Here is a 42,938-nt window from a genome sequence, read left to right on the forward strand (position 1 = left end):
CTTCTGCAGGGTCGCCGCGTCAGGGTAGATACCCGGGTCGGTACGGATCGCTTCATTGACCAGCGGGGTCGCCGCCTTGTTACCGTTCGGGAACTGCACCACGTTGGTAATGCTGGCAATCACCTCGGGCTTCATCAGGTAGTTGATGAAGGTGTGGGCCGCCTCGACGTTCTTGGCATCCGCCGGAATGGCGATCATGTCAAAGAAGCTGCCTGCCCCCTCCTTCGGAATGGTGTAGGTCAGCGACACGCCGTTCTTGGCCTCCGCCGCCCGCGCCTTGGACTGCTGCAAGTCACCGGAGTAACCGACCGCGACACAGAGGTTGCCGTTGGCCAGATCCGAGATGTACTTGGAGGAGTGGAAATAGGCGGTATAGGGACGGATGGAGAGGAACAGCTCCTCGGCCTTCTTCAGCTCGGCCGGTTTCTGGCTATCCGGCTTGAAGCCCAGATATTGCAGGGCGGCCGGCAGCATTTCGGTCGGTGAATCGAGGAAGGAGACGCCGCACTCTTTCAGCTTGGCCATGTTCTCCGGCTTGAACACCAGATCCCAGGAGTTGACCGGGGCATCAGCCCCCAGCACCGCCTTCACCTTCTCGGCGTTGTAGGCATAGCCGATGGTGCCCCACAGATAGGGGATGGAGTACTGGTTGCCCGGATCGCTCGGCTCGAGCGCCTTGAGCAGGTTGGGGTCCATATTTTGCCAGTTGGAGAGCTTGGACTTGTCCAGTTTCTGGAACACGCCCGCCTTGATCTGCTTGGCCAGGAAGGGGTTGGACGGCACGACGATATCGTAACCCGAGCTACCCGCCAGCAACTTGGCTTCCAGCACCTCGTTGCTGTCGAACACGTCATAGACCACCTTGATGCCCGTCTCCTTCTGGAAGTTATCCAGGGTATCCGGCGCTATGTAGTCGCTCCAGTTATAGACGTGCAACACCTTCTCTTCAGCCATTGCTCCGGCACTTGCCATGACCAGAGCCACAGAGGCAGCGATCACTCCCGTTTTGAAAGACATCATCCTTGTCTCCTAAGCAAATTGTATGCGCGTGCCAACCTGCCCGGCCGACCTCAACCCTTCAGCTTTTCGGCTGTCAGATCCAGACTGAGCCTGGCCAGATTGACCAATTCATCAACCTGTTCCTCGGTGATGACCAAGGGGGGCGATATGATCATGGTATCGCCTACCGCCCGCATCACCAAGCCATTGTTAAAGCAGAACTCCCGACAGGTCATCCCCGCATTTGCCTGCGCCGGAAAACGCCGGTTGGTCTGCTTGTCCTGGACGATTTCCAGCGCGGCCACCAATCCTTTGCCTCGGGTTTCCCCCACCAGCGGATGGTCAGCCAGCTCCGCCCAACGGCGCTGCAAATAGGGGCCGATGGTATCATGAACGCGCTTAACTATGCTCTCTTTCTGCATAAGCTGGATATTGGCCACTGCCACGGCGCAAGAGACCGGATGGCCCGAGTAGGTGAAGCCGTGGTTGAACTCGCCCCCCTCCTCCACCAGCACCTTGGCGACCCGGTCACCCACCATCACAGCCCCGAGCGGCAGATAGCCGGAGGTGATCCCCTTGGCCAGACACATCAGATCCGGCTTGATGCCAAACCCTTCGCTGGCGAACCAGTGGCCGGTACGGCCAAAACCGCAGATCACCTCATCGGCGATCAGCAAAATACCGTAGTGATCGCAGATACGCTGGATCTCCGGCCAGTAGCTGTCGGGCGGAATGATGACGCCGCCCGCCCCCTGGATCGGCTCGCCGATAAAGGCAGCCACCTTGTCCACCCCCAGCTCCAGAATCTTCTGCTCCAGCTGACGGGCACGCTCCAGCCCGAACTCGTGGGCGCTCATCCCCTGCCCCTCGCCGAAGTGATAGGGCTGGTCGATGTGCACTATGCCGGGAATGGGCAGGCCACCCTGGGCATGCATCCCCTTCATGCCACCCAGACTGGCCCCCGCCACGGTGGAGCCGTGGTAGGCGTTGTTGCGGCTGATGATCACCTGCTTCTCCGGCTGCCCCTTGCTGGCCCAGTAGTGACGGACCATCCGCAGCACGGTGTCATTGCACTCGGAGCCGGAGCCGGTAAAGAAGACATGGTTGAGATGGGACGGCGTGACTTCGGCCAGCAGGGTCGCCAGCTCGATCACCGGCGGGTGAGCGGTCTGGAAAAAGAGGTTGTAGTAGGGCAACTGCTGCATCTGGCGGGTGGCGGCCTCCACCAGCTCCTGACGGCCATAGCCCATGTTGACGCACCACAGGCCCGCCATGCCGTCCAGGATGCGCTTGCCATCGGAATCTTCCAGATAGACGCCGCTGGCCTTGGTGATGATGCGGCTCCCCTTTTTGTTCAGGGCCTGAAAATCGGTAAAGGGGTGCAGGTGGTGGCCAGCATCCAGTTGCTGCCACTCACGAGTCGTATGCTGCATTGCTTGCTCCTCGGTTCCTTCGATATGAGCGGGAGAGGCCGGGATTGGCCTCCCCGTTTTGGGGCGATGCGTGGCGGGCACGCACCAACATCACACGTTCAGCAGCAGGAACTCCCGCTCCCAGCGACTGATCACCCCGAAGTAGGTTTCGTACTCTTTGCGTTTGACCGCCACAAAGGCACGGGTGAAGCGCTCACCCAGCATCTCCTTGATGGGCTCGCACTGTTCGAGATGGCTGAGCGCCTCCTCCAGTGAGCGGGGCAGGCTGTAGGGCAACTCGTAAGCGCTCGACTTCATCTCCGGCAGCGGCTCCAGCTTCTCCATCATGCCGAGATAGCCGCAGGCCAGCGTCGCGGCCAGCGCCAGATAGGGGTTGGCATCGGCACCGGCAAAGCGGTTCTCTACCCGACGGGCGCTCGGTTCGGAGAAGGGCACGCGCAGGCCGCAGGTGCGGTTCTCTACACCCCACTGAACGTTGCGCGGTGCGCTCTCGCCGAAGGTGAGGCGGCGGTAAGAGTTGACGTTGGGGGCTAGCAGGGCGGTCACCGCCGGGGTGTATTTCTGCAGACCGGCGATAAAGTGCATGAACATCGCCGAATTGCCCCCCTCCTCGGTACCAAACAGGTTGTGGCCGTTCGCATCTTCCAGACTCTGGTGGATGTGCATGGCGGAGCCGGGTTCGTCGCTCATCGGTTTGGCCATAAAGGTGGCGTAGATGCCGTGCTTGTGAGCCGCCTCGCGCATGGTGCGCTTGAACAGGAACACCTGATCCGCCAGATCGATGGCATCACCGTGCAGGAAGTTGATCTCCATCTGGGCAGCACCCGATTCATGGATCAGGGTGTCGACCTCCAGCTCCTGCGCCTCGCAGTAGTCATACATGTCTTCAAAGATGGGGTCGAACTCGTTGACCGCATCGATACTGAACGACTGGCGGGCGGTCTCCGGGCGGCCGTTGCGGCCCACCGGCGGCACCAGCGGATAGTCGGGGTCTTCGTTGCGCCTGACCAGATAGAACTCCAGCTCGGGAGCGACCACCGGCTTCCAGCCCTGCTTCTCGTAAAATGACAGAACCCGACGCAACACGGAGCGCGGCGCGATGTCGATCAGCTTGCCGTTGATGTCGAAACAGTCGTGGATAACCTGCGCAGTCGGCTCCAGCGCCCAGGGGACGAAACGGATGGTGTTGGGGTCGGGATAGAGCTGCATATCCCGCTCCAGCGGGTCGATCATGCTGTCGTCATCCGGATACTCACCTGTCACCGTCTGGGTGAAGATCACCTCGGGCAGCCGCATGCCCCCTTCGCGCAAAAACTTGTTGGCTGGGATGATCTTCCCCCGGGCATTGCCGGTGAAATCCGGGAACAGACACTCCACTTCCGTGATGCGATTGCTCTCCATCCAGCCTTTGATACTGTCCATGTTAAACCCCGACTTTACGGTTGCCATTGGCAAGGGTGTCTAATATATGGAACACCCTTGTTATAAAATTGTAATCAACACCACCATAAAAGCCCGCCGACAAGGGCAATGTCAAGCAGGCGTGTTTAAAAAACTATAAATAACGGCGCATATAATGACCAAGTCGGCACCAAATACTAAACACTGAAAACCCCCTTCAAACTGCCGTTCAGCTCATTGCAAAGCCGATGCCAACAAAATGCGAAAGAGGTCGCGGAACCCCTGCCATCTCATGGTGGAATGGGCCATTTTTTTGCAAGGGCGCACAATCCTTATCCAATTTGCTTTGCTTGGCTGCATTTTTTTGGTACAAGGCCCGCCCTGATTTGCACTCTCTTGCATTAAACAGGTGCAAATCGGGATACAAGGGCTTGGTCTGTAGGCAGACAGCCCCCATAAACAGGGATTATTGGGTTAGTAAACTGACTGGTAGTTAATCGTATGTGTGATTTCATGACTGAAGACCAACTGGCCTTTTACAAGGGGCAGATCGAGCGACAGATCGTCGAGCTCGAAGAGCGCCTGAACTCCCAGGCCAGCCAGGCCATCGCCACCGACACCAACGAGATGGCTGATGAAATTGACCGTGCCAGTATCGAGGAAGCCCGCCGTCTGGAGCTGAACCGCATCGAGCACGACAAACTGCACCTGCGCAAGCTGCGGGGCGCATTGAAGCGAATGAACGAAGGGGACTTCGGTTACTGCGAATCTTGCGGTGACGAGATCTCCCTCAAACGGCTGCAAGCCCGTCCGGAATCCCGTTTCTGCGTCGAATGCCAGAGCACCAAGGAATTTAACGATACCCACGTGTTCCGTCGCGTCGCCTGATTCTTCCAAGAACCGTCACCATCCTGCTGCGAACAACGGCCAGCAAGGCAGGGCCCTGCGCTCAAACCTTGCACACCGTCAGGCAGCAAGATGATGACAAGTTCTGTTAGACTCCGGACACCTTCCGGAATCTACAGGAGAACAGAGAGTGAAATGGCTCATCAAACTGTGTTTGTGCCTGCCACTGCTGGCACAAGCACAGGTTCTGACGGTCAAGGTCCCCAGCCGCCCCGTCAACAATCTTGATCAGGAGTACCAGCTCAAACTGCTGGAACTGGCGCTCACCCGCTCCGGACAACCCTTTCGCATCCAGCCTGTCGAGCTCGATCTCAACCAGTTCACCCTCCAGCAGCAGCTGAGCAAGGGCAAGACCATCAACGTCTTCTGGATGGGTACCTCCAGCGCACTCGAATCCTCCCTGATTGCCGTCCCCATTCCGCTGTTTCGCGGGCTGGAAGGATTGCGGCTGTCGTTCATCCACGCTGACGCTCAGGAAAAGTTCAACCAGATCAATACCCTGGCTGATCTGAAACAGATGAAGGCGGCGCAAGGGGTGGGCTGGGCCGACAACAAGATCCTGGAAAATGCCGGTATCCCGACCTTCTCCGGCCGCTTCAGCAGCCTGTTTCGCCTTATCAACGACGGCGACAAGGTCGATTTCTTTCCGCGCGCCATGGTGGAGATCTTCGCCGAGCGCAGCGAGCTGGTGGCGCAATATCCCAACCTCGCCATCGAGCAACATCTGCTGATCCGCTACCCCTTCGCCCAGTTCTTCTTCGTCAGCCCCGAATATCCCAAGCTGGCCAAGGCGCTTCAGACCGGACTGGAGCGAGCCTATGCCGACGGCAGCTTTATGAAATTCTTCAATGAAAATCCGAAGATCCGCGAAGCGCTGGCCAGCGCCAACCTCGATCAGCGGGTCACCATCGCCTTGCCAAACCCGGACATGACCCCATTGCTAAAATCCATTCCGGCCCAATATTGGGATTATCCCCCGCAGGGATAACAGGCCAGCCGCCCCGCGAGGGGCGGTGCTTCATCCCCACCCTCGCAGCAACCCATTCTGATGCAGCCGGATAGTGTGCCCGGGATCGGGCATGGGCCCGTGTTGACGGCTGACAGGCAGAGAGGGGCACAGGGAGCGGGATCGGACGCGGTATAAGTTAAAGTTGGGTCATTTCACAAAAATCCATAAATTACATTTATAGCGACGGGTTACCCTCCGGGCAGGCGGTTACCGCACGCCACAAGCCCTGCAAGGCCATCAGCCGATCCTGACCAGCAGTGGCTGCGCAGCGATCCGCCTTGGTTGCACGCACATCATGTCAGGGGTGAACGCGAGATACGGGGCGGCCGCCGATACGCCCCTTGCCTCGATACCCGCCGCGCGGTAATCAGTGAGCAGGCTCGGGGCAGTCATCTGGTATTGGCCAGCCCGTTCCGCCATCATGCTGCAGACGTCCCCTCGCGCATCCGGGGGGAGTCATAACGCAACCAGCGCGCCAGGGAGGTGCCATGAAGGGAATCGAACAGTGGTTTGAGGAGTACGGCCAGAGTCATCGCCATCCGGTCAACGTCGCCATCCACAAGCTGGCGGTGCCGGGGATCTATCTCTGCTCGCTGGGGCTGCTCTGGAGCCTGCCCGCCGGGCCCTTGCCCGCGCCCCTCAACTGGGCAGTTGTGGCGGCGATCCCGGTACTGCTGTTCTATCTGTCGCTGTCATTTTCGCTGTTCGCGGGGATGGCGGGGCTGACCGCGCTGGGACTGTGGATCTGTTACCAGTGGCAGGGGCCGCTGCTGTGGCCCGCCGTGGCGGCGTTTGTGCTGCTCTGGATAGCCCAGTTTGTCGGCCACAGGATCAAGGGCAAGCGCCCCTCCTTCCTAGCCGACCTGCAATTTCTGCTGATAGGCCCCGCCTGGGTGCTTGCCAGCCTCTATCGTCGCTTGCGCCTTCCCTACTGAAGGGAGCCGGGCCAACAGGAGAGATCATGTCATACCGCCACACGCGCAATAACGCCCTTCGCTACGCCCTGCCCCTGCTGCTGGGGGCCCTGTTCGTCGGCCCGGCGCTGGCCGACAAGGCTGACCCCATTGGCGAGGTGAGCACCGCCTTCAAGCTGGTTGGCCCCAACCACAAGATCCTGGTGGAGGCGTTCGACGATCCCCGCATCGATGGCGTTGCCTGCTATCTGGCGCGCCCCAAGACCGGCGGCGTAAAAGGCGGACTGGGGCTGGCGGAAGATCCCTCCCACGCCTCCCTGTCGTGCCACCAGATCGGCCCCATCACCCTGCCCGAGAAGCTGAAAGCGGGGGAAGAGGTGTTCGACGTCAGCACCTCGCTGGTGTTCAAGGAGCAAAAAGTGGTGCGTTTTTACGACAAAAAACGCAATGCGCTGGTTTACCTGACCTACAGCACCAAACTGGTGGATGGTTCGTACAAGAGTGCAGTCAGCGCGGTCCCCATCATGCCGTGGGGACAATAACCAGCCGGTTTATCCGGTGATAGCTGGCCCATTTTGTTGTAATTTAACCACACACACGTTACGGAGCACACACCATGAAGGTCGCTGTATTCAGTACCAAGAACTATGACAAAGAGCATTTCACCCAGGCCAACAGCCAGTACGGCTTCGATCTGGAGTTTTTCGATGTGCGGCTGGAGGCCAAGACGGCCCGGCTGGCTCACGGCTTCCCGGTGGTGTGTCTGTTCGTCAATGACGACGCCGACCGCGAGGTATTGACCGAACTGGCTGCCAACGGCACCCAGGTCATTGCCCTGCGCTGTGCCGGTTACAACAACGTGGATCTGGCCGCAGCCAAGGAGCTGGGGCTGAAAGTGGTGCGGGTACCCGCCTACTCCCCCGAAGCGGTGGCAGAGCACGCGGTCGGTCTGATGATGACCCTCAACCGCCGCATCCATAAGGCCTATCAGCGCACCCGCGATGCCAACTTCTCGCTGGAAGGGCTGGTCGGCTTCAACATGCATGGCCGTACCGCCGGCATCATCGGCACCGGCAAGATCGGCATCGCCACCCTGCGCATTCTCAAGGGCTTCGGCATGCGCCTGCTGGTGAGCGACCCCTACCCTAATCAGGCCGCCATCGAGCTGGGGGCCGAGTATGTGGATCTCGACACCCTGTTCCGCCAGTCCGACGTCATCAGCCTGCACTGCCCACTGTTCAAGGAGAACTACCACCTGCTCAATCAGGAGGCGTTCGCCAAGATGAAGGACGGGGTGATGATCATCAACACCAGCCGTGGCGGCCTGCTCGACTCCAACGCCGCCATCGAGGCGCTCAAGACCTCCCGCATCGGCGCGCTGGGGCTGGATGTCTACGAAGAGGAGGAAGATCTCTTCTTCTCCGACAAGTCCAACGAGGTGATCACCGATGACGTATTCCGCCGTCTGTCGGCCTGCCACAACGTGCTGTTTACCGGCCATCAGGCCTTCCTGACCCGCGAGGCGCTGCACGCCATCGCCGATACCACCCTCGGCAACATTCAGGCCATCGAGCGCCAGGGCCGCTCCGACAACGAAGTGGAATAAGGGCACCCCCTCTCTTCATCACGCGCCGGGTTGTGAGACCCGGCGCCTTCGGGTAGGCTAGCCCCCCTTTTTTATTCAGGAGTCTGGCGCCCATGTTGATCGGATTTGCTCACTGCACCTCCGACTGTGCGTCGGGTTGTGAGACCCGGCACCTTCGGGTAGGCCAGCCCTCCTTTTTTATTCAGGAGTCTGGCAAGCATGTTCATCGGATTTGATTACGGTACCTCCAACTGTGCCGTGGCCGTGATGGAACAAGGTAGCCCCAGGCTGCTCAATCTCGGCGCATCCCGCTATCTCCCCTCCACCCTGCATGCTCCCCACCGGGATGCCATCGCCGGTCTGTTGGCCGAAGGGCTGGCACCGGCCCAGCAGGCGGAGTACCTCAAGCTGCGTGGCCCCGTGGTCACCCGTGCCCAGATGGTTCGCCGCCAGATGCGCGAAGAGGGGCTGATCGACGAGCTGAGCTTCGGCGGCGCTGCGCTGGAGCGCTATCTGGAGGAGCCGGACGACGGTTACTACATCAAGTCGCCGAAATCCTTCCTCGGTGCCTACGGCCTCAAGGCCCCCCAGATCGCCCTGTTTGAAGACATCGTCTGCGCCATGATGCTCCACGTCCGCCAGCAGGCGGAGCAGCAACTGGGTGCCCCGATCCGCCAGGCGGTGATTGGCCGCCCGGTCAACTTCCAGGGTCTGGCGGGGGAAGAGAGTAACCAGCAAGCTATCGCCATCCTGACCGAGGCGGCCCGTCTGGCCGGTTTCGAGCAGGTGGAGTTCCTCTATGAGCCGGTGGCTGCCGGGTTTGAATTCGAGGCGCGCCTCACCGAAGACGCCGTGGTGCTGGTGGTGGATATCGGCGGCGGTACCACCGACTGCTCCATGCTGCGAATGGGCCCCAGCTACCGCGATCAGCTGGATCGCAGCGGCGATCTGCTCGGCCACAGCGGCCAGCGGATCGGCGGCAACGACTTCGACATCCGCCTGACGGTAGAGGGGATGATGCCGCTGCTCGGCATGCACGAGACCCTCAAGACCGGCAAGCCGCTGCCCCACCCGCTGTTCTGGGATGCCGCCGCCATCAACGACGTCAGCGCCCAGAGCCGCTTCTACAGCCTCGACACCGCCCGCCAGTTGCAGGATCTGCAGCTCGACAGCCAACCCGGCAGCAAGCTGGGGCGTTTGGCCAGTCTGCGGGCCCACAAGCTGAGCCACCAGCTGGTGTGGCGCGCCGAGCAGGGCAAGATCGCCCTCTCGGAGCAGGAGCTCAATCGCCAGTCGCTGGCCGAGCTGGAAAAAGGGCTGGAAGCGGAGCTGACCCGCGAACAGCTGGCCAACGCCTCGGCCCTGCTGCTGGAGAAGATTGGCGAGCTGATGGATGAAGCCATTGCCAATGCCGGTGTACAGCCGGATCGCATCTTCGTCACCGGCGGTAGCGCCCGCTCGCCGCTGATCGCCAGCTTTATCCGCCAGAAGCTCCCGGCCATCCCGCTCGAGGGGGGTGATGACTTCGGCTCGGTGGCCGCCGGTCTTGCCCGTTATGCCGAGCGGCTGTTCGCCAACTGATCCCTGAGATAGAGCAAGCCGCACCATCACTCCCCACTCAAGAGGGGGTGATGACGTCGGTTCAATTGCCACGGCCCTCGCCCATTATGCCGAGCGGTTGTTCGCCAACTGAGCCCTGAGATAGCGCAAATCGATGGCAACATCACCCGGGTGTTGCCATTAAGCGACAGTCACGCGGGACAAGGGACGACAGAAGCGGTCGGTCGTCCCCTCTCGCGCCCTGCTCCCAAACGCCCAAAAAGGGTATTCTTGACGCTCCCCCAACCGGAGCCCCCTCATGCCCAGATTGCCCTTTCTGCTGATCCCCCTGTTACTGCTCGCTGGCTGCAGCTCGACCGCCTTTGTTCAGCAAGATCTGCAACATCACCACTGGGTACTGAGCAAACTGGATGGCGAACCGGTCGCCGCCTTGCGCGACAATCCCCCCGATTTCGAGATCGGCGAACACTTCACCGTTAACGGCATCGCCGGTTGCAACCGCTACTTCGGTCAGGGCCATCTGGAAAATGACAAGTTGTGGGTCACCAGTCTGGGCAGCACCGAGATGGCCTGCATGCCGCCGCTCGACACCATCGAGCAGGCCGTACTGACCACCTTGACCGAGGGCGCCACCCTGAGTGGCTCCAGCCAGACCCTGATCCTGCAGGGCAAACAGCACCGTTTGGAATACACCTTGCGCGACTGGGTGCTCTAACGCTCACAAACCGGCATCACAAACAGGAACATGTTGTCCGGCTGTGGCACAATATGAGGCAGAGTTCGCAATGGAGGCTGCCTCAGCCATGTCGATGGATCGTCTGTTTGACAAGATCAAACAACTCCCCACAATTCCCAAGCTGCTGCATGAGTTGATGCAGAGCTTCAACGACGAAAATGCCCGCATCGACGAGATTGCGGCCAAGATCGCCATGGATCAGGTGATCAGCGTCAAGGTGCTGCGGATGGCCAACTCGGCTGCCCTGCGCCGGGGCAACGAAGTGACCTCCATCGAACAGGCGGTGATCCGGCTCGGTTTCAACCGGTTACGCTCTATCGTGGTCGCCTCCGGCATCATCGGCAGCTTCAAGGCGCCACCCAGCTTCGACAAGAACAAGTTCTGGACCGAGACCTTCCAGGTCGCCACCATCGCCAAGACCCTGGCCCAGGAGGCCAAGGTGCTGGATCCCGAAACCGCCTTCACCTGCGCCCTGATCCACAACATCGGCGAACTGCTCATCCAGAGCACCCTGCCGGAAGAGGCAGAGCTCATCAATATGGCGCTGCAGAACGGCAGTAGCCGGGTCGAGGCCCAGCGGGAGATGCTGGGTTACGACTATGCCCAGCTCGGGGCCGAACTGGCGCGGCGCTGGAACCTGTCGGAGAGCTTCGTGGACGCCATCTCCCAGCAGCTTGATCCGCTCTCCCATGATCCGGTCAGCAAGGAGGCGGTGCTGATCCGCCTCTCTGTCTTTATCTCCTTCGCCTGGAATGCGGGAGTGCCTGCCCAGGCCATCATCGCCCGCTTCCCCAAACCGCTCGCCGACCAGTTGGGACTGGATCCCAAGTCGCTGGCAGGCCAGCTCGAAACGCTTCACGAACAGGGTAATGCCCTCGCCGATCTTCTGACTCAATAAGCATCATGACCCATCCGTTTCTGTTTCATCCCCAGGTGGCGCCCTGGTTCAAAGAGAGCGCCGACGCACTGCAACTCACCCTCTTTAGCGAACTGGACACCCCGATCCGCGAGGTGTGGCTGCGCCACGAGCCGGATAACGAGGAGTACCTGATCCCGATGACGGCAGTCTCCACCCGCGACAGGCTGCAGGTGTGGCAGGCCACCCTGCCGCTCAGCAAGGGGCAGGATATCCATCTTTACTGCTTCAAGTGCCTCACCGATGAGGAGCAGTGGTGGCTGCACGGGGCGGGCGTCAGCGCGTCCATGCCGCCACGGGAACAGCATTTTCGCTTCAACAGCCTGCATCAGCCGCCAGCCTGGGTGCAGGATCAGGTCTTTTACCAGATTTTCCCCGACCGCTTCTGCAACGGCGATCCGTCCCTCAGCGTCAAGCATCACGAGTACGAGTACCGCGGCAAGGCGGTGATCAGCAAGGCGTGGGGCGAACCGGTCAGCGGCCACGAAGAGGGGCACGGTGCCTGCGAATTCTATGGCGGCGATCTGGCAGGCATCGATGCCAAGCTGCACTACCTGCAATCCCTCGGGGTGACGGCGCTCTATCTCAACCCCATCTTCGATTCGCCGAGCAACCACAAGTACGACACCCAGGACTACTTCAAGGTCGATGCCCACCTCGGCAGCAACGAGCAGTTCGCCGAGCTGACCCGCAACCTGCACCAGCGCGGCATGAAGATCATTCTCGATGCGGTGGTCAACCACACCTCGACCGAGCACCCTTGGTTCTGCCCGCCGCTGGGGGCCAACAGCAACCCGGATTCGCCGTGGCGCAGCTTCTACACCTTTGACAACGAAGGGGATTACATCAGCTGGAAGGGCATCCGCAGCCTGCCCAAGCTCGATTTCTCCTGCGAAAAGGTGCAGGACGCCGTCTATCGGGCCGATGACGCCATCCTGCGTTACTGGATGCGCGCCCCCTACCAGATCGATGGCTGGCGCTTCGACGTCATCCACATGCTGGGGGAACGCGGCACCGCCGAGGGTAACCGCAGCCATGTGCGCGCCATTCGCGGCGCGGTGAAGCAGGAGAACCCGGACGCCTACGTGCTCGGCGAACACTTCTTCGAGGCGAGCCAGTGGCTGCAAGGGGATCAGGAGGATGGCGCCATGAACTACTATGGCTTCGCCCACCCGATCCGCGCCTTCCTGGCGGGGCAGGATATCGCCTACCACCCCATCAAGATCAGCGCCGAGGAGCTGGATCGCTGGCTCAAGCTGGCGCGGGCCCACATCCCGTTCAAGAACCAGCTGGCCCAGTTCAACCTGCTGGACAGCCACGATACCGCCCGCTTCCTCCACCTGCTGGGTGAAGACAAGCAGCGGATGCAGCTGGCCGCCACCCTGCTGCTCACCTATATCGGCGTGCCGTCCATCTACTACGGTGACGAGGTGGGACTGTCGGGGGGCAGTGATCCGGATTGTCGCCGCTGCTTCCCGTGGGAGACCACCGCCTGGGATCATGTGCTGCACGACCACTACCGCCGCCTGATCCAGATCCGCCGCCAGCGCCCCTCCCTGCGCCGGGGCGATATCCAGACCCTCTACGCCGGGCCCCACAGCTATGTGTTCGCCCGCACCCTGCAAAGCGATCAGGTGGTGGTGGCCTGCAACCGTCACCCCAGCGAGCCGCGCACCATCAGCCTGCCCCTGTGGCAGACCGCCAGCCCGGCCAGCCGCTTCACCGACGCCTTCAACGGCGACAAGTTCGAAGTGGTACAGGGCGAGGTGCAGCTGACCATCCCCGCCAACTCGGCCAGGGTGTTGATCTCCAGCTGAGCGAGCGGCTGACGCGCTGAAAAGCAAAACCGGAGCCCAAGGCTCCGGTTTTTTATTCCACTCAATCCACGATGGCCTCTGGCCCGTTACGCAGCGAGGTCAGTAGTTGATGCTGACGTAGGGTACTTCCGGCACCTGCCAGCGCTGCTTGAGGTAGACGGTCAGCACAAAGAAGAAGTTGGCCAGCAGGTTGGCGAAGCGATAGAGAATAGGGTCGAAGCTGACGCCACTCTCCTCCAGCCGTACCAGCAGCCGCACCACCTTCTTGCTGCCGCAGCGGCACAGATGGAGGGTGGGAATGGGCTGCGGCCCCTGCGGCAGCACGAAACCGGTGACGCTCCCCCGGCTCGCCTCGTTGTAGTGGTCGTAACGGGCCTTGAGCCACTCAAGGTCTGCGTCGAAGATCCCCAGCTTGCCGCGCACCGAGCCGTTGAGGTTGTAGATAAGCCGCTGCAACGCCGCGAGATCCGCCAGCATGGGCTCGGTATCGGCATCCGGCGCAAGGTGTGACAGCACGGCCCCGACCTGACAGCAGAGCTCGTCAGTGGCGATTTCAAAATCACATTTGAGCGACGTTTCGAAGATAAAGGGGTAGCAGAGCTCGCGCTTGTCTCTTGGCTTCTTGGGGTTCATGGGGCAACCGGATTGGAGAAAAGGCCAGTTTGCCAGCCCCGGGAAGGGCTGGCAAACGGCAGGTTATAGCTTGAATGGCACGATGGCGACTCAAACGCGCTTGCCGGCGGGCTCGGTGGAGGGCTGGAACTGGTTGATCATCCGCAACGCCTCCAGCATCCGCTGGTTGAAGCTGGTAAAGCTGCTCACCTGCGCCGGATCGCCCTGACCACGGGCAGCCAGTACCGCCGGGGTCAACGCCTGCTGCTGGGAATCCGGCAGCACAGCATCAGCCTGTTTCTGTACCTGATCCAGCTTGGGCAGATAGTCGGCAAACGGCTTGAGCAGTTCCTGCAGGGAGCTGGCCCCCTGATAGGTCTGACTCAGCTTGACGCTCTGCTTGAGCTTGAGCGAATAGGAGGTCAGCTGGCTGTCATCCAGCTTCAGATCGCCCGCCTTTTTCAGCAGATCATCGAAGTTGCCGGAGAAGAAATTTCCGGCCAGATCGTCGATCCCCTTCACCAGCTTGCCGATGGAGTCCATCTCCTCACTGTTAAGGTCTCCCTCCAGCGAGAAGCTGAAACTCTGACTCGACTTGAGGCTGAACTGGCTGCCGCTGTCATCCTTCTGGGACTTGGTCTGCCAGCTGTCGTTGAAGCGCAGCACCACCTTGTCGCCATCCTTGGTCTGGATCTCCAACGTGCCCTGCTGGCGGCTGGCCATCTCGGCCGCCCCCATGTCGGTCGGGGAGACCTTGCCGAAGAACTCCTTCTCGAACTCGTCGAGCCCCTTCTGGATCAGCTTGTAGCTCTGATCGATACCGGTCTTGATATCCTCATTGTCGGTCGCCCAGTCACCGAGCTGCTTGCGGGCATCACCAAAGCCCTTGTCCACCCCCTTGCGAGCCTGATCCATCATGCCGGTCAGATCCTCATCGGACTTGCCATCGGCACGGGCCGCCCCCAGTCGACCAGTGACAAACTGCAACACGTTGTCCGCCACCGACTGGAAGTCGAACAGGGTATCCGGCGTGATCTCCTCGGGCTCCTTCACCTTCGGCGCCTGATAGCCCTGGCCGTTGATCTCCAGCGAGAATTGCAGCGCCTGCTGGATCAGTACCTGCGCCCACTTGGGCGGCTTGTGCAAGGAGACCTCTTCCTCGCTCTTGACCTGTTTCGACTCCGCCTGTTGCGGCGATTTGGGAGAAACACCCACTCCCTTGGGTTGGGCTGCGCCCACGCCTTCGATCTGCATAATGTGTCCTCCCACCATGCCTGTAGATCAGCTATCGGCCTGACTGAACACTTCTTGACCACAAAATGCTGGACAATCTGCGGCTGGCTTTTAAAATCGGGCCCCTTTGGGTGGCCTGTTGCCATCCCGCGATTTCGACCCGGCCCGGCCGGTGTGCATGTGAGGTATTTATGACCCAGTCCCAACAGCCTTCCGCGAACGCTCCGGCGCCTCGAACCCCTGCCGACTATCAGGCCCAACTCGACGAAAAGAGCGCTCGCCTCACCGAGCTGTTTACCGGATTCACCCTTCCGGCGCTGGAAGTGCACAGCTCACCGGCGGAGTACTACCGGATGCGCGCCGAATTTCGCATCTGGCACGAAGGGGACGACCTCTTCCACTGCATGTATGCCCCGGCGACCAAAGAGATCATCAAGATAGATCACTTCCCCACCGCCAGCCGCCTCATCAACCAGTTGATGCCGCTGCTGCTGGAGGGGCTGCGCCCACACCCGGTGCTGCGCCGCAAGCTGTTCCAGATTGACTACCTCTCCACCCAGTCCGGCCAGATCATTGTCAGCCTGCTCTATCACCGCAAGCTGGAAGCAGAGTGGCAACAGGCTGCCGAGGCGCTGCAGGCCGATCTGCGCGCCAAGGGGTTCGAGCTGCAGCTGATTGGCCGTGCCCACAAGCAGAAGATCTGTCTGGGGGATGACTTTGTCATCGAGCAGCTCAACGTGGCGGGTCGCCAGCTCACCTACAAACAGGTGGAGAACAGCTTCACCCAGCCCAACGCCGCCATCAACGAGCAGATGCTGGCCTGGGCGCTCGATGTGACCAAGGGGAGCGAAGGGGACCTGCTGGAGCTCTATTGCGGCAACGGCAACTTCTCCATCGCGCTGGCTCAGAACTTCCGCAAAGTGCTGGCCACCGAGATCGCCAAGCCGAGCGTCGACTCCGCCCAGTTCAACATCGCCGCCAACGGCGTCGACAACCTGATCATCCTGCGCATGTCGGCTGAGGAGTTCACCATGGCGATGCGTGGTGAGCGGGAGTTCAACCGCCTGAAAGGGGTCGACCTCAAGAGCTACCAGTGCAACACCATCTTCGTCGACCCGCCCCGCGCCGGTCTCGACGATGCCACCGTCAAGCTGGTGCAGGAGTACGACAACATCCTCTACATCTCCTGCAACCCGGAGACCCTGCAGGCCAACATGGCGGTATTGGGCGAGACCCACGAGATCGCCCGTTTCGCTCTGTTCGACCAGTTCCCCTGGACCCATCACATGGAAGCCGGGGTCTATCTGCGCCGCAAGGCCGGTTGATTCAGGCAGACGGGAAAACAACAACAGGGCCGAATGGCCCTGTTTTGTTATTGGCTAAACACCGGCCTCACTCCAACCGGAAGTGGCCCACTATCTCCCGCAATCGGTCGTAGGTCTGCCCCATCGCCGCTGAACTGGCCACCGTATCTTCGCCATTGTGGGTCAGCTGACGGATCACTTCGGCGATGGCGCTCATGTTGCGATTGATCTCTTCGGCCACCGCGCTCTGCTGCTCGGCAGCCGTAGCGATATGGCTGATGAGATCGTTGATCTCCACGACCTCTCCCGCCATCAGATCCAGCGACTCGTTGACCCTGGTGGTGTTCTCGGCCGCCCCCTGACAGCTCTGCTTGGTGTTACCCATGGCATCCACCACCGTTTGGGTGCCCCGCTGCAGGCTGGCCAGCATGGTCTGGATCTCCGCGGTGCTCTTCTGGGTACGGGCCGCGAGGGAGCGCACCTCATCTGCCACCACCGCAAAGCCGCGCCCCTGCTCACCGGCGCGGGCCGCCTCGATGGCGGCGTTGAGGGCCAGCAGGTTGGTCTGTTCGGCAATGCTGCCGATCACCCCCAGCACAGAACCAATCTGCTGCACATCCTGCTGCATCGCTTCGATGGAGCGGGCGGTCTCCTCCACCTCGTCCACCAGCGCCATCACGCTGGCCATCGCCTGATCCACCACCTGACGGGACTGGCTCGCCAGCTGTTGGCTCTGGCCGGTCAGTCGGGCGGTACTGGCTGCACTCTCGGAGACGGAGACCGCGGTGCGGCTCATCTCGTTGATGGCGGTCACCACCTGCTCGGTCTCGCGCACATGGTCAGCCAGCAGGGACTGGGCGGCGCCGGTCTGACTGGCCAGCCCCTCGATGCCGCTGTTGAGCTGACCGCTCGCCTGCCGCACCTCCCCCATCATCTCCTGCAACCGCTCGATAAAACGGTTGATCCCAGCCGAGATCTGGCCAAGGTCATCCTTGCTGGTCACCGCCAACCGTCGGGTGAGATCACCACTGCCGCGAGAGAGCTCCAGCACCAGATCCCGCAGCGACAGGATGGGGCGATAAGCCACGTTGAGCGCCAGTATGGCAAGCACCATCACCACCACGGCGACGCCGAGCAGCGCCATGATGATCTGGCCGTTGAGTGCCCGGGTCATGGCCTGGATGTAGTCGAGGTCGACATAGCCGGTCAGCGTCCAGCTGCTGCCGCGGATATCCAGCTGATTGGGGCGCGCTTCGCTCTCCCCCTGCGGCTTGCTGTCATAGAGGCGGTTGCCCTGACTGTCGGCCAGCGAGAAGTAGCGACCAGCGCCACTCATCTTCTCCAGCAGGTTTTTGAACTCGCTCATGTCGAGGTAGTAGAGATAAGCGGAATCGGCGCCGCGCGGCACCAGAATGGTGATGACCGGCTTGCCATCCACCTGTTGCAGCGGGCTGACGGTGATCTGGTTGTTGGCGGCGGGGATCCGCTTGCGCAGGGCATCAACCTTGGCGCTGTCGTTGATGACCCCGCTCACGTCGAATGCCATGTCGCCGATCACCTTGACGATGTTGTGAAAGCCGGTCTCTTGCAGGGTCTTCTTGACGTTGGTCACCCCGAAGTTGAGGTTGGCGGCCAACAGGATTTTCTGATTGATGTCGCTGGCCAGCTTCTCTTTGACCAGGGTGATCTGTTCGTTGATGTTGTGAGTGGCCTGAGTGCGAATGTAGCCACTGATGAAGTGGTTGACGCTGAGCCCGGCGGTGCCGATGGTGACCAGAATGGCCAGTAGCAGCAAGAGGTAAATCTTGACCTTGAATGGCATGGGTTCCCTCCAGAAGAGAGGGCTGGCACTGCCAACCCTCCCTGCCAATCGTTATTTCTTCTTGGCGTACTTCATGGAGTCCAGGGCCACCGCCAGAATGATGATGCCGCCCTTGATGATGAACTGCCAGTAAGGGCTGACCCCGATATAGGTCAAACCATAGTTGATCAGGGTGAAGATAAGTACGCCGGTGATCACACCCGCGACAGTTCCCACCCCGCCGGCAAACGACACCCCGCCCACCACGCACGCCGCGATGGCATCCAGCTCGTACATGAAGCCGAGGTTGTTGGTGGCGCTACCGATCCGGCCCGCTTCCAGCATGCCGCCGAAGGCGTAGAAGACCCCCGCCAGCGCATAGATCATCACCAGATTGACCGCCACGTTGACGCCGGAAACCTTGGCTGCTTCCGGGTTGCCGCCAATGGCGAAGATGTTTTTGCCAAAGCGGGTCTTGTTCCACAGCACCCAGACAAAGACGCTGGCGATGGCGGCATAGAAGGTGAGATACGAGAGCTTGAATCCTCCTATCCGGATAAACCCTTGGGCAAAGCTGGAGAAGCGGGGATCAAACCCGGCCACCGGCGACGCCCCTACCGAGTCAAAGTAGAGGGAGTTGATACCGTAGACGATGATCATGGTGCCCAGGGTGGTAATGAACGGCGTTACATTCAGGTAAGCCACGATGAGACCGTTGACCAGACCGATCAGCGCCCCCACCACGCACACCAGCAGGATCACCACCGGAATGGGCACCTCCCCCAGCGTCGGGAACACCTTGTTGACGTTGGTCAGCGCCTGCAACATGGTTGCCGCGATGAGTGCCGCCAGACCGACCTGACGACCGGCCGAGAGATCCGTCCCCTGAGTGATGATGATGCCCGCCACCCCCAGCGCGATGATGACCCGCACCGAGGACTGGGTCAGGATGTTGCTGAAGTTGGTGAGGCTCAGGAAGGAGGGCTCCTGGATCACGATGACCATGAGCAGCACCAGCAGCACCAAGTAGATGGCGTTTTCCTTGAGCGCCTGCATCAGATTGAAATTTTTAGCCGACTCCATAAATGTCTTCCTGTCTCTAGAGGTACAGAGATGCCAGGCGCAGTATCTCGCTCTGGTCAGTTTCTTTGGTATTGACGATCCCGGCGACCCGGCCATTGCTCATCACCATGATGCGGTCAGTGATCCCCAGCAACTCCGGCATCTCCGACGAGATGATGATGATCCCTTTGTCCTTCTTCGCCAGCTCCAGGATGAGCTGGTAGATCTCGAACTTGGCCCCCACGTCGATGCCGCGGGTTGGCTCGTCGAGCATCAGGATCTCCGGCTGGGTCAGCAGCCAGCGACCGATGATCACCTTCTGCTGGTTGCCCCCGGAGAGGGAACCGATCTGGGTCTGCTGGGTCGGCGTCTTGACCCGCATGGAGTCGATCACCCACTGGGTGTCGCTCTTCATCTTGTTATCGCTGAGCAGCCCCATGGAGCCTTTGTAGCTGTCCATGTTGGCGATCAGGGAGTTGAAGGCGATATCAAGCCGGGAGTAGATACCGGTGGAGCGGCGCTCTTCCGTCACCAGCGCAAAGCCGTTGCGGATCGCTTCGTGGGCATTGTGGTTGGCCACCTCTTTGCCGTGTAGCTTGATGCTGCCCTGGCTGCGATCGCGAATACCGAACAGGGTCTCGACGATATCGGTGCGCTTGGCCCCCACCAGCCCGGCGATGCCGAGGATCTCCCCCTTGTGCAGGTTGAAGGTCACATCCTGAATGGAGGGCTGGTTCTTCGCCGTCAGGTGTTCGATCTCGAGGATCACCTCTTTCGGCTGGTTGGTTTTTTCCGGGAAGCGCTGGGTCAGTTCACGGCCGACCATCATGCCGATGATCTGATCCATGGTCATACCCTTGAGCGGCTGGGTTGCCACCCACTGGCCATCCCGCAATATGGTGATCTCGTCACAGAGCTGGAAGATCTCCTCCATCTTGTGAGAGATGTAGACGATGCCGCACCCCTTATCCTTCAACTTGTTGATGATCTTGAAGAGGTGGTTCACCTCTTTCTCGGTCAGGGAGGAGGTGGGTTCGTCCATGATGACGATCTTGGCATCGTAGGAAAACGCCTTGGCGATCTCGATCATCTGCATCTGGGAGACCGACAGGGTCGCTACCTTCACCTTGGGGTCGATGTCGATGTCGAGCTCATCGAAGATGCGCTTGGTGTCGTCATACATCTTGCCGTGGTCGATAAACCACCCCTTGGTGGGGTAGCGGCCGAGCCACATGTTGTCCATCACGGTACGCTGCAACACCAGGTTGAGCTCCTGATGCACCATGGAGACGCCATTTTCCAGCGCCTCTTTCGAGGAGGTGAAGTTGATCTCCTGCCCCTTGAAGAAGATCTTGCCCTGATCCTTCTCGTAAATGCCGAACAGGCACTTGAGCAGTGTGGATTTTCCCGCTCCGTTCTCGCCCATCAACGCATGCACAGAATGAGGACGGACCCGTAAATTGACATTATCGAGTGCCTTGACGCCGGGAAAGCTCTTACTGACGTCAATCATCTCCAACAGCCATTCTGATTGTTGCTGTGTTGTCATATCAGCCATCACATCTGGTTGAAAAAAGGGCAAGGGGATCTCCCTTGCCCTGGAGGGGGGAATTACTCGAATTGGGACAGGTTGTCTTTATCCACACCAACGTAGGCAACACGCACTACCTTGTCGACGATATTCCACTTGGTGCCTTCACCGGCCGGTTTGCCTTCAGCCAAGTTCTTGGTCAGTTCGAAGGTCGCTTTGGCCTGGTTGGCCGCATCGTTCAGCACGGTACCCGCCATGGCACCACTCTTGACCATGGCCAGCGCTTCCGGCAGCGCATCGACGCCGAACACCGGAATGGCGTTCTTGCCCTGTGCTTTCAGTGATTCAACTGCGCCCATTGCCATGCCGTCGTTGTTGGCGATGACCACTTCGATCTTGTTGGCGTTGGGGCCGGAGATCCAGGCATCCATCTTGTCTTTCGCCATGGCGGTATCCCACATACCGGTATCCATGTGCAGTTGCTGGGTCTTGACACCGCCATCGTTCAGAGTCTTGACCACGTAAGAGGTACGCGCTTCCGCGTCCGGGTGGCCCGGCTCCCCTTTCAGCAGCACGAACTGGATCACGCCATCCTTGTTCAGATCCCACTCCGGATGGGCTTTCCAGTGTTTGGCAATCAGCTGACCCTGGATGATCCCTGACTCCTTGGAGTCGGTCCCCACGTAGTAAGCCTTGTCATAGCTGGCCAGATCGGTAGCACTCGGCTCCTTGTTGTAGAAGACCACCGGGATATCTTCACCGCGTGCCTTCTCAATCACCACCGGCGCCGCAGCCGGGTCAACCAGGTTGATGGCCAGCGCCTTCACCCCTTTGGCCAGCAGCACGTCGATCTGGTCGTTCTGCTTGGACTGGTCGTTCTGGGAGTCGTTCATCAGCAGCTCAACCCCGGGGTTGGCAGCCGCTTCCTTCTCGATCGCCTTGCGTACCACCGCCATGAAGTTGTCGTCATATTTGTAGACGGTCACCCCGATGCGGGTTTCAGCGTGGGCAGCAGTGGCACCAGCCATCAGGCCCAGCAGCAGGGCGGCAACGGTCGTCATTTTTTTCATTGTGTGTGCTCCGATGTATCTATCTGTGTTGTAGGGTGGCGAGCAATTGAGCAAGCGCCAATCAATGTAATCAGTTTGTTGTCATTTCTTCTGTGATCATGACGACAAAATGAAAACGATTACACTCTGTTACATTGAATCTTTTTCTTATTTTTCAAAAACATAAATCCAATCACCAACTTACGGACTCAATCTGTTCCGCAGCATTGAGGCTAGTCGCTAACCGGCTGTTGTCAAAAGACTCAACCAAGGGTGCAGTGCCAGCGGTAACGACGAGCGATCAGCTGATACTCCGGACGCACGCTCTGGCTCCAGGAGTCATCACCGCCCACCCCCATGTGGGCGCCATCGAGACAGACCCACAACCCCTCTTCGGCCACCAGATCGCTCTGGTGACGGGCGGCCGCCAGCTGTTGCTGACTGAAGCGGCTGGCACTGAAATGGAAGGCGCCGCTCACCGTCATGCTGCCCAGCTGCAGCTGGCGAGTATCGCAGCGCAAGCCGTTGTCGCTCGGGAAAACATAAGGAGTGTGCATGGCCTCCAGCGGCAGGCTCCAGCGCCCAAGATCTGCGCCCAGCAGGCGATCCGGATAATTCTCGTGAGGGCCGCGCCCCAGCCATTCGGCTCGCGCTGGCACCTCGGCCAGATGGATCAGCAGACCGATCCGCGGCAGCGAGGGCAGCGCCTGCGCCAGCTCGGCCTCTATCTCCAGACTCATGGCACCGTCGTCGGCAAAGCGGTGATGCCAGTGACTCACCAGCAACAGCTCATCGTGGTGGAAGTAGCCGTGACTGACCCGGATATCCCCTCCGGCGGCCGTGATCCCCAAACAGCGGTGCTGCCACTGCTCGAGGCCACACGCCTGCCAGCGGGCAATCCAGGAGTTGGGGTCGGCGTGATCCGCTTCGCTGGTGCCGATATCGTTGTCGAGCGGTGCGCGGTAGAAGTGATCAATCACCGGGGCCAGTAGTTGCTCCTGCCCCGATTTTTGCCAACTGGTGATGCGACCGCTCTGCTTGTCGAGCCGCCACTGACTGTTTGCAGCGCTGACCAACCAGCCATCCGGCTGCTCGGTCAGGGTGGCCGCAGCGGCGGGAGCTGGCAGGGCAAGGGGGGTCGGCAGAGTGAACTGCTGGCGGGCGACCTTGTGCTCCGCCTGCGACCAGAGGGTGGCCTGTGGCTGAACGATGGCCAGATCGAGCCAGGCCAGTGAGTCTGCCGCAAAGGCGGGCAGCGCCTCGCTCAGGGTCAACTCGATCACCCCCTGTGGCACCAGCTCAAGGGAAACTTCCCCCTGCAGCTGCACATGGCCGTTCTCACACAGCTGCCAGCAAAGCTGCTCGTTGTCGGTTTCCCGGAACAGGTATTCGCTCTCGATCCGCACCCGCAGCGGGGTGCGCTCGAGCAGGGTGAAGCGGAACGGCTGCTGAGCACGTTTTGCCTCGAACAGGGTGGGATGGGGGGTGCGATCCGGGAACAGCAGACCGTTGCAGCAGAACTGGCGATCGTTTTGCACATCACCAAAATCGCCGCCATAGCCCCAGTAGTGGCGGCCATCGGCGGTGTATTTGTCGAGCCCCTGATCGACCCAATCCCAGACAAAGCCGCCTTGCAGACGTGGATGATCGCGAAACGCCTGCCAGTAGTGGGCGTAGCCCCCCAGACTGTTACCCATGGCGTGGGCATATTCGCAGAGGATCAACGGCCGTTTCTCGCCGGGCAGGCCGATCCACTTGGCCAGCGCCCACTTGGGCACCGCCGGGAAGGGCTGATCCTGATGGGTTCTGGCATACATGGGGCAGATGATGTCGGTCGCCGGAGTGTCGGCCCCGCCCCCCTCGTACTGCACCGGACGGCTCGGGTCGCTGCGCTTGATCCAGCCATACATGGCATCGTGGGCCGGGCCGTAACCCGACTCGTTGCCGAGCGACCAGATGATGATGGAGGGGTGGTTGAAATCCCGTGCCACCATGCGGGTCGCCCGCTCCAGAAAGGCGTTGCTCCAGGCGGGATCCCGCGCCAGCCGACCCATCGGGGTCATGCCGTGGGTCTCCAGATTCGCCTCGTCCACCACATAGAGGCCGAGCCGATCACAGAGGCGATAGAAGTCTGGGTGGTTGGGATAGTGGGAACAGCGCACCGCATTGAAGTTGTGCCGCTTCATCAGCAGCAGATCCCGCTCCATGGTGGCGCGATCGATGGCATAACCCTTGGCGGGGTGATGCTCATGGCGGTTGGCGCCGCGAATGAGCAGCGGCTGACCGTTGACCCGCAGCAGGCCGCCACGGATCTCCACCACCCGAAAGCCCACATCGCACGCCTCGCTCTCGATGGCCTGGCCCTGCTCGTCAAGCAAGGTCATGGTCAGGCGATAGAGATGGGGCGTCTCGGCGCTCCACTTGCGCGGCGCAGCCACGTCGAGCCAGAACTCGGCGCGATCGTCATAAGCCCCTTTTTCATCAATGGCTTGGGTGCCGATCGGCTGGCGCAGGGTCGCAACCCGCTCGCTGCCGTCATAGAAATTGGCCTCCACCGACAGACCGGCCCCATTGGCGACTTGCAGAGCAATCTTGAGGCGACCATCCCGATAGCAGGCATCCAGCTCGGGGGTCACCCGCATATCCATCAGATGGCGGGCCGGTTTGTGCAACAGGCTGACGGAGCGGAAGATCCCCGACAGCCACCACATATCCTGATCCTCCAGATAGGAGCCATCGGACCAGCGCAGCACCAACACCGCCAGCCGGTTGCGACCGGCATGCAGGTAAGGGGTCAGATCGAATTCGGCAGGCAGACGGCTGTCCTGGGAGTACCCCACCCAGTGGCCGTTGCAGAAGAGGTGGAAGGCGCTGCTCACCCCGTCAAAGATGATCCGGCTCTGGCCGCTGACCAGCCAGTCGGCGGGCAGATCGAACTCGCGGGAGTAGCAACCGGTAGGGTTCTCTGCCGGTACCCGGGGCGGATCGCAGGGAAAGGGGTACTTGATATTGGTGTAGATGGGGCCGTCTGTAAGCGGCCGCGCAGCCGGATAGGCGGCATCCAGCTGCCAGTTGCCCGGTACGGTAATGGGACTGGCATCCACCAGATCCTGTTCCAGCCAGCTCTCGGGCACCCGCTCGGGGGCGGCAAAGAAGGAGAAGCGCCACTCACCATCGAGCAAGAGACGGGAAGAGGAGACCAGATCATCCCTGGCATCCATTTCGCTGCGCCAGCTGAACATGGGGGTATGGGCAGCCAGCCGGTTTACCGACGTAATGGCCTGAGTCTGCCAATCCTGACGCGCCACTATCTCCCTGAGCATTCACTCTCTCCCTGCTGATTGGAAAACGTATTCAGTCTAGAGAAGTATGACGCAGGGAACGGCGATCTCGCTCACACAGATGTAAACGATTACACTGATTTTGTTAAGTAAAGCGGAGTAAAAATGATTAAAAATAGGTAAAACAATAACTGTGCAAGAAACGGCCCCGAACAGGGCCGCAAAAGGGGGCTATCCGGCCCGAACCGGTGCCACCGAGTGGCGATTGATCAGGGTGGGGGTGTAGATCCGGCTCTGGGTCGCTTCACTCTCACCCGCCGCCAGCTGAATGGCCAGCTTGGCCGCCTGGGCCGCCATCAGCTCGATGGGATAGCGCATGGTGGAGAGCTTGGGCCTCAGGTATCTGGCATAGATGATGTCATCGAAGCCCACCACCGAGACCTCCTCCGGCACCCGCAGGCCGTTGTCCGCCAGCACCGAGATGGCACCGGCCGCCATGGCATCGTTATAGGCCACCACCGCGGTCACCTTGAGCCCCTTGGCCAGCAGGTTGAGCATGGCGCGCTCGCCCCCCTCCTCGTTCGGCGTACCGCTCTCGATAAGCTCGGGATCGGCGGCCAGACCCGCCTCCATCAGCCCATCCTGATAGCCCTGCAGGCGCAAGGTGGCATCCTCGATGGCGTGATCAGAGCTGATAAAGGCGATGTGGCGATGGCCAAGATCGATCAGATGACGGGTCGCCGTAGCCGCCCCCAGCCGGTTATTGAGGGCGATACAGCGCCCCTTGAGAGCAGCAATATCGCGGTTGATCAGCACCATGCCGGGCACCCGCATGGCGTAATCGCAAAGCTCCTCGTCACTCAACGCCTTGCTGTGCACCACCAGCGCCTCGCAGCGCTTGCCGATCAGCAGCTCGATCGCTTCGCGCTCCTGCCGCGCCTTGTGAAAACCGTTACCCATCAGCAGGTGGAGGTTCTGCTCGACGGCTACGCCCGAGACCCCCTTCACCAGGGCACCGAAGAAGGGATCGGCCACGTCACCCACCACCACCCCCATGGTGTCACAGGTCTGGCTGACCAGTGCCCGCGCGTTGGCGTTGGGGGTGTAGCCCAGTTCGGCCATGGCTTTCTGCACCACTTCGCGAGACGCAGCGCTGGCCTTGGGGGAGTTGTTCATCACCCGTGAAACCGTTGCCACCGATACATTGGCCAAACGGGCGACATCCTTGATGGTGCTCATGCTGTTTTCACTTATTTCACTGTGCAATAGAGCACCATTATACCCAGCAAACCTATTGAAAACAGGGTTTAAGAGAATATCTGCTGTCACGATGATCACAAAACAGTGTAATCGTTTACACTGTTTTGCAAGCGAGCTCACAGTTTGGCCACCACACCCTCGGCTAGACTCCTTCCAGACACTTTTTCAGTGGAGAGCAAGATGAACGTTCTGGTCACCGGCGGTTGCGGATATATCGGCAGCCACACCTGTCTGGCCCTGCAAGCGGCAGGCATGAATCCCGTGGTAGTCGACAACCTCGGCAACAGCAAACGCAGCGTGCTGGCGCGAATCGCCGCCATCAGCGGCCAGCAACCCGTGTTCTATCAAGGGGATATTCGCGATGCCGCCCTGCTGGACCGGATCTTCGCCGAGCAGCAGATCGACGCAGTGATCCACTTTGCCGCCCTGAAAGCGGTCGGTGAATCGACCCGCATTCCGCTGGATTACTACGAGAACAACCTCGGCGGCACCCTCACCCTGTTGCAGGCGATGAAACGGGCCGGGGTGCACAATCTGGTATTCAGCTCCTCGGCCACCGTCTACGGCGATCCGGCCAGCCTGCCGATCCGCGAGGATTTCCCCCGCAGCGCCACCAACCCCTACGGACGATCCAAGCTGATCATCGAGGAGATCCTCGAAGATCTGCAACTGGCTGAGTCCCACTGGAGCATGACCCTGCTGCGCTACTTCAATCCGGTCGGCGCCCACGAATCGGGCACCATGGGGGAAGACCCGCAGGGCATCCCCAACAACCTGATGCCCTATATCACTCAAGTAGCCATTGGCCGTCGCGACTGCCTCTCGGTCTTTGGAAACGATTACCCCACTATGGATGGCACCGGCGTACGCGACTACATCCACGTGATGGATCTCGCCGAGGGACACGTCAAGGCACTGCAACACTGCGCCAACAAGGGTGCCGTGCACACCTACAACCTGGGCACCGGTCAGGGCCAGAGCGTGTTGCAGCTGGTCGCCGCTTTCTCCAATGCCTGTGGCAAGCCGCTGCCGTTTCGCATCGAACCACGTCGCCCCGGCGACATCGCCGCCTGCTGGGCCGATCCGACCAAGGCAGAGCGCGAACTGGGCTGGCAGGCGATCCGGGATATCGACGCCATGTGCGCCGACAGCTGGCGCTGGCAATCCGCCAACCCGAACGGTTACGAGGAGTAGGCCCGCCTGCTCCCCGTTAATAAATGACTTTATTTTTCAATATCTTATTCAGGAGAGATGATGTTCAACCCCGTCGATCATCCCCATCGCCGCTTCAACCCGCTGACCGGCCAGTATGTGCTGGTCTCCCCCCACCGGGCCAAACGCCCCTGGCAGGGACAGGTGGAGAAGGTGAGTCAGGCCCCCAAACAGGCCCACGATCCCGACTGCTTCCTCTGCGCGGGCAACACCCGGGTCACCGGTGACATCAACCCCGACTACAAGGGCACCTTCGTTTTTACCAACGACTTCGCCGCCCTGATGCAGGATACCCCGGCCGCCGACAACGCAGGCGACCCCCTGCTGAAGCTGGAGGCCGCCCGCGGCACCAGCCGGGTCATCTGCTTCTCGCCGGATCACGGCAAGACCCTGCCCGAACTGCCGCTGCCCGCCATCGAAGGGGTGATCACCACTTGGATGGATCAGGTCGCCGAGCTGTCGGCCCAGTGGGAGTGGGTGCAGGTCTTTGAAAACAAAGGGGCCGTCATGGGCTGCTCCAATCCGCACCCCCACGGCCAGATCTGGGGCAGCGACTTCCTGCCCAACGAGATCGCCCGCGAAGAGCAGCACCAGCGCGACTGGCTGGCCGAGCATGGCCGCCCCATGCTGCTCGAATATGTGGGGCGGGAGCTGGCGGATCGCTCGCGCATCGTAGTGGAGACCGAACACTGGCTCGCCGTGGTCCCCTTCTGGGCCGCCTGGCCGTTCGAAACCCTGCTGCTGCCCAAGGCGCACGTCCCCTCCATGCTCAACCTGACCAAGGCCCAGCAGCAGGATCTGGCGGTGGCGCTCAAGGAGCTCACCAGCCGCTACGACAACCTGTTCGAGTGCAGCTTCCCCTACTCCATGGGCTGGCATTTTGCACCGCCCAAGTCGGAGTGCCCCGAGGCGTGGCAACTGCATGCCCACTTCTATCCGCCCCTGCTGCGCTCCGCCACCGTGCGCAAATTCATGGTGGGCTTCGAGATGCTGGCCGAGACCCAGCGCGACCTTACCCCGGAGCAGGCTGCCGAACGGCTGCGTGCCCTGAGCCCCATTCACTACAACCAGACCAGCCACACCAATGAGGAGGCCCTATGACCCCCAGCCAACGCGTCAGCACCGTTTTTGCCGAGCAATTTGCCAAAGCGCCCGATCTGCTGGTGCGCGCCCCCGGTCGCGTCAACCTCATCGGTGAACATACGGACTACAACGACGGTTTCGTGCTGCCCTGCGCCATCGACTACGAGACCTGCGTCGCCATCGGCCTGCGCGATGACCAGCAAGTACAGGTGATCGCCGCCGACTACGACAATCAGCGCGACCAGTTCGACCTCGACCAGCCCATCGCGCACCACGCCGACCAGCGCTGGAGCGACTACATCCGCGGCGTGGTGAAGTATCTGCAAGAACGTGGTTATGCCCTGCGCGGCCTCGATCTGGTGGTCTCCGGCAACGTGCCGCAGGGTGCTGGTCTCTCCTCCTCCGCCTCGCTGGAAGTGGCCATCGGCCAGGCCTTCAAAGAGGCGCTGGGGCTCGACATCAGCCAGGCCGAGATCGCCCTCAATGGCCAGCAGGCGGAGAACAAGTTCGTCGGCTGCAACTGCGGCATCATGGATCAGATGATCTCCGCCAGCGGCAAGAGCGACCACGCCCTGCTGCTCGACTGCCGCTCGCTGGAGACCCGCCTCATCCCCATGCCGGCGGAGCTGGCGGTGCTGATCGTCAACTCCAATGTGCGCCGCGGTCTGGTGGACAGCGAATACAACACCCGTCGCCAACAGTGCGAAACCGCCGCCCGTCACTACGGGGTCAAGGCACTGCGCGACCTCGATCTGGCCGGTCTGGAAGCGGGCAAAGCCGGGCTGGATGAGGCCTGCTACCGCCGCGCCCGCCACATCGTCGGTGAAAACGCCCGCACTCTGGCGGCGGCCGATGCGCTGGCCAGCCACGACCTGACCCGCCTCGGCGAGCTGATGGCCGAATCTCACGCCGCCATGCGCGACGACTTCGAGATCACCGTGCCCGCCATCGACGGTCTGGTGGAGATCATCAAGGCCAGGATCGGCACCGATGGCGGCGTGCGGATGACTGGTGGCGGCTTCGGCGGCTGCGTGGTCGCCCTGCTGCGCCCGGAGAAGGTGGCCGAGGTGATCGCTGCGGTCGAGGCAGAGTATCCGGCCCTCTCCGGCCTCAAGGCCGACTGCTACGTCTGCTCCGCCAGCGCCGGTGCAGGCAAGTTATGAGCAGCGCCATGACCCCATTCGAGCTGGAAAATGAGGAGGGGCTGCGGCTGCGCGGCCTCGATTTTGGCGCAACCCTCACCTCCCTCACCCTGCCGGTGGCTGGCCAGCGCCGTGAAGTGCTGCTGGGCTGTGCCGACGACGCCTATCCCACCCAGCAGGTGTGGCTGGGTGCGGTGGCAGGGCGCTTTGCCAACCGCATTGGCGGCGCCGAGCTGGTGCGTGATGGGCAGCGCTGGCCGCTGAATGCCAATCAGGCACCCAACTGCCTGCATGGCGGGCAGGCGGGCTTTCATCGCCAGCGCTGGCAGATCAAGGAGCTGGAAGCGGATCGGGTCAGGCTGACATTGCTCTCCCGGGCGGGTGAGCAGGGCTTTCCCGGCAATCTGCGGGTAACCCTGGAGTACCGGCTGGAGCAGAGCGATCTGGTGGTCGATTTTATGGCCAGCACGGATGCAGCGACCCCGGTCAGCCTCACCAGCCACGCCTACTTCAATCTCGATGAGAACCCGGACGGCGGCGATGTGCATGACCACCTCATCAGCATCAATGCCGACCACTTCCTGCCCACCGACCCGAGCGGATTGCCGATCGCCATCACCCCGGTGGAAGGGCCGTTCGATCTGCGCCACAAGCGTCTTGTCGGGCAGGATTGGCTGAGCCATCCCCAGCAGCAACAGGCCAAGGGGTACGATCACGCGTTTCTGCTCAACGGCCCGGCACAGGAGTGGGCGGCCCGGGTGGTATCGGGAGACAGGCAGCTGGCGATGGAGGTCTACACCAACCAGCCTTCGCTGCAGTTTTATACCGGCAACTGGCTGGCCAACACCCCGAACCGCAGCGGCCAGCCGCACCGGGATCACGACGGCTTCTGTCTTGAGGCGCAACAGCTGCCGGACAGCCCCAATCGACCCGAGCTGGGCAACCCCTGGCTGCTGCCGGGCCAGCAATATCACCACCAGACCCGCTACCGTTTTATCCGCGACTGACTTAAAGGTTTCACGATTTTTACATAGCCTCATCAGTCACAATCGAGCAAGATAAGCCGCCCCGAATTCTCTGTCGGGGCTTTTTTGCATCCACGTAGCAAGGATTCTGTTCGATGACTGACACTTATAGCCTGCTGGTCGCCTTTATTCTGGGCGTCGTCGAGGGGCTGACCGAGTTCCTCCCCGTATCCTCCACCGGCCACATGATTATCGTCGGCCATCTGCTTGGCTTTGAAGGGCCCAAGGCTGCCACCTTCGAAGTGGTGATCCAGCTTGGCTCCATCCTCGCCGTGGTTGCCGTCTTCTGGCGCCGCCTGTTCGGTCTGATTGGCATCCACTTTGGCCAGAAGCCGTCTCAGGATCACGCCACCCTGTCGCTGGTGCATATCATCCTCGGTATGATGCCCGCCATCGTGGTCGGCCTCGCCGTGCACAGCTGGATCAAGGCCAACCTGTTTGGGCCGGAGACAGTAATGTACGCGCTGGTTGCGGGGGGCATACTGCTGATCATCGCCGAGAAGTTCCGCCCTGCCGTCACCGCCGAAACCCTGGATGACATCAGCTACAAGCAGGCGTTCGGCATCGGCCTGTTCCAGTGTCTGGCGCTGTGGCCCGGTTTCTCCCGCTCCGGCGCCACCATCAGCGGCGGCATGCTGATGGGGATCAGCCGTCACGCAGCCGCCGAGTTCTCCTTCATCATGGCGGTACCGATGATGATGGCGGCCAGCACGCTGGATCTCTACAAGAGCCGCGACTTCCTCTCCATGGCCGACTTCCCGATGTTTGCGGTGGGCTTTATCACCGCCTTCGTGGTGGCCATGGTCGCCATCAAGACCTTCCTGGCGCTGATCCGTCGTCTCGACTTCATCCCGTTCGCCATCTACCGCTTTATCGTGGCGTTCGCCGTCTATCTGGTGTTTGTCGCCTGACCGGCAGCCAGCCATGAAATGACAAAAGGGACCAGCTTGGTCCCTTTTCTATTGGCTCACACCGTTCAGTAGAGGTGCTGGCTGATGCCGTTGAGCAGCCGCGACAGCCCCTTGGTGAACTGCACCGGCGCATCCTGCACCGTGTAGCAGAGGCAACCGTCCGGCGTATGCGGGCTGTGGGAGTGGCTGGCATCGCGCCAGATAAAATCTCCCGCCTTGTAACGGGTATCCCCATCCTCGATAGTGCCCGCCAGTAGCAGGGTCAGCTCATAACCCTGATGGGTGTGCTCGGGGATGCGACCACCGGCCTCGATATGGAGCAGGCTGGCGCGCGCGCCCATCTCATCCAGCGGCAGACTCTGCTGGCGAATGGCCCCGATATGGCGCCACTTGGGCGAGCGGTAGCGGGCCAGCACCCGTGGCAAACGATAGGCGTGACCGGCCACCTCCAACTCGCCGGGCTGGGCTCGAGGCTGATCATGTGTTGGCTCGGAGAGGGGCTCTGCCAGCGGCTGGGCCAGAATATCCGCCAGCATGGCGTCAAATCCGGCGTCCAGCGCCACGTCATCGCGGGAGGCCAGCTCGGGCTCTGCGGGCGAGGCAAGATGCTGCTGCGCCAGCTCCTCTTCGAATGTTTTCAGTCGGGCAGCGCAATCGGGGCAGAGTTCACAGTGGGCGGAGAGCCCCACCGCCAGCGGCAGAGGGAGCTCGTCGGCGGCGAAGGCGCGCAGCATAGGGTCGGTCGGATGGGCTTTAATCATGGCCTTGCTCCACTTGCTCTTTCAGTTTCTGTAACGCCAGTCTGAGGCGGGACTTGATGGTACCGAGCGGCACGCCGAGTCGCTCCGCCAGCTCCTGCTGGGAAAACTCCTGCAGATAGATGCCGCGCACCACCTGCTGTTGCGGCTCCGGCAGCGTGCCCAGATAGTGGGCCATCTGACGGGTCAGCACCGCATCTTCCCCCCCGCTCAGGTGCTCCTCTTCGGCCTGAAACTCCAGCACCGGCCACAGCTCCTCGGCACAGAGATCCTCCTTGCTGGCACGACGACGACGCAGCATGTCGAAGCACTGGTTGCGCATCACGGTATAGATCCAGGTAGTCGGGGCCCCCTTCTCGGGGTGGTAGAGGCGCGCCTTCTGCCACACCAGCAGCATGGTCTCCTGCACCAGTTCCATGGCGTTGGCCTCGCTGCCGAGGTGGCGCAGACCGTAGCTGCGAATGCGCGGCGCGAAGTGCTGGAACAGGCGGGCAAACGCAGCCTTGTCGGCCTGCTCTGCCACCCTGATCAGCAGAGATTTGAGATCGCCATCCGGGTTATCCATCACGGGCGAGGTCCTGCGTATGGTCGAGTGTGGTTGGCCAGTATATGCCATTGCGCCATCCCTTTGGTGTGCTGTCGAACGTGCTGTGGTGATGACTGGTACGGCCCTGCGACTGTGGCGGATCAGCGGATCAGAAAAAATCAGTGGCTGGCCACCAGCACCCCCTTGAGCAGGGCCATGGCGGGCTGATTGTCGGCGGCGGCCAGCAGCAACTGCTTCTGTTCGGGGGGGATCGGCAGCACCTCCAGCCAGCGCTGCGCCACCCAGTTGCCATCATCCCAGCGGGGCTCGGGATAAAGGGCGGCATAGTCGGGATAGTCGGCAAACACCTCCCGCAGCGCATCGACCAGCGGCAGCTGATCGGGATGGAGCCGCCGGGGCGGCCAGGCCGTCAGCGGCGTCACGTCGCCGATACGCAGGCCATCCTGCTCTTGCCACAGATCCTCTATCTGCACCCGCTCCATCCCCTGCACCGTGATCCCCAGCATGCCGTCCGGCAGCCGGTCGAAATCGATGATGGTGACCCGGGTGGCGATGGGCAGCATGTTGCGCAGGGCATCGGGCTGGCGAGGGTCCACCATGCAGAGGGCAAAGCCGGACTCCCCCGCCTCGGCGATCATCCGCTGGTATCTCGGTTCGAAGATCCGCAGCGGCATGATGCCGCCGGGCAGCAGGTGGGCAGATAGGGGAAACAGCGCCAGTCGCATCGCAAACTCCTCGGTTGGGGGCCTCTGTTGATACGGGCAGTCAACGGGACGAGATCATTACCCTCTTCCGGAAAGGGAAAAACCCCTTAACAATCAGGGGAAAATAGCCTGGACAAGGCGCTTCGATATGCAGTAGAAATGGATAAGCACCAAATTACGGTCAATCTTCCGGATATTGGCGCCAAAAGCAGTGAAATATCCGCCCGACAGCGAGCGGCGGGTCATCCCTATAGTTTTCTCGGGCCGATGCGGGTAAAATTCACGCCCTTATATATCAGTCATTTTTCGACGCGCAACCTTGGTGGTCAGTTATGAAAGAGCATATTCATCATCTACTTGAACAAACGGTAGCCAATCTCAAGTCAGCAGGCGTCCTGCCGGCGGACCTGGAAGCCCGCGTGCAAGTAGACCGATGCAAGGAAAAAGCTCACGGCGACCTGGCTACCAACCTGGCCATGCTGCTGGCCAAACCGGCCCGCAAGAATCCCCGTGAGCTGGCAGCGGCCATCATCGAGCACCTGCCCGCCTCCGACCTGATCGCCAAGGTCGAGATCGCCGGTCCCGGCTTCATCAACTTCTTCTTCGACCAGCGCTGGCTGGCCGGTCAGGTCGAGGCCATGGTGACCTCTGCCAACGCCAACGTGAAGTTGCCCGCGCCACAAACCGTGGTGGTGGACTACTCCGCCCCCAACGTGGCCAAAGAGATGGCGGTGCACCACATCCGCTCCACCGTACTCGGTGACGTGGCTGCGCGTGCGCTGGAGTTCCTCGGCCACAAGGTGGTGCGTGCCAACCACATCGGCGACTGGGGTACCCAGTTCGGCATGCTGATCGCCTATCTGGAGAAGATGTCCAACGAGCACGCCAGCGACATGGCGCTCAAGGATCTGGAAGCCTTCTACACCCAGGCCAAGCGTTGCTACGACGAAGACGAAGCCTTCGCCGAGCGCGCCCGTAACTACGTGGTCAAGCTGCAGGGCGGCGATGAGTACTGCCGCACCATGTGGAAGAAGCTGGTCGACATGACCATGGAACAGAACCAGATCAACTACGACCGCCTGAATGTCTCCCTGACCAACAAGGACATCATGGGCGAGTCCATGTACAACGACATGCTGCCGGAGATCGTGGCCGACCTGAAAGCCAAGGGGCTGGCGGTCGAGAGCGAAGGCGCCACCGTTGTCTTCCTGGACGAGTTCAAGAACAAGGATGGCGAGGCCATGGGCGTCATCATCCAGAAGAGCGATGGCGGTTTCCTCTACACCACCACCGACATCGCCTGTGCCAAATACCGTTATGAAACCCTGGGCGCCGACCGTGTCATGTACTTCATCGACTCCCGTCAGCACCAGCACCTGATGCAGGCCTGGACCATCACCCGCAAAGCGGGCTATGTGCCGGAATCCGTCCCGCTCGAGCACCACGCCTTCGGCATGATGCTGGGCAAGGATGGCCGTCCCTACAAGACCCGCTCCGGTGGCACCGTCAAGCTGGTTGATCTGCTGAACGAGGCCGAAGAGCGCGCCGCCGCCCTGCTGGAGAGCCGCAACAGCGACCTCTCCGCCGAAGAGAAGGCCAACGTGGTCAACGCCATCGCCATGGGCGCGGTGAAGTATGCGGATCTCTCCAAGAACCGCACCACCGACTACATCTTCGACTGGGACATGATGCTCTCCTTTGAAGGCAACACTGCTCCTTACCTGCAGTATGCCTACACCCGTATCCAGTCCATCTTCCGCAAGGCCAATATCGATGCCGAGACGCTGACCGGCAACGTGACCCTGAACGAAGAGGCCGAAGAGGTGCTGGCCCAGAAGCTGATCCAGTTCTCCGACGCGGTCAATGGCGTGGCTGACAAAGGCATGCCGCACCTGCTCTGTACCTACCTGTACGAGTTGTCCGGCAACTTCATGACCTTCTATGAAGCCTGCCCGATCAACAAGGATGGCGTGGACGAAGCGACCCGTCAGAGCCGTCTGCTGCTGTGCGCCGCCACCGCCAAGGTGCTGAAACTGGGCCTCGGCGTACTGGGCATCCATACCCTGGAGCGCATGTAATAGATGGCAACCCGGGATTATGTCGGCAGCCGCCCGCGACGTCGGGCGGGTGGCCGCAATACCAAGAAAGCGGCCCCTCGCCGCTTTCCTGTTATTCCAGTGCTGCTGGTCGTGGCACTGCTGGCAGGCTTTGGTGGCTTCCTTTACATGATCAATGGCAAGGGCAACGACGCCCCCACCATTGAAGAGCAGGTAAAGGCCAACAAGCCAAAAGCGCAGAATAACGGGCTGCCTCAGGAGAAGTGGAGCTACATCGAACGGCTTGAGAACAAGCAGGTCGATATCATAGAGCCGCCGACCCAGCCGGGCGTACTGCCGCCACCACCGGCAGATACCATGACCCTGCAGCCGGAAAAACTGCCGCAGCCGGTGCCGACCGACATTCCCCAACCGGGAACGCCCATCGGCCAGCCCAAGCCCTATCAGCCCAATCCGGCGACCACCCCCTCCACCTCGGGTGCACCGGTTGCCAATGCGCAAGAGCAGGAGATCGACCGCAAGGCCGATCGGGAGCGGATGGAGCGGGAGATCCGCGCCGAGCTGGAACGGGAGCGCGCCGAAGCGGCCAAGACCAAAGCGGCCACCCCGCCTGCCCAAACCGCAGCCGCTGACAGCGGTCGCTATATGATGCAGTGTGCCGCCCTGCGCTCGCAGGATTCTGCGGAGTCGCTCAAGGCACGTATCGCCTTCACCGCCGGTCTCTCTTCCAGCCTGCAGGTGATCAATGGCGCCAACGGCACCGTCTACAAGGTGATGGTCGGCCCCTTCAACGGCAAGGCGGCCGCCGATGCGGCCAACAGCAAGCTGCAGAGCTCCGGCATCAGCGGCTGCATTCCCAAGAAAGGGTAATCCGCTTACCGATGACACAGGGCCGGGTGGCAACACCCGGCCCTGCTCTTTTGGTGCCACTCGCACCCACCCCGTTTATCCCGACAAAAGGCAGGGTTGAAAAGCCAGTTTGCCATCCCCATCTTTCATGCCATGCACAGTCAGGCCGTCATTCGGCTCAAGCGAGGTAAGTAAAGTGACTACCATAGTTTCAGTTCGCCGCAATGGTCAGGTCGTCATCGGTGGCGATGGCCAGGTCTCTCTTGGCAACACCGTCATGAAGGGCAACGCCCGCAAGGTTCATCGTCTCTATAACGGCAAGGTGCTGGCCGGTTTCGCTGGCGGTACCGCCGACGCCTTCACCCTGCTCGAGCGTTTCGAAGCAAAACTGCAGGCCCATCAGGGTAATCTGGAGCGCGCCGCCGTGGCGCTGGCCAAAGATTGGCGCACCGATCGCGCCCTGCGCCGCCTCGAAGCGCTGCTGGCCGTGGCCGACGAACACAAATCCTTCATCATCACCGGCAACGGTGACGTGGTGCAGCCGGAGCACGATCTCATCGCCATCGGCAGCGGCGGCAACTTCGCCCAGTCCGCCGCCATCGCGCTGCTGGAAAACACCGAGCTGGATGCCAGAACCATTGTCGAGAAGTCCCTCAAGATTGCGGGCGACATCTGCGTCTTCACCAATGGCAACCACACCATTGAAGTGCTGGACTATTCGGCGAAATAAGGCCGCCAAATAAGGCCGCCAGCCAAACCCCATTCTCCAAGGGGCGGGCCCTGCCCGCCCCGGATACAGGAACACCATCATGTCCGAGATGACCCCGAGAGAAATCGTCCACGAGCTGGATCGTCACATCATTGGTCAGGCCGATGCCAAGCGCGCCGTTGCCGTTGCCCTGCGCAACCGCTGGCGCCGGATGCAGCTCAACGAAGAGATGCGCCATGAAGTGACCCCGAAAAACATCCTGATGATCGGCCCGACCGGTGTCGGCAAGACCGAGATCGCCCGTCGTCTGGCCAAGCTGGCCAACGCCCCCTTCATCAAGGTAGAAGCGACCAAGTTCACCGAAGTGGGCTATGTCGGCAAGGAAGTGGACAGCATCATCCGCGATCTGACCGATGCCGCCATCAAGCTGGTGCGCGAAACCGAGATGGAGAAGATGAAATACCGCGCCGAGGAAGCCGCTGAAGAGCGCATCCTCGACGCCCTGCTGCCCAACCCGCGCAACACCTGGGGTGAGGAAGAGAAAGCCGACAACTCCAACACCCGCCAGATCTTCCGCAAGAAACTGCGTGAAGGTCAGCTGGATGACAAAGAGATCGAGCTGGAGCTCTCCGCCTCCCCGATGGGCGTCGAAATCATGACCCCGCCGGGCATGGAAGAGATGGCCAACCAGTTGCAGGGGCTGTTCCAGAACCTGGGCCAGAACCAGAAGAAGAAGCGCAAGATCAAGGTCAAAGAGGCAATGAAGGCGCTGATCGAAGAGGAAGCGGCCCGTCTGGTCAATCCGGAAGAGTTGAAGCAGAAAGCGATCGCCGCAGTCGAGAACAACGGCATCGTCTTCCTCGACGAGATCGACAAGATCTGCAAGCGCGGCGAGAGCTCCGGCCCCGATGTCTCCCGTGAAGGGGTACAGCGCGACCTGCTGCCGCTGGTTGAGGGTTGCACCGTCAACACCAAGCACGGCATGGTCAAGACCGACCACATCCTGTTTGTCGCCTCCGGCGCCTTCCAGATCGCCAAGCCGTCTGACCTCATCCCCGAGCTGCAGGGCCGTCTGCCGATCCGGGTCGAGCTGACCGCCCTGACCACCGATGACTTCGAGCGCATCCTGACCGAACCGAATGCCTCCCTGACCGATCAGTACAAGGCGCTGATGGCCACCGAAGGGGTCAACATCGAGTTCACCAAGGATGGCATCCGCCGTCTGGCCGAAGCGGCCTGGCAGGTCAACGAGCGTACCGAGAATATCGGTGCCCGTCGCCTGCACACCGTGATGGAGCGCCTGATGGAAGATATCTCCTACGACGCCTCCGAGAAGTCCGGCGAGACCTTTGTCATCGACACCGATTACGTCAATGCCCACCTCGGCAAGCTGATTGAAGACGAGGACCTGAGCCGCTTTATTCTGTAAGCGCAGTTCTGTTTGCAAAAAAACGCCTCCAGAAATGGGGGCGTTTTGCATTTGAAGTCCCAGCCCCCTTCTCTCTATTCCCCAATCGCACCAAGCACCAAAACACTCAACTGGTATACCTATTTTTGTATATCTTTGAATTTTATCGAATTACCCCTGACGAGATATATAAATAGACACTTGATTTGCATCAATTGCCCGCCCCTGCCGACTGGGTAGCCTAGCCCCAGAATGATGTTTTATTACTCCAAACTAGAGGCAATCATGAGCAAAGTCAGACTGGTCGTTGTGGGCAACGGCATGGTGGGGCACCGCTTCATCGAAGAGCTGATCGAGCGGGCCGACCCGGGCCGCTACGAGATCACCGTCTTCGGTGCAGAACCCCGTCCCGCCTACGATCGCGTCCATCTCTCCTCCTACTTCTCCCATCACACCAGTGAAGATCTCTCCCTCGTCAAACCCGGCTTCTACGACAAGCACGGCATCCGCCTGCTGCTCGGCGAAGCGGTGAAAACAATCGACAGGGCCAACCGCGAAGTGCACTCCAACAAGGGCACTGTGGTCGGGTATGACAAGCTGGTGCTGGCTACCGGCTCCTACCCCTGGGTGCCCTCCATTGCGGGCAGCCAGCACCACGAGTGCTTCGTCTATCGCACCATCGAGGATCTGAAAGCCATCCGCAGCGCCGCCAAGAGCGGCAAGAGCGGGGTGGTGATTGGTGGCGGTCTGCTTGGCCTCGAAGCCGCCGGTGCCCTCAAGGCGCTGGGTCTCGAGACCCACGTGGTGGAGTTTGCTCCTGTGCTGATGGCCGAGCAGCTCGACGGTCAGGGCGGCCAGCTGCTGCGCCGCAAGATTGAATCCATGGGTGTGCAGGTACACACCAGCAAGAGCACCAGCGAGATCCTGATGCATGGCGGTGAGCAGGCGAAGCACCGCCTCGCCTTTGCCGACGGCAGCCAGCTTGAGGTGGATGTGGTGGTCTTCTCCACCGGTATCCGCCCGCAAGATACCTTGGGCCGCTACGGTGATCTCGCCATCGCCGAACGCGGTGGCATCGTCATCGACGATCACTGCCTCACCTCCGATCCCGACATCTATGCCATCGGCGAGTGCGCCGCCTGGCAGGGCCGCTTCTTCGGGTTGGTGGCGCCGGGCTACAAGATGGCCCAGATCACCGTCGACCATCTGCTCGGCGGCGACAGCCGTTTCGAGGGGGCGGACATGAGCGCCAAGCTCAAGCTGCTCGGCGTCTCCGTCGGCTCCATCGGCGATGCCCACGGCCGCACCCCGGGCAGCCACAGCTATGTGTTCCAGGACGACCAAGCTGGCGTCTACAAGAAGATCGTGGTGAGCGAGGACAACAGCCGCCTGCTCGGCGCCGTGCTGGTGGGTGATGTGGAAGATTACGGCAACCTGCTGCAGATGATGCTCAACGCCCTGCCGCTGCCGAGCCACCCGGACACCCTGATCCTGCCCGCCTACGCCGGTGCCAAGCCGACGCTGGGGGTGGATGCCCTGCCGGAGAGCGCCCAGATCTGCTCCTGCTTCGACGTATCCAAAGGCGACATCGCTCAGGCGGTGGCCGAGGGGCACACCACCCTGGCCGCCATCAAGCAGCACACCAAGGCCGGAACCGGCTGCGGCGGCTGTGTGCCGCTCATCAGTCAGGTGCTCAACGCCGAGCTGGTGAAGCAGGGCATCGAGGTCAACAACCACCTCTGCGCCCACTTCCCCCACTCCCGTCAGGAGCTGTTCCATCTGGTCAAGGTGGAGGGGATCAAGAGCTTCGACGAGCTGCTGGCCAAGCATGGTCAGGGCTATGGCTGCGAGGTGTGCAAACCGACCGTCGGCTCCATCCTCGCCTCCTGCTGGAACGAGCATGTGCTGAGCCCGCGCAATACCCCGCTGCAGGACACCAACGACATCTTCCTCGGCAACATGCAGAAGGACGGCAGCTACTCCGTCATCCCGCGCATGGCCGGTGGCGAAGTGACCCCGGAAGGGCTGCTGGCGGTGGCCGAAGTGGCCCGCGACTACCAGCTCTACACCAAGATCACCGGCGCCCAGCGCATCGGCCTGTTCGGGGCCCAGAAGGATGATCTGCCCGCCATCTGGCGCAAACTGCTGGCGGCCGGATTCGAGACCGGTCAGGCCTACGCCAAGGCGCTGCGCATGGCCAAGACCTGCGTCGGCAGCACCTGGTGCCGTTTCGGCGTGCAGGACAGCGTCGGCCTCGGGGTCTTCCTCGAGAACCGCTACAAGGGGATTCGCACCCCGCACAAGATGAAGTTCGGTGTCTCCGGCTGTACCCGTGAATGCGCAGAAGCCCAGGGCAAGGATGTCGGCATCATCGCCACCGACGCGGGCTGGAACCTCTATGTGGGCGGCAACGGCGGCATGAAGCCGCGCCACGCCGACCTGCTGGCTTCTGACCTCGACCGCGAGACGTTAGTCCGGTTGATAGACCGTTTTATGATGTTCTACGTCACCAGCGCCGACAAACTGCAGCGCACCTCGGTCTGGCTCGGCAATCTGGAAGGGGGCGTCGACTACCTGCGCGAGGTGATCGTCGACGACAAGCTGGGGCTGGCCAAGACGCTGGAGCGCGATATCCAACGCCTTATCGACAGCTACGAGTGCGAATGGTCGCGCACCCTCAATGAAGAGGAAGCGCTCAAGCGCTTCAGCCACTTCATCAACAGCGACAAGCGCGATCCGGACGTTCAGTTCGTCGCCGAGCGCGACCAGCATCGACCGGCCACTCCGGCCGAGCGCATCCCCGTCTACCAGATCGAGGTGGAGACCAAATAATGAAACTTGCCTGCCAACTCAACGACATCCTGCCGGGCACTGGTGTCTGCGCACTCATTGAAGGTCGCCAGATCGCCCTGTTCCGCCCGAGCGCGGCAGCCGAGGTGTTCGCCATCGACAACCGGGATCCCTTCTTCGCCGCCAACGTGCTGTCGCGGGGCCTGATTTGCGAACACGACGGCGAGCTCTGGGTCGCCAGCCCGCTCAAGAAGCAGCGCTTTCGCCTGAGCGACGGCCACTGTTTCGACAACCCTGAGATGTCGTTGCAGAGCTACCCCGTTGAAGTGCGCGACCAGCATGTCTGGGTCGCCGTCTAAAGCCGATTTCACTCTCTTTCGGGCTGCCTGTGGGCAGCCCTTTCAAGGACTCACAAGATGTACACGGAAACCATCAACAAGTGCGCCGCCAACGCGGCCCGCATCAACCGCTTCGAGCGCAGCGACAAGCTCGGCTTCTGGCTCAGCTCCGCCATGGCAGGGGCCTATGTGGGCCTCGGCATCATCCTAATCTTCACCCTGGGCAATCTGGTGGATCCCGCCATCCGGCCGCTGGTGATGGGGGCCACCTTCGGCATCGCCCTGACCCTGGTGATCATCGCTGGCTCCGAGCTGTTTACCGGCCACACCATGTTCCTCACCTTCGGGGTGAAGAGCGGCAAGATCACCATGGCCGACCTGCTGCGCATCCTGCCGCAGACCTGGGCAGGCAACCTGATTGGCTCCGTCGTGGTGGCGCTGATCTACTCCTACGGCGGCAGCCTGCTGCCGGACGCAGGCAGTCTGGCCCACAAGGTGGCGCTGGCCAAAACCCAGGCACCGGCGCTGACCCTGTTTATGAAGGGGATCCTCTGCAACTGGCTGGTCTGCCTCGCCATCTGGATGGCGCTGCGCACCGAAGGGGCCGCCCGCTTCATCGCCATCTGGTGGTGCCTGCTGGCCTTTATCGCCTCCGGCTACGAGCACTCCATCGCCAACATGACCCTGTTCGCGCTCTCCTGGTTTGGTGCCCACTCCGAGGCCTACACCCTGGGCGGCATCGGCCACAACCTGCTGTGGGTGACCCTGGGCAACACCGTCTCCGGCGTCCTCTTTATGGGCCTCGGCTACTGGTATGCCACCCCGAAGGCTGAGCGCCCGGTGGCAGTGACCGACACCACCAGCACCGCCAACCAGACCCAAACCGCCTGATCCGGAGGCCCCATGGACTACTTGCCCATCTTTTGCCGACTCGACAACAAACCCGTGCTGCTGGTCGGCGGCGGCGAGGTAGCGGAGCGCAAGGCGCGCCTGCTG

Annotated in this window: 38 protein-coding genes; 24 read left to right on the forward strand and 14 right to left on the reverse strand. The window is 61.2% G+C overall.

Annotated features, from left to right (window positions below; all coding sequences use genetic code 11):
• From LD28_RS0107290 to LD28_RS0107300, 3 genes are all read right to left on the reverse strand, one after another.
• The coding region (locus LD28_RS0107290; protein WP_081959451.1) for an extracellular solute-binding protein at nt 1–1,017 on the reverse strand (1,017 nt) is incomplete at its 3' end.
• 53 nt (nt 1,018–1,070) lie between these two features.
• Nucleotides 1,071–2,432 carry an aspartate aminotransferase family protein gene (locus tag LD28_RS0107295; protein WP_033136326.1) on the reverse strand — a complete coding sequence of 454 codons (1,362 nt, stop codon included), beginning with the start codon at nt 2,430–2,432 and terminating at the stop codon, nt 1,071–1,073.
• 90 nt (nt 2,433–2,522) lie between these two features.
• Entirely contained in the window at nt 2,523–3,854 is a 1,332-nt protein-coding gene (locus LD28_RS0107300; RefSeq protein WP_033136327.1) for a glutamine synthetase family protein, read from the reverse strand.
• A gap of 480 nt (nt 3,855–4,334) precedes the next feature.
• Between LD28_RS0107300 and LD28_RS0107305 the strand changes: the two genes are divergently transcribed.
• The 9 genes from LD28_RS0107305 to malZ all read left to right on the forward strand — a co-directional run bounded on the left by LD28_RS0107305 (nt 4,335) and on the right by malZ (nt 13,276).
• Nucleotides 4,335–4,721 carry a TraR/DksA family transcriptional regulator gene (locus LD28_RS0107305; RefSeq protein WP_033136328.1) on the forward strand — a complete coding sequence of 129 codons (387 nt, stop codon included), beginning with the start codon at nt 4,335–4,337 and terminating at the stop codon, nt 4,719–4,721.
• Nucleotides 4,722–4,869: 148 nt separating this feature from the next.
• A complete protein-coding gene (locus LD28_RS0107310) occupies nt 4,870–5,727 on the forward strand; it encodes a type 2 periplasmic-binding domain-containing protein (RefSeq protein WP_033136329.1) in 858 nt (285 codons plus the stop codon).
• A 509-nt stretch (nt 5,728–6,236) separates the two neighbouring features.
• The gene (locus LD28_RS0107320; RefSeq protein WP_033136331.1) at nt 6,237–6,683 is read left to right on the forward strand and encodes an Mpo1 family 2-hydroxy fatty acid dioxygenase; all 447 of its coding nucleotides are present in this window, start codon (nt 6,237–6,239) and stop codon (nt 6,681–6,683) included.
• Nucleotides 6,684–6,709: 26 nt separating this feature from the next.
• Nucleotides 6,710–7,204 carry a CreA family protein gene (locus tag LD28_RS0107325; protein WP_033136332.1) on the forward strand — a complete coding sequence of 165 codons (495 nt, stop codon included), beginning with the start codon at nt 6,710–6,712 and terminating at the stop codon, nt 7,202–7,204.
• A 74-nt stretch (nt 7,205–7,278) separates the two neighbouring features.
• Nucleotides 7,279–8,268, forward strand: a complete 990-nt coding sequence (locus tag LD28_RS0107330; protein ID WP_033136333.1) for a 2-hydroxyacid dehydrogenase — start codon at nt 7,279–7,281, stop codon at nt 8,266–8,268.
• A gap of 198 nt (nt 8,269–8,466) precedes the next feature.
• Nucleotides 8,467–9,828 carry a molecular chaperone gene (yegD, locus tag LD28_RS0107335; protein ID WP_033136334.1) on the forward strand — a complete coding sequence of 454 codons (1,362 nt, stop codon included), beginning with the start codon at nt 8,467–8,469 and terminating at the stop codon, nt 9,826–9,828.
• A gap of 277 nt (nt 9,829–10,105) precedes the next feature.
• The gene (locus LD28_RS0107340) at nt 10,106–10,522 is read left to right on the forward strand and encodes an META domain-containing protein (RefSeq protein ID WP_033136335.1); all 417 of its coding nucleotides are present in this window, start codon (nt 10,106–10,108) and stop codon (nt 10,520–10,522) included.
• A gap of 70 nt (nt 10,523–10,592) precedes the next feature.
• On the forward strand, nt 10,593–11,441 hold the full coding sequence (locus tag LD28_RS0107345) for an HDOD domain-containing protein (protein ID WP_033136336.1): 849 nt from the start codon (nt 10,593–10,595) through the stop codon (nt 11,439–11,441).
• A gap of 5 nt (nt 11,442–11,446) precedes the next feature.
• The gene (gene malZ, locus LD28_RS0107350; RefSeq protein WP_033136337.1) at nt 11,447–13,276 is read left to right on the forward strand and encodes a maltodextrin glucosidase; all 1,830 of its coding nucleotides are present in this window, start codon (nt 11,447–11,449) and stop codon (nt 13,274–13,276) included.
• Between the two features lie 99 nt (nt 13,277–13,375).
• Here malZ and LD28_RS0107355 read toward each other — a convergent pair whose 3' ends face one another.
• Together LD28_RS0107355 and LD28_RS0107360 are read right to left on the reverse strand one after the other, a co-directional pair.
• A complete protein-coding gene (locus tag LD28_RS0107355) occupies nt 13,376–13,909 on the reverse strand; it encodes an ATP--cob(I)alamin adenosyltransferase (protein ID WP_033136338.1) in 534 nt (177 codons plus the stop codon).
• Between the two features lie 90 nt (nt 13,910–13,999).
• On the reverse strand, nt 14,000–15,142 hold the full coding sequence (locus LD28_RS0107360; RefSeq protein WP_033136339.1) for a DUF5610 domain-containing protein: 1,143 nt from the start codon (nt 15,140–15,142) through the stop codon (nt 14,000–14,002).
• 170 nt (nt 15,143–15,312) lie between these two features.
• Between LD28_RS0107360 and trmA the strand changes: the two genes are divergently transcribed.
• A complete protein-coding gene (gene trmA / locus LD28_RS0107365; RefSeq protein ID WP_033136340.1) occupies nt 15,313–16,446 on the forward strand; it encodes a tRNA (uridine(54)-C5)-methyltransferase TrmA in 1,134 nt (377 codons plus the stop codon).
• Between the two features lie 67 nt (nt 16,447–16,513).
• Here the strand turns inward: trmA and LD28_RS0107370 are convergent, their stop codons facing one another.
• The 6 genes from LD28_RS0107370 to LD28_RS0107395 all read right to left on the reverse strand — a co-directional run bounded on the left by LD28_RS0107370 (nt 16,514) and on the right by LD28_RS0107395 (nt 26,388).
• Nucleotides 16,514–18,247 carry a methyl-accepting chemotaxis protein gene (locus LD28_RS0107370; protein WP_033136341.1) on the reverse strand — a complete coding sequence of 578 codons (1,734 nt, stop codon included), beginning with the start codon at nt 18,245–18,247 and terminating at the stop codon, nt 16,514–16,516.
• Between the two features lie 51 nt (nt 18,248–18,298).
• Nucleotides 18,299–19,309, reverse strand: coding sequence for a galactose/methyl galactoside ABC transporter permease MglC (mglC, locus tag LD28_RS0107375; RefSeq protein ID WP_033136342.1), 1,011 nt, complete (start codon nt 19,307–19,309; stop codon nt 18,299–18,301).
• Nucleotides 19,310–19,325: 16 nt separating this feature from the next.
• Entirely contained in the window at nt 19,326–20,846 is a 1,521-nt protein-coding gene (gene mglA, locus LD28_RS0107380) for a galactose/methyl galactoside ABC transporter ATP-binding protein MglA (protein ID WP_033136359.1), read from the reverse strand.
• Nucleotides 20,847–20,899: 53 nt separating this feature from the next.
• Entirely contained in the window at nt 20,900–21,889 is a 990-nt protein-coding gene (gene mglB, locus LD28_RS0107385; protein WP_033136343.1) for a galactose/glucose ABC transporter substrate-binding protein MglB, read from the reverse strand.
• Nucleotides 21,890–22,131: 242 nt separating this feature from the next.
• Nucleotides 22,132–25,191: a beta-galactosidase gene (locus LD28_RS0107390; RefSeq protein WP_033136344.1), complete on the reverse strand. Its 3,060-nt coding sequence runs from the start codon at nt 25,189–25,191 to the stop codon at nt 22,132–22,134.
• Nucleotides 25,192–25,380: 189 nt separating this feature from the next.
• Nucleotides 25,381–26,388 carry a substrate-binding domain-containing protein gene (locus LD28_RS0107395; RefSeq protein ID WP_033136345.1) on the reverse strand — a complete coding sequence of 336 codons (1,008 nt, stop codon included), beginning with the start codon at nt 26,386–26,388 and terminating at the stop codon, nt 25,381–25,383.
• Between the two features lie 201 nt (nt 26,389–26,589).
• Between LD28_RS0107395 and galE the strand changes: the two genes are divergently transcribed.
• The 5 genes from galE to bacA all read left to right on the forward strand — a co-directional run bounded on the left by galE (nt 26,590) and on the right by bacA (nt 31,782).
• Entirely contained in the window at nt 26,590–27,603 is a 1,014-nt protein-coding gene (galE, locus tag LD28_RS0107400) for a UDP-glucose 4-epimerase GalE (RefSeq protein ID WP_033136346.1), read from the forward strand.
• A 60-nt stretch (nt 27,604–27,663) separates the two neighbouring features.
• A complete protein-coding gene (locus tag LD28_RS0107405; RefSeq protein WP_033136347.1) occupies nt 27,664–28,722 on the forward strand; it encodes a UDP-glucose--hexose-1-phosphate uridylyltransferase in 1,059 nt (352 codons plus the stop codon).
• On the forward strand, nt 28,719–29,867 hold the full coding sequence (gene galK / locus LD28_RS0107410; protein WP_033136348.1) for a galactokinase: 1,149 nt from the start codon (nt 28,719–28,721) through the stop codon (nt 29,865–29,867). The genes LD28_RS0107405 and galK overlap by 4 nt, the downstream gene beginning before the upstream one ends.
• Nucleotides 29,864–30,853, forward strand: a complete 990-nt coding sequence (gene galM, locus LD28_RS0107415; RefSeq protein WP_033136349.1) for a galactose-1-epimerase — start codon at nt 29,864–29,866, stop codon at nt 30,851–30,853. The genes galK and galM overlap by 4 nt, the downstream gene beginning before the upstream one ends.
• A 113-nt stretch (nt 30,854–30,966) precedes the next feature.
• A complete protein-coding gene (gene bacA, locus LD28_RS0107420; protein ID WP_033136350.1) occupies nt 30,967–31,782 on the forward strand; it encodes an undecaprenyl-diphosphate phosphatase in 816 nt (271 codons plus the stop codon).
• Nucleotides 31,783–31,847: 65 nt separating this feature from the next.
• On the opposite strand, the gene LD28_RS0107425 is transcribed toward bacA, so the two are convergent.
• The 3 genes from LD28_RS0107425 to LD28_RS0107435 form a co-directional block, all read right to left on the reverse strand.
• Entirely contained in the window at nt 31,848–32,543 is a 696-nt protein-coding gene (locus LD28_RS0107425) for a ChrR family anti-sigma-E factor (RefSeq protein WP_033136351.1), read from the reverse strand.
• Nucleotides 32,536–33,105, reverse strand: a complete 570-nt coding sequence (locus tag LD28_RS0107430; protein ID WP_005355542.1) for a sigma-70 family RNA polymerase sigma factor — start codon at nt 33,103–33,105, stop codon at nt 32,536–32,538. The genes LD28_RS0107425 and LD28_RS0107430 overlap by 8 nt, the downstream gene beginning before the upstream one ends.
• A gap of 140 nt (nt 33,106–33,245) precedes the next feature.
• On the reverse strand, nt 33,246–33,812 hold the full coding sequence (locus LD28_RS0107435; protein ID WP_033136352.1) for an LON peptidase substrate-binding domain-containing protein: 567 nt from the start codon (nt 33,810–33,812) through the stop codon (nt 33,246–33,248).
• A gap of 138 nt (nt 33,813–33,950) precedes the next feature.
• Here LD28_RS0107435 and LD28_RS22910 point away from each other — a divergent pair, with 138 nt between their 5' ends.
• The 9 genes from LD28_RS22910 to LD28_RS22170 form a co-directional block, all read left to right on the forward strand.
• A complete protein-coding gene (locus LD28_RS22910) occupies nt 33,951–34,127 on the forward strand; it encodes a hypothetical protein (RefSeq protein ID WP_156120135.1) in 177 nt (58 codons plus the stop codon).
• Nucleotides 34,124–35,869, forward strand: coding sequence for an arginine--tRNA ligase (gene argS / locus LD28_RS0107440; protein WP_033136353.1), 1,746 nt, complete (start codon nt 34,124–34,126; stop codon nt 35,867–35,869). The genes LD28_RS22910 and argS overlap by 4 nt, the downstream gene beginning before the upstream one ends.
• Before the next feature lie 3 nt (nt 35,870–35,872).
• Complete coding sequence (locus LD28_RS0107445; protein WP_033136354.1) at nt 35,873–36,718, forward strand: SPOR domain-containing protein; 846 nt, start codon at nt 35,873–35,875, stop codon at nt 36,716–36,718.
• Between the two features lie 175 nt (nt 36,719–36,893).
• Nucleotides 36,894–37,427 carry an ATP-dependent protease subunit HslV gene (gene hslV, locus LD28_RS0107450; RefSeq protein WP_005340772.1) on the forward strand — a complete coding sequence of 178 codons (534 nt, stop codon included), beginning with the start codon at nt 36,894–36,896 and terminating at the stop codon, nt 37,425–37,427.
• A 79-nt stretch (nt 37,428–37,506) separates the two neighbouring features.
• Nucleotides 37,507–38,835 carry an HslU--HslV peptidase ATPase subunit gene (gene hslU, locus LD28_RS0107455; RefSeq protein WP_033136355.1) on the forward strand — a complete coding sequence of 443 codons (1,329 nt, stop codon included), beginning with the start codon at nt 37,507–37,509 and terminating at the stop codon, nt 38,833–38,835.
• A gap of 264 nt (nt 38,836–39,099) precedes the next feature.
• Nucleotides 39,100–41,646: a nitrite reductase large subunit NirB gene (gene nirB / locus LD28_RS0107460; RefSeq protein WP_033136356.1), complete on the forward strand. Its 2,547-nt coding sequence runs from the start codon at nt 39,100–39,102 to the stop codon at nt 41,644–41,646.
• Nucleotides 41,646–41,963 carry a nitrite reductase small subunit NirD gene (gene nirD / locus LD28_RS0107465; RefSeq protein ID WP_033136357.1) on the forward strand — a complete coding sequence of 106 codons (318 nt, stop codon included), beginning with the start codon at nt 41,646–41,648 and terminating at the stop codon, nt 41,961–41,963. Before nirB ends, nirD begins: the two co-directional genes overlap by 1 nt.
• Nucleotides 41,964–42,020: 57 nt before the next feature.
• Nucleotides 42,021–42,833: a nitrite transporter NirC gene (nirC, locus tag LD28_RS0107470; protein WP_033136358.1), complete on the forward strand. Its 813-nt coding sequence runs from the start codon at nt 42,021–42,023 to the stop codon at nt 42,831–42,833.
• A 12-nt stretch (nt 42,834–42,845) separates the two neighbouring features.
• Nucleotides 42,846–42,938 (forward strand): NAD(P)-dependent oxidoreductase (locus LD28_RS22170; protein ID WP_156120137.1); only part of this gene is annotated, 93 nt, incomplete at its 3' end.

The organism is Aeromonas finlandensis, from assembly GCF_000764645.1.
In the GTDB taxonomy this organism is placed as follows: Bacteria; Pseudomonadota; Gammaproteobacteria; order Enterobacterales; family Aeromonadaceae; genus Aeromonas; species Aeromonas finlandensis.

Coding starts and splice junctions, on each gene's coding strand:
- LD28_RS0107295 (WP_033136326.1), bottom strand. CDS start 2,432: ATGCAGCATACGACTCGTGAGTGGCAGCAACTGGATGCTGGCCACCAC.
- LD28_RS0107300 (WP_033136327.1), bottom strand. CDS start 3,854: ATGGACAGTATCAAAGGCTGGATGGAGAGCAATCGCATCACGGAAGTG.
- LD28_RS0107305 (WP_033136328.1), top strand. CDS start 4,335: ATGTGTGATTTCATGACTGAAGACCAACTGGCCTTTTACAAGGGGCAG.
- LD28_RS0107320 (WP_033136331.1), top strand. CDS start 6,237: ATGAAGGGAATCGAACAGTGGTTTGAGGAGTACGGCCAGAGTCATCGC.
- LD28_RS0107325 (WP_033136332.1), top strand. CDS start 6,710: ATGTCATACCGCCACACGCGCAATAACGCCCTTCGCTACGCCCTGCCC.
- LD28_RS0107330 (WP_033136333.1), top strand. CDS start 7,279: ATGAAGGTCGCTGTATTCAGTACCAAGAACTATGACAAAGAGCATTTC.
- yegD (WP_033136334.1), top strand. CDS start 8,467: ATGTTCATCGGATTTGATTACGGTACCTCCAACTGTGCCGTGGCCGTG.
- LD28_RS0107340 (WP_033136335.1), top strand. CDS start 10,106: ATGCCCAGATTGCCCTTTCTGCTGATCCCCCTGTTACTGCTCGCTGGC.
- LD28_RS0107345 (WP_033136336.1), top strand. CDS start 10,593: ATGGAGGCTGCCTCAGCCATGTCGATGGATCGTCTGTTTGACAAGATC.
- malZ (WP_033136337.1), top strand. CDS start 11,447: ATGACCCATCCGTTTCTGTTTCATCCCCAGGTGGCGCCCTGGTTCAAA.
- LD28_RS0107355 (WP_033136338.1), bottom strand. CDS start 13,909: ATGAACCCCAAGAAGCCAAGAGACAAGCGCGAGCTCTGCTACCCCTTT.
- LD28_RS0107360 (WP_033136339.1), bottom strand. CDS start 15,142: ATGCAGATCGAAGGCGTGGGCGCAGCCCAACCCAAGGGAGTGGGTGTT.
- trmA (WP_033136340.1), top strand. CDS start 15,313: ATGACCCAGTCCCAACAGCCTTCCGCGAACGCTCCGGCGCCTCGAACC.
- LD28_RS0107370 (WP_033136341.1), bottom strand. CDS start 18,247: ATGCCATTCAAGGTCAAGATTTACCTCTTGCTGCTACTGGCCATTCTG.
- mglC (WP_033136342.1), bottom strand. CDS start 19,309: ATGGAGTCGGCTAAAAATTTCAATCTGATGCAGGCGCTCAAGGAAAAC.
- mglA (WP_033136359.1), bottom strand. CDS start 20,846: ATGGCTGATATGACAACACAGCAACAATCAGAATGGCTGTTGGAGATG.
- mglB (WP_033136343.1), bottom strand. CDS start 21,889: ATGAAAAAAATGACGACCGTTGCCGCCCTGCTGCTGGGCCTGATGGCT.
- LD28_RS0107390 (WP_033136344.1), bottom strand. CDS start 25,191: ATGCTCAGGGAGATAGTGGCGCGTCAGGATTGGCAGACTCAGGCCATT.
- LD28_RS0107395 (WP_033136345.1), bottom strand. CDS start 26,388: ATGAGCACCATCAAGGATGTCGCCCGTTTGGCCAATGTATCGGTGGCA.
- galE (WP_033136346.1), top strand. CDS start 26,590: ATGAACGTTCTGGTCACCGGCGGTTGCGGATATATCGGCAGCCACACC.
- LD28_RS0107405 (WP_033136347.1), top strand. CDS start 27,664: ATGTTCAACCCCGTCGATCATCCCCATCGCCGCTTCAACCCGCTGACC.
- galK (WP_033136348.1), top strand. CDS start 28,719: ATGACCCCCAGCCAACGCGTCAGCACCGTTTTTGCCGAGCAATTTGCC.
- galM (WP_033136349.1), top strand. CDS start 29,864: ATGAGCAGCGCCATGACCCCATTCGAGCTGGAAAATGAGGAGGGGCTG.
- bacA (WP_033136350.1), top strand. CDS start 30,967: ATGACTGACACTTATAGCCTGCTGGTCGCCTTTATTCTGGGCGTCGTC.
- LD28_RS0107425 (WP_033136351.1), bottom strand. CDS start 32,543: ATGATTAAAGCCCATCCGACCGACCCTATGCTGCGCGCCTTCGCCGCC.
- LD28_RS0107430 (WP_005355542.1), bottom strand. CDS start 33,105: ATGGATAACCCGGATGGCGATCTCAAATCTCTGCTGATCAGGGTGGCA.
- LD28_RS0107435 (WP_033136352.1), bottom strand. CDS start 33,812: ATGCGACTGGCGCTGTTTCCCCTATCTGCCCACCTGCTGCCCGGCGGC.
- LD28_RS22910 (WP_156120135.1), top strand. CDS start 33,951: ATGGATAAGCACCAAATTACGGTCAATCTTCCGGATATTGGCGCCAAA.
- argS (WP_033136353.1), top strand. CDS start 34,124: ATGAAAGAGCATATTCATCATCTACTTGAACAAACGGTAGCCAATCTC.
- LD28_RS0107445 (WP_033136354.1), top strand. CDS start 35,873: ATGGCAACCCGGGATTATGTCGGCAGCCGCCCGCGACGTCGGGCGGGT.
- hslU (WP_033136355.1), top strand. CDS start 37,507: ATGTCCGAGATGACCCCGAGAGAAATCGTCCACGAGCTGGATCGTCAC.
- nirB (WP_033136356.1), top strand. CDS start 39,100: ATGAGCAAAGTCAGACTGGTCGTTGTGGGCAACGGCATGGTGGGGCAC.
- nirD (WP_033136357.1), top strand. CDS start 41,646: ATGAAACTTGCCTGCCAACTCAACGACATCCTGCCGGGCACTGGTGTC.
- nirC (WP_033136358.1), top strand. CDS start 42,021: ATGTACACGGAAACCATCAACAAGTGCGCCGCCAACGCGGCCCGCATC.